Source organism: Sporosarcina aquimarina, assembly GCF_019748715.1.
Lineage (GTDB): Bacteria > Bacillota > Bacilli > Bacillales_A > Planococcaceae > Sporosarcina > Sporosarcina newyorkensis.
On sequence record NZ_JACLBZ010000039.1, the window covers coordinates 57672 to 115342 of the forward strand.

General features: G+C 40.3%; 50 protein-coding genes and 1 riboswitch (1 of these 51 only partly in view). Of the genes, 32 read left to right on the forward strand and 18 right to left on the reverse strand.

The window, feature by feature from the left end; all coding sequences use genetic code 11:
• Positions 1-25, forward strand: partial view of a histidinol-phosphate transaminase gene (hisC, locus tag H7J92_RS16810; RefSeq protein WP_221838138.1) — the 3' end only. 1064 nt of this gene lie to the left of the window's left edge; the window shows 25 of its 1089 coding nt (coding positions 1065-1089); its start codon lies off the left edge, out of view; it ends in the stop codon at positions 23-25.
• Positions 26-35: 10 nt separating this feature from the next.
• Positions 36-1019 (forward strand): C-terminal binding protein, encoded by a 984-nt coding sequence (locus H7J92_RS16815; protein WP_009498794.1) that lies wholly within the window; start codon positions 36-38, stop codon positions 1017-1019.
• Between the two features lie 2 nt (positions 1020-1021).
• Here the strand turns inward: H7J92_RS16815 and H7J92_RS16820 are convergent, their stop codons facing one another.
• Complete coding sequence (locus H7J92_RS16820) at positions 1022-1909, reverse strand: LysR family transcriptional regulator (RefSeq protein WP_009498793.1); 888 nt, start codon at positions 1907-1909, stop codon at positions 1022-1024.
• A gap of 146 nt (positions 1910-2055) precedes the next feature.
• On the opposite strand from H7J92_RS16820, the gene hutU (H7J92_RS16825) reads away from it, so the two are divergent.
• The 5 genes from hutU (H7J92_RS16825) to hutU (H7J92_RS16845) all read left to right on the forward strand — a co-directional run bounded on the left by hutU (H7J92_RS16825) (position 2056) and on the right by hutU (H7J92_RS16845) (position 9162).
• Positions 2056-3696, forward strand: a complete 1641-nt coding sequence (hutU, locus tag H7J92_RS16825; RefSeq protein WP_221838141.1) for a urocanate hydratase — start codon at positions 2056-2058, stop codon at positions 3694-3696.
• Positions 3697-3703: 7 nt separating this feature from the next.
• Positions 3704-4966, forward strand: a complete 1263-nt coding sequence (locus H7J92_RS16830) for an AraC family transcriptional regulator (RefSeq protein ID WP_078818785.1) — start codon at positions 3704-3706, stop codon at positions 4964-4966.
• 225 nt (positions 4967-5191) lie between these two features.
• Entirely contained in the window at positions 5192-6337 is a 1146-nt protein-coding gene (locus tag H7J92_RS16835) for a CaiB/BaiF CoA transferase family protein (RefSeq protein ID WP_078818784.1), read from the forward strand.
• A 6-nt stretch (positions 6338-6343) separates the two neighbouring features.
• Complete coding sequence (locus tag H7J92_RS16840) at positions 6344-7480, forward strand: acyl-CoA dehydrogenase family protein (RefSeq protein ID WP_009498789.1); 1137 nt, start codon at positions 6344-6346, stop codon at positions 7478-7480.
• Between the two features lie 17 nt (positions 7481-7497).
• Positions 7498-9162: a urocanate hydratase gene (gene hutU / locus H7J92_RS16845; RefSeq protein ID WP_221838143.1), complete on the forward strand. Its 1665-nt coding sequence runs from the start codon at positions 7498-7500 to the stop codon at positions 9160-9162.
• Positions 9163-9415: 253 nt separating this feature from the next.
• On the opposite strand, the gene H7J92_RS16850 is transcribed toward hutU (H7J92_RS16845), so the two are convergent.
• From H7J92_RS16850 to H7J92_RS16870, 5 genes are all read right to left on the reverse strand, one after another.
• Entirely contained in the window at positions 9416-10228 is an 813-nt protein-coding gene (locus H7J92_RS16850) for an MBL fold metallo-hydrolase (RefSeq protein WP_221838146.1), read from the reverse strand.
• A 102-nt stretch (positions 10229-10330) separates the two neighbouring features.
• Positions 10331-11101, reverse strand: a complete 771-nt coding sequence (locus tag H7J92_RS16855) for an energy-coupling factor transporter transmembrane component T family protein (RefSeq protein ID WP_221838149.1) — start codon at positions 11099-11101, stop codon at positions 10331-10333.
• Positions 11053-12495 (reverse strand): ABC transporter ATP-binding protein, encoded by a 1443-nt coding sequence (locus H7J92_RS17895; protein WP_281422313.1) that lies wholly within the window; start codon positions 12493-12495, stop codon positions 11053-11055. The genes H7J92_RS16855 and H7J92_RS17895 overlap by 49 nt, the downstream gene beginning before the upstream one ends.
• Before the next feature lie 75 nt (positions 12496-12570).
• Positions 12571-13140: an ECF transporter S component gene (locus H7J92_RS16865; protein ID WP_281422314.1), complete on the reverse strand. Its 570-nt coding sequence runs from the start codon at positions 13138-13140 to the stop codon at positions 12571-12573.
• Positions 13141-13224: 84 nt separating this feature from the next.
• A riboswitch (TPP riboswitch) is annotated at positions 13225-13336 on the reverse strand.
• A gap of 168 nt (positions 13337-13504) precedes the next feature.
• A complete protein-coding gene (locus tag H7J92_RS16870; protein ID WP_009498783.1) occupies positions 13505-15190 on the reverse strand; it encodes a methyl-accepting chemotaxis protein in 1686 nt (561 codons plus the stop codon).
• A gap of 350 nt (positions 15191-15540) precedes the next feature.
• On the opposite strand from H7J92_RS16870, the gene H7J92_RS16875 reads away from it, so the two are divergent.
• Both H7J92_RS16875 and H7J92_RS16880 read left to right on the forward strand, forming a co-directional pair.
• Complete coding sequence (locus tag H7J92_RS16875) at positions 15541-16950, forward strand: SulP family inorganic anion transporter (RefSeq protein WP_009498782.1); 1410 nt, start codon at positions 15541-15543, stop codon at positions 16948-16950.
• Positions 16951-16962: 12 nt separating this feature from the next.
• Positions 16963-17376, forward strand: a complete 414-nt coding sequence (locus H7J92_RS16880) for a universal stress protein (RefSeq protein WP_009498781.1) — start codon at positions 16963-16965, stop codon at positions 17374-17376.
• A gap of 79 nt (positions 17377-17455) precedes the next feature.
• Here H7J92_RS16880 and H7J92_RS16885 read toward each other — a convergent pair whose 3' ends face one another.
• Positions 17456-18073 carry a TetR/AcrR family transcriptional regulator gene (locus H7J92_RS16885; protein WP_221838158.1) on the reverse strand — a complete coding sequence of 206 codons (618 nt, stop codon included), beginning with the start codon at positions 18071-18073 and terminating at the stop codon, positions 17456-17458.
• Positions 18074-18318: 245 nt separating this feature from the next.
• Between H7J92_RS16885 and H7J92_RS16890 the strand changes: the two genes are divergently transcribed.
• From H7J92_RS16890 to H7J92_RS16900, 3 genes are all read left to right on the forward strand, one after another.
• Entirely contained in the window at positions 18319-20043 is a 1725-nt protein-coding gene (locus tag H7J92_RS16890; RefSeq protein WP_009498779.1) for an ABC transporter ATP-binding protein, read from the forward strand.
• Entirely contained in the window at positions 20040-21899 is a 1860-nt protein-coding gene (locus H7J92_RS16895) for an ABC transporter ATP-binding protein (RefSeq protein ID WP_221838159.1), read from the forward strand. Before H7J92_RS16890 ends, H7J92_RS16895 begins: the two co-directional genes overlap by 4 nt.
• A gap of 247 nt (positions 21900-22146) precedes the next feature.
• Positions 22147-22908, forward strand: a complete 762-nt coding sequence (locus tag H7J92_RS16900; protein ID WP_221838189.1) for a GTP pyrophosphokinase — start codon at positions 22147-22149, stop codon at positions 22906-22908.
• An 86-nt stretch (positions 22909-22994) separates the two neighbouring features.
• Here H7J92_RS16900 and H7J92_RS16905 read toward each other — a convergent pair whose 3' ends face one another.
• Together H7J92_RS16905 and H7J92_RS16910 are read right to left on the reverse strand one after the other, a co-directional pair.
• Positions 22995-23921, reverse strand: a complete 927-nt coding sequence (locus H7J92_RS16905; RefSeq protein ID WP_343228109.1) for a DUF3221 domain-containing protein — start codon at positions 23919-23921, stop codon at positions 22995-22997.
• A gap of 1 nt (position 23922) precedes the next feature.
• The gene (locus tag H7J92_RS16910) at positions 23923-24432 is read right to left on the reverse strand and encodes a sigma-70 family RNA polymerase sigma factor (protein ID WP_221838163.1); all 510 of its coding nucleotides are present in this window, start codon (positions 24430-24432) and stop codon (positions 23923-23925) included.
• 190 nt (positions 24433-24622) lie between these two features.
• Here H7J92_RS16910 and nadX point away from each other — a divergent pair, with 190 nt between their 5' ends.
• A complete protein-coding gene (gene nadX, locus H7J92_RS16915; protein WP_078818778.1) occupies positions 24623-25405 on the forward strand; it encodes an aspartate dehydrogenase in 783 nt (260 codons plus the stop codon).
• A gap of 154 nt (positions 25406-25559) precedes the next feature.
• On the opposite strand, the gene H7J92_RS16920 is transcribed toward nadX, so the two are convergent.
• Positions 25560-26288, reverse strand: a complete 729-nt coding sequence (locus H7J92_RS16920) for a Bax inhibitor-1/YccA family protein (protein WP_009498773.1) — start codon at positions 26286-26288, stop codon at positions 25560-25562.
• Between the two features lie 252 nt (positions 26289-26540).
• Here H7J92_RS16920 and H7J92_RS16925 point away from each other — a divergent pair, with 252 nt between their 5' ends.
• From H7J92_RS16925 to H7J92_RS16945, 5 genes are all read left to right on the forward strand, one after another.
• Entirely contained in the window at positions 26541-27728 is a 1188-nt protein-coding gene (locus H7J92_RS16925) for an AAA family ATPase (protein ID WP_009498771.1), read from the forward strand.
• A gap of 5 nt (positions 27729-27733) precedes the next feature.
• Positions 27734-29173 (forward strand): VWA domain-containing protein, encoded by a 1440-nt coding sequence (locus H7J92_RS16930; protein ID WP_009498770.1) that lies wholly within the window; start codon positions 27734-27736, stop codon positions 29171-29173.
• A gap of 126 nt (positions 29174-29299) precedes the next feature.
• Positions 29300-31525: a YcdB/YcdC domain-containing protein gene (locus H7J92_RS16935; protein ID WP_221838165.1), complete on the forward strand. Its 2226-nt coding sequence runs from the start codon at positions 29300-29302 to the stop codon at positions 31523-31525.
• Positions 31526-31665: 140 nt separating this feature from the next.
• Positions 31666-33252 (forward strand): DEAD/DEAH box helicase, encoded by a 1587-nt coding sequence (locus H7J92_RS16940; RefSeq protein WP_009498768.1) that lies wholly within the window; start codon positions 31666-31668, stop codon positions 33250-33252.
• Entirely contained in the window at positions 33206-33991 is a 786-nt protein-coding gene (locus tag H7J92_RS16945) for a YqhG family protein (protein ID WP_009498767.1), read from the forward strand. Before H7J92_RS16940 ends, H7J92_RS16945 begins: the two co-directional genes overlap by 47 nt.
• 94 nt (positions 33992-34085) lie before the next feature.
• Here the strand turns inward: H7J92_RS16945 and H7J92_RS16950 are convergent, their stop codons facing one another.
• A complete protein-coding gene (locus tag H7J92_RS16950; RefSeq protein ID WP_009498766.1) occupies positions 34086-34616 on the reverse strand; it encodes an STM3941 family protein in 531 nt (176 codons plus the stop codon).
• Between the two features lie 193 nt (positions 34617-34809).
• On the opposite strand from H7J92_RS16950, the gene H7J92_RS16955 reads away from it, so the two are divergent.
• From H7J92_RS16955 to H7J92_RS16975, 5 genes are all read left to right on the forward strand, one after another.
• Entirely contained in the window at positions 34810-36180 is a 1371-nt protein-coding gene (locus H7J92_RS16955; RefSeq protein ID WP_221838167.1) for an alkaline phosphatase, read from the forward strand.
• 207 nt (positions 36181-36387) lie between these two features.
• Positions 36388-37080, forward strand: coding sequence for a response regulator (locus H7J92_RS16960; RefSeq protein ID WP_221838169.1), 693 nt, complete (start codon positions 36388-36390; stop codon positions 37078-37080).
• Complete coding sequence (locus H7J92_RS16965; RefSeq protein WP_009498761.1) at positions 37077-38078, forward strand: sensor histidine kinase; 1002 nt, start codon at positions 37077-37079, stop codon at positions 38076-38078. The genes H7J92_RS16960 and H7J92_RS16965 overlap by 4 nt, the downstream gene beginning before the upstream one ends.
• Positions 38079-38173: 95 nt before the next feature.
• Positions 38174-38935, forward strand: coding sequence for an ABC transporter ATP-binding protein (locus H7J92_RS16970; RefSeq protein ID WP_009498759.1), 762 nt, complete (start codon positions 38174-38176; stop codon positions 38933-38935).
• Entirely contained in the window at positions 38925-40868 is a 1944-nt protein-coding gene (locus H7J92_RS16975; RefSeq protein WP_221838172.1) for an ABC transporter permease, read from the forward strand. Before H7J92_RS16970 ends, H7J92_RS16975 begins: the two co-directional genes overlap by 11 nt.
• A 78-nt stretch (positions 40869-40946) precedes the next feature.
• Here the strand turns inward: H7J92_RS16975 and H7J92_RS16980 are convergent, their stop codons facing one another.
• The 6 genes from H7J92_RS16980 to H7J92_RS17005 form a co-directional block, all read right to left on the reverse strand.
• On the reverse strand, positions 40947-42284 hold the full coding sequence (locus tag H7J92_RS16980; protein WP_221838175.1) for an MATE family efflux transporter: 1338 nt from the start codon (positions 42282-42284) through the stop codon (positions 40947-40949).
• Complete coding sequence (locus H7J92_RS16985; protein ID WP_009498755.1) at positions 42281-42748, reverse strand: GNAT family N-acetyltransferase; 468 nt, start codon at positions 42746-42748, stop codon at positions 42281-42283. The genes H7J92_RS16980 and H7J92_RS16985 overlap by 4 nt, the downstream gene beginning before the upstream one ends.
• A gap of 94 nt (positions 42749-42842) precedes the next feature.
• A complete protein-coding gene (locus tag H7J92_RS16990; RefSeq protein WP_221838177.1) occupies positions 42843-43403 on the reverse strand; it encodes a TetR/AcrR family transcriptional regulator in 561 nt (186 codons plus the stop codon).
• A 193-nt stretch (positions 43404-43596) separates the two neighbouring features.
• On the reverse strand, positions 43597-45339 hold the full coding sequence (locus H7J92_RS16995) for a GMC family oxidoreductase (protein ID WP_221838179.1): 1743 nt from the start codon (positions 45337-45339) through the stop codon (positions 43597-43599).
• Positions 45340-45356: 17 nt separating this feature from the next.
• Positions 45357-46202: a gluconate 2-dehydrogenase subunit 3 family protein gene (locus H7J92_RS17000; RefSeq protein ID WP_343228107.1), complete on the reverse strand. Its 846-nt coding sequence runs from the start codon at positions 46200-46202 to the stop codon at positions 45357-45359.
• A gap of 273 nt (positions 46203-46475) precedes the next feature.
• Positions 46476-46757, reverse strand: coding sequence for a hypothetical protein (locus H7J92_RS17005; protein ID WP_221838181.1), 282 nt, complete (start codon positions 46755-46757; stop codon positions 46476-46478).
• 345 nt (positions 46758-47102) lie between these two features.
• On the opposite strand from H7J92_RS17005, the gene H7J92_RS17010 reads away from it, so the two are divergent.
• Positions 47103-47339: a 2-hydroxymuconate tautomerase family protein gene (locus tag H7J92_RS17010; RefSeq protein ID WP_425441360.1), complete on the forward strand. Its 237-nt coding sequence runs from the start codon at positions 47103-47105 to the stop codon at positions 47337-47339.
• 73 nt (positions 47340-47412) lie between these two features.
• Here H7J92_RS17010 and H7J92_RS17015 read toward each other — a convergent pair whose 3' ends face one another.
• The gene (locus tag H7J92_RS17015) at positions 47413-48030 is read right to left on the reverse strand and encodes a TetR/AcrR family transcriptional regulator (RefSeq protein ID WP_009498749.1); all 618 of its coding nucleotides are present in this window, start codon (positions 48028-48030) and stop codon (positions 47413-47415) included.
• Between the two features lie 168 nt (positions 48031-48198).
• On the opposite strand from H7J92_RS17015, the gene kynU reads away from it, so the two are divergent.
• The 8 genes from kynU to H7J92_RS17055 all read left to right on the forward strand — a co-directional run bounded on the left by kynU (position 48199) and on the right by H7J92_RS17055 (position 57491).
• A complete protein-coding gene (kynU, locus tag H7J92_RS17020; RefSeq protein WP_221838183.1) occupies positions 48199-49482 on the forward strand; it encodes a kynureninase in 1284 nt (427 codons plus the stop codon).
• Between the two features lie 19 nt (positions 49483-49501).
• On the forward strand, positions 49502-50926 hold the full coding sequence (locus H7J92_RS17025; RefSeq protein ID WP_221838184.1) for an amino acid permease: 1425 nt from the start codon (positions 49502-49504) through the stop codon (positions 50924-50926).
• Positions 50927-51334: 408 nt separating this feature from the next.
• Positions 51335-52081, forward strand: a complete 747-nt coding sequence (locus H7J92_RS17030; protein ID WP_009498744.1) for an IclR family transcriptional regulator — start codon at positions 51335-51337, stop codon at positions 52079-52081.
• A gap of 143 nt (positions 52082-52224) precedes the next feature.
• The gene (locus H7J92_RS17035; protein ID WP_078818597.1) at positions 52225-53253 is read left to right on the forward strand and encodes a TRAP transporter substrate-binding protein; all 1029 of its coding nucleotides are present in this window, start codon (positions 52225-52227) and stop codon (positions 53251-53253) included.
• A 14-nt stretch (positions 53254-53267) separates the two neighbouring features.
• On the forward strand, positions 53268-53753 hold the full coding sequence (locus H7J92_RS17040) for a TRAP transporter small permease (RefSeq protein ID WP_078818596.1): 486 nt from the start codon (positions 53268-53270) through the stop codon (positions 53751-53753).
• Positions 53750-55027 carry a TRAP transporter large permease gene (locus tag H7J92_RS17045; RefSeq protein ID WP_078818595.1) on the forward strand — a complete coding sequence of 426 codons (1278 nt, stop codon included), beginning with the start codon at positions 53750-53752 and terminating at the stop codon, positions 55025-55027. The genes H7J92_RS17040 and H7J92_RS17045 overlap by 4 nt, the downstream gene beginning before the upstream one ends.
• A 283-nt stretch (positions 55028-55310) precedes the next feature.
• Positions 55311-56795 (forward strand): 4-hydroxyphenylacetate 3-hydroxylase family protein, encoded by a 1485-nt coding sequence (locus tag H7J92_RS17050; RefSeq protein ID WP_078818594.1) that lies wholly within the window; start codon positions 55311-55313, stop codon positions 56793-56795.
• 189 nt (positions 56796-56984) lie between these two features.
• Positions 56985-57491, forward strand: a complete 507-nt coding sequence (locus tag H7J92_RS17055) for a flavin reductase family protein (RefSeq protein ID WP_009498738.1) — start codon at positions 56985-56987, stop codon at positions 57489-57491.
• Positions 57492-57671 lie beyond the last annotated feature (180 nt).

The following is a 57671-nucleotide window of genomic DNA, read 5'->3' on the forward strand; positions in this document are numbered from 1 at the left end:
ATTAAATCAATACGATAGGGAGTGAAGTTAAGCATATGACAAAGAAAAAAGTATGGATACTGGATGACGAATGGTTTTCACACGATGTAGAGATGGGGATTTACAGTGACCATGATATTGAATATAAAGTGACAAGAAGTGAAACGGTTAAAGAAGATTTGGAGTCGTTTGGAAAATATGCGGATGGAATTGTAGCACAAATCGGTTTTCCTTGTGGTAGGGACATTATCTCGGAATTGAAAAACTGTAAAATAATTGCTGCTTCTGGGGTGGGATTCAATCATATTGACATGGATGCAGCTACAGAAAAAGGAATCTATGTAACGAATATGGCTGATTATTGTATCGATGAAGTGTCTGATCACACAATTGCATTGGCATTGGGCGTAGCGAGAAGACTTCGTGCTTATAACGAACAAGTAAGAAACTTGGGATGGAATCCGCTTGATACATTACCGATCAAGCGGTTAAGAGGAAGAACAGTCGGTTTGCTTGGTTTTGGAAGAATCGCAAAGGAGGTAGCGAGGAAGTTTCAAGTATTCGGTGTTCACGTGATTGCTCATGATAAATTTGTACCGGAGGAAGCATTTGCTGAGCTTGGAGTCGAATCCGTTACACTGGACGGGCTTCTGGAACGGTCAGACATTTTAAGTTTGCACGTCCCGCTTACGGAACAAACGAAAGGTTTACTTGATTACGATCGTATGAAACAAATGCAGGAAGGTTCAATTATAATTAATACATGCCGCGGTGCAATAATCCAAGAAGAAGCATTGTCCAAAGTTATTAAAGAAGGCCATATTGCTGGCGCAGGGTTAGACGTACTGGCAGAAGAGCCGCCGAGTAAAACTCTTGATCTTCTTTATATGGATGAAGTTTTTGTGACACCGCATTCATCTTATGTATCCGTTGAATCAGAGTATGAGTTGCGTTCTCGAACTAGTTTGAATGTCATCCGGGCACTTGAAGGGGAGAGGCCGGAATTTGTACTAAATACTATTAAAGAGAAAACTGTCTAAATCTATGATTCTTTGAAGAATGTTTTTGTTATATCGACGAATTCTTCAATAACCGGAGGAAGATACCGGTTTTTAATAAAAGCAATATAGACAGTTCTTGAAAGACTTGTATCCGTCAGTTTTTTTATGGTCAATGAGGGATGGTCTGGCGTTCTAAGATAGTTTTCAGGGACAATCGTGATGCCAAGACCTTCCTCTACTAAGGCGCAAGCAGTTTCAAATCGTTCTATTTCAAAATGGATATTCGGTCTTATCCCTGACTTGCGATACTCATTTAAGATATCATCGCGCGTCTGGAAACCTTCCTTACATATGATGAATTCTTCATCTTGTAAATCGTGTATGGAAAGATTGGTTGCATCCTGCAGAGCATGTCCTTTGGGCAATAAAGCAACCAGTTTTTCATTATAAATAGGGATCATTTCAATCTCATCACTTTCAAAAAGCTGGTTCGTAATTGCGAGATGTATCTTATAATTTTTTAACGCAGTTTCTACTTGTTTTAATCCAAGTACTTCCAACAATCTGATGTGTATGTCTGGATGTGTTTTGGTGTATGAGGCAAGTACTTTCGGCAGCCAAAATCGTACTGATTCAATCAGACCAATATGTAATTCAAGTGGTCCATCCTGTTTCAATCGTATTGTTTCTTTTTGAAAGTAATTAAAGTGGTTTAGCAATTTCTTCGCTTCTTCGTATACAATTTCTCCCTCTTTCGTCAGAGAGATATTCCTCGTGTTGCGTTCGATTAATTTAATTCCGACTTGCTCTTCAATCTTTTTAATTGCAGAACTTAAAGATGGTTGTGAGATATACAGTGCTTTGGCGGCTTGTGTAAAACTTCCCTCTTCTATTAAAGTCGTGAAATATAGTAATGAACGATGATCCATCTGACAACCTCCTCACAGAACAATCTTAATCTTCTTTCTAATTATACCACATTCCCTTAAGCTATTATTGTATAGCGTAAAGTTATATATCGGGTAGGGGACAACTTCTATATAAATCAGTATTTTAAGGAAAAGGAGTGTCATTGATGTCAAACATCTTAATTTCTCCGACAGGGCATGAAATGAGCTGTAAGAGCTGGGAAATTGAAGGCTTGTTACGTCTTTTTTTAAATAGTATAGATCCACGAGTCGCAGAAAGTGGAAAAGATTTAATCGTATATGGCGGCAGAGGAAAGGCCGCACGTAATCATGAGGCGGCAAACGCGATAATTCATGAACTGAGACAGCTGAATCCTGACGAAACATTGCTAATTCAATCTGGTAAACCAGTAGGTAAATTTAAATCTTTTCCCAACTCCCCGCGAATCGTTAATGCATCTTCAGTTTTGGTTCCTCATTGGTCTACAGATGAAGAATTCAGTAAGTTAAACGAAAAAGGATTAACGATGTATGGACAATCTACAGCTGCATCGTGGGCTTATATTGGTGTTCAAGGGGTGTTGCAAGGAACATTTGAGACAATGGGCGAAATTGCGAAAAGACATTTTGACAACACATTACAAGGGAAGATTTTGTTGACTTCAGGACTTGGCGGGATGGGTGCGGCACAGCCTTTGTCTGTCACCATGCATGGCGGAGTGTGTATCATTGTGGAAATTTCTGAAGAGAAGATTAATCAGCGATTAAAGAATAATTATTGTGATATCAAAGCAGATACACTGGAAGAAGCGATCCGTTTGGCGCAAGAGGCTGTTGAAGCGAAAAAGCCATTGGCCATCGCATTGATGGGGAATGTAGCAGATCGTTATCGAGAAGCATTGAATTTAAATTTCCTGCCGGATATCGTGACGGATCAGACATCTGTCCATGATCTTCAAATGGGCTATATTCCGAGTGGATTGGATATTGAACAGGCGAAAACTCTGCGCAAAAAGAATCCAGCACTCTATTACGATTTGATTAAAGAATCATTGATTCAGCACGTAGGTGCAATGGTTACTTTTAAGGAGCGTGGGGCCATTGCTTTTGAATATGGAAATAATCTTCGCAAGCAAGCCTATCAGGCGGGTTTTGATAGGGCATTCGAGTTGCCTGGCTTCGCATCGGAATATTTACGCGCACACTATTGCGAAGGAAGAGGGCCTTGTCGCTGGATCGCCTTATCGGGCAATCCAAATGATATCTATAAAATCGATGAAGTGATTCTGGAAGAGTTTGAGGATGACAAACGTGTCTCTCGTTGGATCGAGTTTGTACAGGAGAAGATTTATTTTTATGGATTGCCTGCTCGTACCTGTTGGCTTGACTATAAGGAAAGAGAGCGCATCGGTGTGATTATTAATGAAATGGTACGTTCGGGAGAATTGTCTGCTCCCATCGCGATAACAAGAGATCACTCGGAAGGCAGTACGATGGCTGCTCCATTCAGAGAGACGGAAAATATGGCTGATGGAAGTGACATGGTTGCGGATTGGCCGATCTTAAATGCGATGTTGAATGCGAGTGCAGGGGCTTCGATGGTCAGTATCCAAAACGGCGGCGGCGTCGGCATCGGCAATTCGGTCCATTCGGGGATGACAGTCATTGCTGACGGCAGCGAAGAAGCATCCGAACGCTTGAGAAAAGTTCTGGTTGTTGATCCGGGTATGAGTATTATTCGCCATGCAGATGCAGGATATGAAGACGCCATTACCTCATTGGATAGAATAAAAATGAGCAAGAGGTGAGGTTGTTTTGCAAAATACTACGACGGTATTGAAAAGAGAATTAAGAAAGCAAAAGAGGGAAGAAGCTTACATATTACGTTCGGTTCGAGAGAGCTTGGCATACGATCTATTGCATGGGAATATAAAGAATGCGAAAGAGATTTGGGAGCGGAGTCAATTAGCCGAACTCCCACTGATCCCGAATACCGTACTCTTTCTAAGTATCGATCATTTTTCAAGGCTTGTTGAGAATAAAGGGGAGATGTGGAAGAATGCCTTGAGGGAAGAAGTTCTTCGGGCAATCCGCGAATGTAATTTACAATACGAATCCTTAAAGGTACTGGTCACGCAAGAGAAGTATGCTATATTACTTGCTCTGCCTGTGCAAATAGAAGAAAAAAACTATAAAGCTCTTTCAGTCGAATATGCGGAAAAAATCCGTACAGCAATTAATCAGAAAACGGAATATACCGTGACGATTGGGATCGGAAATTATTATGAAGATGCGCGTAATTTACATCTCTCTTTTCGAGAAAGTGAGCAAGCACAAACATATCGACTTTTTTCAACAGAGAACTCTATTATCCATATTGATGACTTGGACATTTTCGAGACAACGGAATACTATGATTTTAAAGTGCGCATCCAATCGATAACGGAGAAGTTTTCATTAGGAGATATAAAAGCTGTTCTTCACAGGTGGGAAGAGATTTATGACTCAATCGTTAAACACGTCCATATCAAGCCCGAAGAATTCCGACTGCAAGTGCTAGATCTTTTATTTTCGTTGTCTAAATCTGCTATACAAAATGGGGCCAGTCCGAAAAATATGATGCCTTTACAGATCAAGCACGCAAAGGAACTGCATGATTTAGAAACATTGGCTGAAATCGATAAATGGGTCAGGACCATCATCAATGAATATAACCTGCAAGTGAACGAAGGACATAATGAACAGTCATTAAAGTCTGTTCAAGAAATACTACAATATATTGAAGAGCATTTCCAAGAAGAAATCGGACTTGAGACTGTGGCTGCACAGGTCAATTTGAGTCCGAACTATGTGAGTGCTATTTTCAAACAAACAACCGGAAGTTCGTTTAGCTATTATGTAACTGATCGCAGGATGAAAAAAGCAAAACATTTATTGGAAGATTTTAATATGACGGTATATGAAATTGCAGAGACGATCGGCTATAGTTCTTCCCAGTATTTCAGCAGGGTGTTCAAAAATCATGTTGGGATGACGCCGAGTGCGTATAGAAATAGTTTACATTCAACTAAATATTGAGGCATAGCCATTCGAGGTGTCAGGAGACCCTTTCGAATGGCTATGCCTTGTTACTCAACCTATTTCCGTTTAAAATATTAGACTTTTCATTCAGTATAGAATATTACAATAAGAAAGTGTACTATATCGTATAAATTTCTACTGTTAATAAATACACCTTTTGTTAAAGTAGAAATAAGGAAATGTAAGCGTTTTATATTTGCGCTGGAAGTGAGGGTGATTTAAATGAAACAACCATTAGAAGGCATTAAGGTATTAGATTTTTCAAGAGTCTTGGCAGGACCTTATTGTACAATGCTGCTAGCCGATATGGGAGCAGAAGTTATAAAAATCGAACGTCCGGAATCGGGCGATGATACACGTCATTTCGGTCCTTTCCAAAATGGGGAAAGTGGTTATTTTATGTTTTTGAACCGAGGAAAGAAAAGTATTGAGATGAATTTAAAAGATCCTTCCGATCGTGAAAGTTTAATGAGATTAATTAAGGAAGCAGACGTCATTGTAGAAAACTTCCGCCCAGGCGTTATGAAAAGCTTGGGACTTGATTATGAATCTCTTAAAGAAGTGAATAAGGGTTTGGTCTATTGCTCCATTTCAGGATTCGGTCAATATGGTCCGCTAACAAAACGTCCAGCGTATGACCTTGTTGCACAGGCAATGGGCGGGATTGCGAGCATTACAGGCCATCCTGACAATCCGCCTACTCGGTCGGGGGCTTCCATAGGTGATATGAGTGCAGCATTATATGCAGCATATGGTGTGATGGTCGCACTATTCCACCGGGAAAGAACAGGTATTGGTCAAGCAATTGATGTTGCTATGGTGGACACGATTTTCTCTTTGCTCGAGCATAACGTCATGCGCTATACATCTGAGGGAGTAGTTCCTGAGCGTATCGGAAGCCGTCACCCGATTAGTGCACCGTTTGATGTATATGAAAGTAAGGAAGGCAGCATTGTTATTGCGACAGCGAATGATCCGTTATTCGTCAAACTGTGTAAAGTGATGAATACAGAACATCTACTGGACGATGAGCGGTTCAAGACAGATATTTTACGCGGTGAAAATGAAGCCGAATTAAAAGTGTTCATTGAAGAATGGCTTTCCAACTATACAGCAGACGAAGCAGTGGAATTGATCAGTGAAGCAGGTGTCCCTTGCTCCACCATTTTAAACATTGCTGAAATTAGTGAGAGTGACCATATTAAAGAACGAGAGATGCTACTGGAGGTTGAACACCCTGTAGCAGGAAAAACGAGAATTCCTGGAAACCCTGTGAAGTTGTCGGCAACACCTGTAAAAGTGACATCACCGAGTCCAGCTTTAGGCGAGCATAACGATATGATCAAAAATCTGATGAAAAGTGAGTGATTGTAGATGGATTTCAATTTGACAGATGAACAGAAAAGTATTCGAGATATGGTACGAGATTTTACTAGAGAAGTTATTTCCCCGAAAGCAGAAGAAATTGATCAAGAAAACCGCTTTCCAGAAGAACATATTCCCAAAATGGCAGAACTGGGTCTTCTCGGGATTGCTTATCCGGAAGAAGACGGAGGAGTAGGTGCGGATGCCATTGCGGAAGCGATCGCTGTAGAAGAAATTACGTACGGCTGTGCCGCGACAGGTTCTATTTTAACGGCGCATTACTTAGGGATTGACGGACTCTACCTTGCTGCCAACAAAGAGCAGAGAGAAAAGTATCTAGTCCCCGGTTGTCAAGGTGAAAAGCTATTCGCTTTTTGTCTGACTGAACCAAACGGTGGGACGGATGTAGGTTCCATGAAAACAAATGCTCGTCTGGATGGGGACAATTACGTTATTAACGGCTCGAAAATCTTTATCACAAACGGAGCGTATGCAGATACGCTAGTAGTGTATGCGAAAACGGATACTTCAAAAGGTACAAAAGGAATCAGCGCATTCATCGTTGAGAAAGGAACGCCTGGTCTATCCTTTGGTGCTGGTGATGATAAAATGGGGATCCGCGGCGCGAAGACCGATGAAGTGATTTTCGAAAACTGTGTTATTCCGAAAGAAAATCGTGTGGGAGAAGAAGGAGAAGGCTTCAAAATTGCCATGACAGTCGTCGACCGCGGGCGAATTGGAATTGCGGCGATGGCAGTAGGACTTTCTCAAGCTGCGTTAGACGAGGCAGTCAACTATTCGAAAGAACGTGAGGCATTTGGAAAACCGATTTCGAATTTCCAAGGTTTACAGTGGATGTTGGCGGAAATGGAAGCAGATGTTGCGGTGAGCCGCTTGTACACATATTTCTCGGCAAGTTTAAAGGATAAGGAAAATTACCGTTTGTCCAAAGAGGCTTCAATTGCAAAGTTAATTACCTCAGAAGCATCCAACCGTGTTGTCAACAAAGCAGTGCAAATTCATGGGGGCTATGGTTACATGAAAGAATACAAGGTAGAGAGACTATATCGGGATCAGCGGATATTAGAAATATTCGAAGGGACATCACAAGTTCAAAAAATGGTCATTTCCAGTTACTTAGTATAATAAAGGGAGTGTTTTTCTTGAGTAGTTTGAAGGTCGAAAATATCCGTGCGCCGCGTGGCAATGAATTGATATGTAAAGGTTGGACACAGGAAGCTGCCATGCGGATGCTGATGAATAATCTGGATCCCGAAGTGGCGGAAAACCCTGCTGAACTTGTCGTTTATGGTGGTATCGGAAAGGCTGCACGAAACTGGGAAAGTTATCATGCAATCATTAATGAATTAAAAGAATTGGAGAATGATGAAACGTTATTAATTCAATCGGGTAAACCGGTTGGCAAATTTCGAACATATGAGAACTCTCCAAGAGTGCTGATTGCAAATTCCAATCTAGTTCCTGCTTATGCAAACTGGGAAAACTTCAATAAGTTAGACAAAGAAGGTCTCATGATGTATGGGCAAATGACAGCAGGCAGCTGGATTTATATTGGTGCTCAAGGGATTCTCCAAGGGACATACTTAAGTTTCGTCGAAGCCGGAAAGAAAGTATTCGGCAGCCCAGATTTGACAGGAAAGTTTATACTGACCGGTGGTATGGGTGGAATGAGCGGGGCGCAGCCACTTGCAGGTAAAATGGCAAAAGCGGTTATTTTAGTAGTAGAAGTCGACAAGAAGCGTATTGAAAGAAAAATTAACGAACGTTACTGTGATTATATCTATGAAGATTTGGATGAAGCATTGAAAAAAGTGAAGGAGCTTACTGAGAAAGGTGAAGCGGCTTCAATTGGGCTAGTAGGAAACTGTGCGGATGTCTACCAAGAGATTCATGATCGCGGAATTGTACCTGACATTGTGACGGATCAAACGAGTGCCCATGATCCTAGGAATGGCTATGTACCAAGTGGAATGACGTATGAAGAAGCACTGACATTAAGAGACGAAGATCCCGAAAAATATGAAAAGCTTTCTCTTGAAACAATTGCGAAGCATGTAAGAGCGATGCTGGCTTTACAAAAAGCGGGAGCCGAGACATTTGATTATGGAAATAATATTCGTCACTACGCAAAGGAACAAGGAGTAGAAAATGCGTTTGACTTCCCCGGTTTCGTTCCGGCATACTTACGTCCGTTGTTCTGTGAAGGAAATGGGCCGTTCCGCTGGGTGGCGCTTTCCGGTGATCCAGAAGATATTTATAAGACCGACAAATTGGCCAAAGAAATGTTCAGTAAAAATAAAGTCCTGACCAATTGGATTGATATGGCGCAGGAAATGGTCGAATGGCAAGGTCTTCCGGCAAGAATTTGTTGGCTAGGCTACGGCGAGCGTCATAAATTCGCATTAAAAGTCAATGAAATGGTCGCAAGTGGTGAGATAAGCGCTCCGATTGTATTTGGCCGAGATCACTTAGACAGCGGATCGGTAGCTTCTCCGAATCGTGAAACAGAATCGATGAAAGATGGCAGTGATGCAGTGGCGGACTGGCCGATTTTGAATGCGCTTGTGAATACAAGTGGTGGAGCAAGCTGGGTAAGCCTTCATCACGGCGGTGGCGTGGGAATGGGGTACTCCATCCATGCCGGTCAAGTATTAGTGGCGGATGGAACAAAAGAAGCAGCTGAGAAAATTGAACGTGTGCTCGTTTCCGATCCAGGCATGGGCGTGATACGACATGCGGATGCAGGATACTCAAGAGCGATTGAAGTTGCGGAAGAGCGCGAAGTTCATATTCCCATGAAAAAGTAAAAGGTTGTAATGTGTAGAAACATGTTATCTGTTTGCCTGATAAACAGGGCTGCTTAAGAAGTCATTTTCAGCTGACTTTTTGGGCGGTCCTTCTTTTTATCAAAGAAAAGCTCTTTGGTCATTTTGACGCTTGGTACGGAGTGGAATTTACAGTGTGTGGGAGTAGCGTCTGCTTTTTTAAAAAAAGAAAAAGACTGTCGTCAATCCGACAGCCTTAGTGGCCACCATTGCAACTATTTATACCTGCAAGCTGCTACTTTTGATCAGCTAAAATAGAATGAATTATGTGTATTGAATCCCATTCACCCGATGAAAATTTGGTAATCGGATAATTTTTAGGAAACAGTTGTGTGTGGATTTCTTTCTCCCCATAGCCTTGCTTATGTAAGGCTAGTGTGCGTTCACGAAGTTTTTCAAGATATTCAAGTTTTTCTGTCAATGCTTTTCGCCCATCTTTTACATAGCCTGCATGACAACAGAACATCTCTCCAAAATTATAAGACAGCGTTTTTTCAATGGATCGGATGATGATTGGGATGCTTTCATCGCGCAATACGACTTTCGTTTTCGGGTGGACGTATAAATCTCCTGAAAATAGTTGTCCTGTTTCTTCATTTAAGAATGCTAGATGATCGGAAGCGTGGCCGGGGGTGGGGATAACTTTCCAATTCGCGTTACGTGATGTGAAAGTTTCGCCGATCGGCTCTGCCTCAAAAGGACGTCTTTTACCCCAAAATAATTTTCGATACATTGGATATTTCGCCCTATCCGCACATTCTCCGATAGTCATTTTATTCATATAAATCGGCAGACCATGGTCAGTCTGCAGAAATCTTGCCCCGCCTGTATGATCTTCGTGTGAATGAGTAACGACGGCATAGTCGACGTCCGCTTTTGCAAAGAAAGGTTTGAATTTATTCAGCACCGACTGGGAACCTGTGTCAATCAGCACCCCATCCGTTTCAAAACAATGGACATTTAGTTTAACACCTTTTAACGAGACCATCCCATTGATAAACCGTACACCACTTACTTCCCCTTCACCTGCACTCTTTTTAATGAACACTTGCCCCACCTCTTTCTTGAAGCTTTAAAACAAGAGTACCATAAAATGAATGAGTATTCATCTGGGGGGTATTAAGTTCTGATTATTTCATCTTTATCTAAATCACCGCCAGAACGCTAACATTAAAGTAACGCCAAGACCTATTGCCATTACGGTAAGAAATACGCCATCCATCAAACTATAGCGTGTCGGATAATAATATGTTCTGGCAGCCCCCATTTGATACTGTTTAGCTTCCATCGCAACGGCAATACGCTGAGCGCGGCGAATACTCTCTGCAAATAAGGGAACTGTATACATCTGCAGACGTTCATACATACCTTTTAGTCCCCGGGAAAACTGGATATTCCGTACCTTAAGAGCATTTCTGCGTATTTGAAGTTCTTCCGTTACGGCAGGAATCAAGCGAAAGGAAGCGATGAAGCTATAGGCATACTTGGAAGGTAGGCGAAATTGCTGCATCATCGCATAGAAAAATAGAATAGGTTGTATAGTCAGCAAAAAAGTAAATCCGACAAAGCCGAATGACAGCGATTTACTGCCGAGTAATAGTGCATGTTGAATACTTTCCTCGGAAATCTTGATGAGCCCCCATTGCCAAAGCACGGACTCGCCTTTACCGAAGAGCACGATGGTGAGAGCAGAAGAAAAGAAAGAAATGGCTAAGGGAATGGACAGCAAAGCAAGTTTTTTCATTGAATAACCGCTGAATCCGTAAAACAGAATGCCGTACAGCACTGCTTGCCAAACTGCAAACGACAAGTTCTGATTAAATAAGGTGATGAGCAGAAAAGCAAAGAAGATGATGAATTTGAGTGCAGGGTTTACTTTGAATAGCCATGTTTCTCGTCTAGGTGTGAACCATGCAAGCATTCAAATACACCTCCAACCATTTCATTGTTTGTATACAATACGCCGTCTGCCACTGTCCATACTGAAGTCGCAAAGTTTTTCACGATCTCCATGTCATGGGTCACCATGAGAATCGTAATTCCTTGAACGCGTAGCTGTTCAAGCTTCTCTAAAATCGCGAATGTATTGCGTGCATCTTGACCAAAAGTAGGTTCATCCAAAAGCAAAATATCCGTTTGCGGAGTCAAGGCAGTGGCCACACTTAAACGACGCTTTTGGCCCGTGGAAAGCTGATAAGGATGCCGTGTGCCTGAATTCGGTAAATTAAAGAGTTGCATTAAATCTGCCGCATAGTTCACTGCTTGAGGTTTGCTCATTTTATGCAGAGAGACCGTTAATTCTTCAGCTATCGAATTCGTCACAAATTGCAGTTCTGGATTTTGAAAGACGAGCGAGAGTCCTTTAGGCAACTGCTTTTTCCTTTTCTTCTGAATAACGCGTTCACCATTCACTTTATAGATGCCTTCAGTGCGTAATAATTGCATAAGAGTAAGAAGCAGCGTACTTTTTCCTGAACCATTTTCACCCGTGATCGCAATCCAGTCACCTGTTTTAGCCACTGCTTTCTTTGCAAAGATTTTCGGGGCAGTGCCACGAAAACCATGAAAGTCGTTGAGAAGGATCTTTTCAAATGAGGAAACTTGTTCACGTTCATGCATCATCGATTTAAAAGACTCAGATTCCTTATACTCATCCCACACACTTGGATACCAAATACCGTAGCGTTTCAATTCTTCTTGATAGTGCTTGAAAATGGTGGAAGGAGAGTCGTCCGCTAGAATCATTCCATGGTCATTGAACAAGACAACACGGTCTACCCAGTCTGCAATCAAGTCAATTTTATGCTCGACAATAATTACGGTTTTATCCGCAGTTGCTTGTTTAATAGAAGACCAGATCTGTTTGGTGCCTTCTGGATCAAGTAATGCGGAAGGCTCATCGAGAAACAAGACAACGGGCTCTAGCAGAAGTACGGAAGCAAGTGCAAGCCGCTGTTTCATTCCTTGAGATAGTTCAAGGATGGGTGTGTGTAAGTTTTCCAAATGTAGATCGACGCGTTTTAGCGCCTCTTCTATCAAAGGTGCCATATCGCTGCGCGGTATGTTCAGGTTTTCCAGTACAAATGCGAGCTCTTCATCGACATATGACATACAGAACTGCGTATCGGGATCTTGAAAGACGAAGCCCCATGAGTCGGGCAAATTGATTTCATCGGCTTTCATTGGCAACTCAATGGAGTTCGGAACGATTCCACTGAGTACTTGCAGCAACGTCGATTTTCCACAGCCGCTTGGTCCGAGCATGAGTACTTTTTCACCTGGCTGAACCGAAAAGGAGAGATCCTTGAAGATCAAGGAATCCTCTCCAGGAAATTTCAAACGCAGATTGGTTAGATTGATGGCATATCTATTCGAATAATTCATCAAAATTTACCGATCCAGCATAGTGTATTCTTTTTTATCAACTGGACGAATTAGAGACGTAACACCGGTTGCTTCTAGTGCCCGGACGATCAGCACGGCGAAAATCCCAGTGAAGATGAATGCACTGATCGCACGTAGTCCGTATTTTACAATAAGTGCCCACGTTTCAAGTGCTGCATAACCATAGAACAAATCGAGCGTAAAGCTGCCGAGGCATGAAGCGACGCCTGCTAATCCAGCAACTGCCATTGAGAAGCGTTTATAACGGAACGCTGCAAACAGCAATTCTGCTGCAAGTCCCTGTACAAAACCATAGATTAATACTTCAATGCCATGCCCGGCAAATGCGGATAAACTAGCCCCTGCAATACTTGCGATCAGCGCTGTACCGGGGTTACGGATGAGCAGATAAGCAAATGGACCGACCATGAACCACATTCCATAAATTAGCTGACGTGCAACTGGCAGGATCGGCTTTACAACGGTATACAGATCATCCCAGAACTTCATAAGGATTCCGAAAACGACCCCGATCATAATCGTGATCAATAAATCTGTGAATTTCAATCTTTTCAATAGATCCCACTCCTTCTTTTTTTGCCTATACAAAAAAGCCGTCTGAAAGAGCAGACAGCCGAGGAGGGGACATGCAGGTCCCGGATATTCCCTTCGAACGCTCTCTACGCTGGCATTACCCAGATCAGATTAACGGTCAGCAGTGGTTTTATCTGCTATCTCAGCCTGATTCACTCAAGCACCCGTACGGACAATTATGTAAGCAGTCATAGTATACAACAGTCTAATTTATCTGGCAACCTGAGGCGCGATAGACTACATGTTAAAAAGTGCGAATTTGTAGCTGTGTTATTGTTATTCAAAAAGCGTCTACTCTGTAATTAGAGAAGACGCTTTTATTGGTGTGTTTGAAAGATATGTGATTTTAGAGTTTGAATCGCTGCATCAGTAGATTCAATTCCTCTGCTAGCTTTGCTAAATCATTGGAGTTATTAGCGACTTCCTCCATGGCGCTGCTTGCTTGTTCGGATGAGGCAGACGTTTCTTCTACCCCGGCTGCAGATTGCTCGGTGATTGCTGCAATTTCTTCTATAGAACTGCGCATTTCCTGGCCATTTGCTGAAATGTCGTTTAAGTCTTCAGCTATACTGTGAATTCGATTCGCCATTTCTGTAACAGCTGTACTGATTTTATCGAATGTTTCACCCGTTTGTTTAATTTGGCTTGTTCCTTCTTCGACTTCTTTATACCCGTGCTGCAGTGAATCTGTTACTGTTCTGGATTCATTTTGAATGCGGTTGACGATATCTGTAATGTTTGTGACAGATGAAGAAGATTGCTCTGCAAGTTTTCTCACTTCATCCGCTACGACTGCGAAGCCTTTCCCATGCTCGCCAGCTCGCGCAGCCTCAATTGCGGCATTCAATGCCAATAAATTCGTCTGGCCCGCAATGTCTTGAATGACAGAAACTAGTTCAGAGATTTCTTGCGTGTGCTGATCCAATCCTTCTACTTTAACAACGGCATCGTGAACGATTTGATCAATCACAGCCATTTGCTTGGAGGAAGAATTCATCAATTCACTTCCTTGGTTCGTCATCTCAAGAACCGAAGTGGAAGATTTTTGTACATGCATACCATTTTCATTGGCTTCCATCACTTTTGCTACGAAAGTTTCCATGGAGGATGACAAAATCGTGGCGTTATCGGCTTGAGACTCTGTGCCGTTTGCTAAGTCTTCCATCGTTATGGCAATTTGGGCCGTGCCTGCTTTTACTTCATTTGCTGATTGAGTCAATTCTTCACTTTGTGTAGACACAGTTTCGGCCACATGATTGATTTCATCTAATAAATGACGAGTGCTGGCACTCATTTCATTCGTCGATGCGATTAATTGGCCGATTTCATCTTTAAGATGTGTTTCCATAGGCTCGCTACTTAAATCTCCGCTCGTAATGAGTTTCATTCGATTCATGACGATTCGGAGTGGTCTTGAAATCGAGTTAGCTGTAATTATAGCCGTGGCTATGCTTAAAAGAATGACTAGAACAATTACTCCAGTGACAATAAGTAATGTCGTTTTCCCGTTTGCTAGCATATTTTTCTCTAAATCAATAATAAAATTTTCTCGGTTTTTAGCTGCTTCTTCGTAAGACGACATTAAACTACGAGCTTCATCAGTCATCGACATAACATTACGAAGAGCTTCCTCTTCATTTCCTCTTTCATATTCAGCGAATACTTGTTCAGTAACAAAATTACGCCATTCAACCGTTCTTTCGAATAGGTTAATACTTTCTTGGGTTCCCCCTAGTTTTTTTAAAGATGATTGACGATTTTCACTTTTTTCGGTGTAGCTATTAAACAACTCTTTAAAACTGTCGTCACCTGTCAGAATGAAACCACGAGACGCTGCGAGTTGATTCGCCATATCCAGAGATAGCTGTTCATCTATAATTAAAAGTGGCAGTTCTTTATCTAAAACCGCTTTCGTTAAGTTATTAGAATGATTTAATGTGTAAACGATATAAACACCTAATAAAACAATTAAAATGACTACAGTAGAAAATCCAAACAACATTTTTCCCCGTATGCTTTTGAATGTGCCCATTATTATCCTTATTCCCTTCTTATTTCATAGAGTTTCTTTTACCTATAAAACTGAAGAACTATTGATGTTTAAATAGAACTAAAAGTAATAAGTAAGTAATTCAATTATACCATTTATTTCTGTTGTTATCTATAGAGTGGTAGGAAAGACTAAAAATATAGTTAATAAAAGGCTGAGCAAAGTAATGGTAAAGGTGAGGGTGAGATCACCCAAGTAACGATATAATGAAGAAGTATGCATGCAATTAGATAGCTTGCAGTGTACTATTTATTTATGGAATTGTAGATGATAAGCTAATACCATTCAATTATGAAGTTAAATTAGTTGGAACATCATGAGAGGAGAACAATATGCATACTTTTAAACAGCAATGGCTTGGGAATGTCCGTGCTGATCTTTTGGCAGGCATTGTTGTAGGACTGGCACTTATTCCGGAAGCTCTGGCTTTTGCGTTTATCGTCGGTGTCGATCCGCGTGTCGCGCTCTATGCTTCCTTCACCATTGCGGTCATCACATCATTTGTTGGCGGCCGTCCCGGTCTAATTTCAGCTGCGACTGGTGCGATGGCTTTGGTTCTTGTCAGTTTGATGGCGAATCACGGCTTACAATATGTACTTGCAGCCACTATTTTAACAGGGATTATTCAATTAATCTTAGGGAGTCTGGGTGTTGCGAATTTAATGCGCTTCATTCCAAACTCCGTCATGCTCGGATTCGTCAATGCCTTGGGAATTATGATTTTTATTACGCAAATGCCCTATTTGCTTGGGTCGAGCATGATGACCTATATATTCGCAGTGGTTACTTTAATTTTAGTGTATGCAGTTCCGCGGTTTTTCACGGCAATTCCTGCACCGTTGATTGCGATTGTCGTTATGACGACAGTAGCCCTTTTAAGTGGAGTGAAATTGCAGACGATCGGGGATTTGGGAACAATGCCAAGTTCATTGCCTATGTTTTTTCTGCCGGATATCCCGCTGAACCTCGAAACGCTGAAAATCATTCTGCCGTATTCCTTGGCTTTATCGGTTGTCGGTTTACTGGAATCATTACTGACATCTCAGGTGTTGGACGATATGACGGCTACACCGAGTAATAAAAATAGAGAAGCGCGCGGACAAGGGATCGCCAACTTCATCACTGGTTTTTTTGGCGGCATGGCAGGCTGTGCGTTGATTGGTCAGTCGGTCATCAATATTAAATCAGGAGGCAGGGGACGTTTATCCACATTGACTGCAGGCGTGTTCCTGATTTTTTTAATTATTGTTTTGGGAGATGTGGTTGTCAAAATTCCAATGCCTGTTCTTGCCGGAGTCATGATTATGGTAAGTATGACAACGTTTAATTGGGGATCATTCAAGTTTTTGAGACAAGCACCGAAATCGGAATCAATTGTAATGCTGATTACCGTTGCGATTATTTTATATACACATAATTTAGCGATTGGCGTGGTGATTGGTGTGATTTTAAGCGCACTGTTCTTTGTCGCTAAAATATCTCGTGTGACAGTGACGAAAAATGCAGGGGTATATCGGATTAAAGGGCCATTGTTTTTTGCCTCCACTACAAAATTCATTCAATCATTTGATGATACGGCAGAAAAGGAAATCATCATCGATTTTGGAGATAGCCAGCTTTGGGATGAATCTGCAGTCGGGGCAATATTCAAGGTGAAGCAGAAGCTGGAGGCGAAAGGTACGGATGTTACTATTCGAGGATTGAATGCTTCCAGTGAAATTTTATATAAAAAATTACTCTGAGGGGGAATTTATATGAAGATAGCTGTAGCGGTCGATGGTTCTGAAAATGCTCTGCGTGCCGCAAAACATGCGGTTATGCTTGCTCAATACTTGCCTGGAGCAAATTTAGAGATTATCTATGTACAGGATTATAGTAAGGCAAAAGATGAGCGGCTGCTGTCGCAGAGTCCGGAAAGCCTATCGCTAAAACGTGAGCAAAAAGTGCAACCGATTTTAGAGTATGCACGAGAGGCAGGCGTAAATGCAAGAAGCACGATGCTGAAAGGGAATCCGAGCCTGGAAATCATCAAGTATGTGAACGCGGAGAAAATAGACAAACTCGTCATCGGCAGCCGTGGTTTGAATGCGTTCCAAGAGATGGTGCTTGGAAGTGTCAGTCACAAAGTATTGAAGCATGTGGACTGTCCTGTTACGGTAGTGAAATGAAAATTAGTATTATACGTTAGGTACTTGCAAATTTATTTTGCATGTACCTTTTTTTCATTGTGCAGTGTAAAGAAATAGATTAATCGTTTTGGTATAGACCTCTTTTCAACATATTAATTTCTAGTGTGTATCTTTTTAACGCTTCATCAGGAGTTAGTTGCATAGCAAAGCTTTGAACTATATTTTGGAATGTCACAGCTTTGATTATATTCATCAGGTGAAGTAATTCTCGTTCATTCTCGATAGCCATTTTTTTGGTGTCAACTAATTCCAAAAGCTCTGATCGCCGAGCCATAAAGTTTTCCAAGTCGGTATGGTTTGTAAATGCCTTTCCCACTTTATGATTCATATTTAAAAACGCGTTTTTAAAGAAGATACGGTGCTCTTCACTTTGGAAATCATGTAGCATCGATTGAAAGACACTAATAAAAGTATCTAGCAAGTCCCCATTGTTCAGTTTTAGTTGCAAGGTAAACCTCTCATTATTTCGCTTTACATATTCCTCTAAAATATAGAAAAATAAGTCCTCTAAATCCTCGAAATATTGATAAAAACTTCCCCTCGGTATTTTTGCGCTTTTAATAATATTGGAAATGACTGCTTCATGTAATGGAACTCTGGAAAATTCGTTCTTCGCTGCATTCAGTAAGTTATCTTGTTTTTCAGCAGGTAAATTAAAAAAAGTTTGCTTTGGCATGATTGGCCTCCCACTCAAATTGGTAAGCGATAATACGTCATAAATCTATGATAAATCGCGGCGTGGGACGTGTCAATATAAAAAGTGACAGCATGTCATCTATTCGTTGACATGCTGTCTTGCGTCATTTATTATAAATTAGTAGTAACGAGTGACACGTTGTCACATGTAAGTGATTACTCATAGTCAGCTTCTTCTAAAATCGCTGTGCTTCTAAATCTCTAAAGAATTGAGGAATCCATAGAATGATTAAAATCCTGAAAAATTTATCCGTCTATAAATGGATGGTCGCTGCAATCTTTGGACTTGTTTTCATTCAGGCAATGTCCGAATTGTATTTGCCGACGCTGATGGCGGATATTATCGATAAAGGTGTTGTGGTAGGAGACATCCCCTACATATGGAAGATCGGCGGACTGATGCTCGTAGTCTCTGCACTTAGTGCTATAGCATCCATTGCCGTCAGCTTTTACTCATCAAAAACTGCGATGGGACTGGGCAGGGACATTCGTCGCAAAGTATTTACTCATGTTGAGAATTTTTCACAGCAAGACTTTGATAAATTAGGCACGGCCTCCCTTATCACGAGGACGACCAATGACATTACACAAGTGCAGCAAGTGGTCATTATGATTCTTCGTATGGTGTTAACCGCACCGATTATGTTTGTTGGCGGTTTGATCATGGCGTTATCCAAGGACATGAAATTATCGCTTGTCATCGTAGCGACCATGCCGTTGTTAGTCGGGTTAATTTTATTTATATTGCACAAAGGGATTCCGCTCTTCAAAGCTGTTCAAAAAAGAATCGATCGTTTGAATCTAGTATTACGTGAGAATCTAACGGGTGTGCGGGTCGTTCGCGCGTTTAACCGTGAAAAAGATGAGCAAGTTCGATTGCGCGGAGCAAATGAGGATTTACGAGACGTTTCGATTAAAGTAAACAAAGTGATGGCGTTTATGATGCCGGTTATGATGCTCGTAATGAATTTGACTGTTGTAGGAATCATTTGGTTCGGTGGAATCCGAATTGATAATGGGGCCATGCAGATAGGAGATTTAATGGCATATATTCAATATGTAATGCTGATTATGTCGTCGCTTGTCATGGCTTCAATGATGTTTATCATGATTCCACGTGCTGCAGTTTCCGCGAACCGGATTAATGAAGTGCTTGAAATGGTACCGACATTTTTGGATGAAGGGACAGAAAAGGCGGACAGGGAACGCGCGACACTTCAGTTTGATCAAGTATCATTTAGCTATCCAGGCGCTGAAGAGCAAGCATTATCGAATATTAGTTTTAAATCAAAAGCTGGAGAAGTGACTGCAATTATCGGCGGTACGGGAGCCGGAAAAACAACATTGGTTAATTTAATTCCGCGATTCTATGAAGTGGCGAGCGGAACGATCCGAGTTAACGGTGTGGAAATTAAAGATTCCTCACAGGAAGAAATCCGTTCGAAAATTGGCTTTGTCCCTCAAAAAGCTTTGCTCTTTTCAGGGACGATTGCAGAAAATATCCGTTTTGGTAAAGAAGATGCAACACAAAGTGAAATTGAACATGCGGCTGAGATTGCACAAGCAACCAGTTTCATTGAGCAATTGAAAGATGGATATGAATCCGTTATTTCACAAGGCGGTTCGAATTTATCCGGTGGACAAAAGCAGCGTCTTGCGATTGCACGTGCGCTCGTTCGCAAACCAGATATATATGTATTTGATGATAGCTTTTCAGCACTCGACTACAAGACCGATGCCAATTTACGTGCGGCATTAAAAGAAGAAACGAAAGATGCAACTGTCGTAATCGTTGCACAGCGCGTAAGTTCAGTGATGGATGCGGATCGAATCATCGTCCTCGATCATGGAAAAGTTGCAGGGATTGGGACGCATGAAGAACTACTTCAAACAAATGAAGTGTACCAAGAAATCGTCGAATCTCAGCTGACAGAGGAGGATATCGCATGAGCGAACATAAACAGCGACCATCTCACGGCGGACCGGGCGGTGGTCCTGGCGGCGGAAATATGATGATGGCGGGTCAGAAGCCAAAAGATTTTAAAGGAACTTTTCGTAGACTATTAGGCTATTTGAAACCTCATCGCGGCAAGTTAATCACCGTGTTTTTTGCAGCAGTTTTGAGTACGGTTTTTATGGTTCTGGGTCCGAAGGTGATGGGGAATGCCATTACTGAGCTATTTGAAGGTGCGTATGGAAAGTTTAATGGAATTCCTGATGCGTCTATCGATTTCGGAGCAATTGGCAAATTGCTATTATTGCTAGCAGGCTTGTACGTTACGAGCAGCGTATTCAGCTACATTCAACAGTTCATTATGGCCAGTGTATCTCAAAAGACGGTCTTCGATTTACGTGAAGATGTCAATCATAAGCTGGAGAAACTTCCGCTTAAGTATTACGATGGGCATCCTTTTGGTGATACATTAAGCCGTATGACGAATGATATCGATACAATCGGCAGTACTTTGCAGCAAACAATTACGCAGTTTATCACATCGGTCGTGACGATTGTCGGTATTCTTGCGATGATGTTATGGATCAGTCCGATGCTGACGATTATTGCGCTCGTGACACTACCGTTATCCATCTTTGTAATTCGTCCGTTTTTGAAACGTTCTCAAAAGCACTTCGCGGATCAGCAAAGGACGCTAGGAAATTTGAACGGCCATATTGAAGAAATGTACACAGGTCATCAAGTTGTTAAAGTATTTGGTCACGAGAAAAAGGCTATTGCTGAATTTGAAGATGTTAATGAACAGCTATACGACGCAGGACGGCGTGCCCAATTTATTTCAGGTATTATCATGCCGGCGATGACGCTGATCGGGAACTTAAGCTATGTACTGATTTGTGTAATCGGTGGGATATTAGTTACGCAGCGTGCGATTTCAATTGGTGATATTCAAGCGTTCATTACGTATATGAAGCAATTTACACAGCCGATTACGCAAACGGCGAACATCGCGAATATTATTCAATCCACGATCGCAGCAGCAGAGCGGGTATTTGAGTTGTTGGATGAGGAAGAGGAAATTAGCGAAGTGACCACAGTGCGTTTGCAACATGCAAAAGGTGAAGTGGACTTTAAGCATGTAGACTTCGGTTACGCAGACGAATTATTGATTAAAGATATGAATGTTCATGTGGCTCCCGGTCAGACCGTCGCCATTGTCGGGCCAACAGGTGCAGGGAAGACGACGATCATTAACTTGCTCATGCGCTTCTACGAGCTAAATAACGGGACAATCAAAATTGATGGTATGGATACGCGAAAGATGTCACGCGAAGATTTGCGGACGACTTTTGGAATGGTATTGCAAGACACGTGGCTGTTTAATGGCACGATCAAAGACAATATCGCCTATGGGAATAAACATGCGACTGATGAACAAATCTACGAAGCGGCACAAGTCACACGTGCGGATCAATTCATTCGGACGCTTCCAGAAGGCTATGATACCGTCTTAAATGAAGATGCATCGAATGTTTCACAAGGACAGAAACAGCTGATTACAATTGCACGCGCTGTTCTCGCTAATCCAACAATTATGATTCTGGATGAAGCAACGTCGAGTGTCGATACCCGAACGGAGTTGCTAATTCAGCAAGCAATGAACCAGTTAATGGAAGGCAGAACCAGCTTCGTCATCGCACACCGCCTGTCTACAATACAAGGCGCAGATTTAATTTTAGTGATGGACCAAGGAAAAGTCATTGAGCAGGGAACGCATGAAGAATTATTGGATCAACAAGGATTTTATGCGGATCTCTACAACAGTCAGTTTTCTGATAAACCAGCTGTCTAACCAAAAGTGGAAAGCGCCGTCTAGCCTCGACAGGCGTTGGAGGCTCTACCACAAAGGCGTTCTTTGCCTTTTTGGCAGAGTCGAAACGACCCAAGAGGCTGGTGCTTGGAACTGGATGAACCAAAAGTGGAAAGCGCCGTCTAGCCTCGACAGACGTTGGAGGCTCTACCACAAAGGCGTTCTTTGCCTTTTTGGCAGAGTCGAAACGACCGGAGGAGCTGGCGCTTGGAACTGGAGCGATAAGAGGATGGATCAATATCAGGTAGAACAATTGAAAAGTATGAGAAATGAATTATCAAGATTTATGTTGATGTATAAATTTGCACTGAATGAATTAGAAACAAAAATAGATATATTGAAAGAAGAATTTCGTATTTTACACGATTACAATCCAATTGAAAATACGAAGTCGCGAGTAAAGTCACCTGAAAGTATACTGAATAAACTTCAAAGAAAAGGACACGACATTACTTTTTCAAACATAAAAAGAAATGTGAAGGATATAGCGGGCTTACAAATTACCTGCTCTTTCATTTCAGACATTTATCAGATAAGTGATATGTTACAGCGCCAAAGAGATCTTAAAGTCTTAGAGATCAAGGATTATATTAAAAACCCGAAATCAAATGGTTATCGCAGTCTGCATGTTTTAGTAGAAATACCAGTCTTTATGTCAGATCGAGAAGAACATGTTGCTGTGGAAATCCAAATCCGTACAATCGCCATGGATTTCTGGGCAAGTTTGGAACATAAAATATATTATAAACACAACAAATCAGTTCCACCTCATCTGTTAAGAGAATTAAAGGAAGCTGCCGAATCTGCAATTGCACTAGATCATAAGATGGAGCGTCTTCATCTTGAAATGGCAGCAATGAATGTGAAGGATGAAGAAGAAAGTGCAACACAGCTTACTATTAACGATCAACAGTTTTCGATTCCTAAAGTCTTATTGGATCTTTTAGGTAATGACCGTAGCAAATCGGATACTGTCAGTCTGTCTAACTAGGATACGGATTGAGAAAAAATAGGATATTTCATATAAAAAGCGTTAACTCCTCATTAGCGGAGTTAACGCTTTTGTAAGTTGTTCACTTATTCCCACCCACTCACATCTTCAAACACTTTTTCTTGTTCTGCTTGAGAGACTGGATACGACAATGGATCAAATGTTACGTTAATCTGCCTATATAGAGCAAGTTGCTCAATCGTTTCATCAAACTCAAACCAAGCGGAATCATACGCTGCATCTTGAATTTCTTCAGCCGACATTCCTTCGATTTGATCTTTCTCCACTCCTTGGACAACCAATACTCGACGGTTTTCGATAGCTGCGACTAATCCCTCAAACTCTACGTACACAGAAGAAGGATCGGCAGGAGGGATTTGTTTCTTCTCCATAAATTCAGTGATCACATCCGCATGTGTTTCTAGAAAGGCATCTAGCACTTCACGCTGTGTTGTGTGTTCTGCGGGAGGATTATGATCTAGCCATTCCACGGCCGCAGTGAATTGAATAGTATGCTTATGAATCGTTTGAAAATATTGTTCATAAGTATAGCCGAAATTTTCGAGCTGTGTTTGTTCGACTGAATTCAGTTCCTCTTCATTGAAACCCTCGAAAAAGGTTTGCTGCTCTTTCGCTAATTCTTCTTTCATTGCTTGCTCATCTGCTAAGTAGCCAAGTGACTTTGCATATTCGATTAAGGAATCTGATTCTACTAATCTTTGCATAACAACAGTGCGCAATTCATCTGGGTCTTCAATTTCGTGTTGTTCGCTTTTCAGAAGAAGATCATAGAGCTCCTCATTCACTTCATATTCACTGCCATCCTTTTTCAAATACTCTCCTTGGAACACATTGAATGTAAAGAAAAGAACAGCGGTCATAACAATAACAGTAGCAACTAAAGGAAAAGGATTTTTTCTTTTAGACTTTCTTTTTCCAGAAAGAACTCTTTGTTTCAATTCTTCTTTATCAGTAGTAACATCTCCAACAATCCTATCCAAGCTTCTTTTCACTTCATTCAATGGAAAGCACCTCCCAGTAATCAGATGACAACGCGTTCTTAAGTAATTTGCGTGCTTTAATCATTCTCGTTTTCACCGTGTTTTCCGATAGATTGAGGAATTGAGCAACCTCTCTCATGTTGTATTCTTCATAATAATAAAAGAGTATAATTTCCCGATACTTAATGGGGAGCTTCAATACTGCGATTGCAATCTCTGCTTTCTCTTCTTGCAAAATTAATGGATCACGTTCGTTATGTATAGTTTCGATCCAGTCCTTACCAAATTGCAGATGACGAAATGACCAGCTTCGCAAATAATCTTTACAGCGATTGACCGTCAGTTTCGTTAAATATGCGCGAATCTTTCCTAGTTCCTCGTAGTTTGCTGTGCCATAAAAAGAAATGAATACTTCCTGTACGATATCTTTCGCCGTTTCCCGATCTCGTAAATAAAAACAAGCCATTTTCAGTAGATGTTCCCCGTATTCATCCATGACTTTTTCCAAATCTACTGAATCCATTTGCCATCACCGCCTTTCTACTACTATAACGAAGCTCGAGTTGGAATAGTTTTAAAACAGGGGGAACTAGACGCTAAACGATAGTGTGAACGCCTGACGTACAAGTCGTTTCAGAAGTATGCACTTTTTTGCTGTCTTTCATTAGAGGAACAGAGAAGGTTCTGTATAATAGAGAAAGAGGTGTTGTGAAATGAAAATCGGAGTAATTGGAACCGGCAACATAGCGCAGTATTTATTGGAAAGTATAAATGCCGGTGGAAAACTGGAAGGCGAGATTACTTCACTATTTGGCCGGAATCAAGAAGTGGGTTCCCGGTTGGAAACAAAATATGGTATAAAGTTTTATACGGATTTTCAGGAATTTATTAATTCCCCAGTCGATATTGTAATAGAAGCTGCTACGATTGAAGTGGCCATTCAGCATATGGAAGATGTCTTAAGAAGTAACAAAGATCTCATTTTGAGTAGTATTGGGGTCTTTAAAGACGTGAAGTTTTTTCGGGAAATGAGTGACCTGGCACGTGTTTGTGGTCAGCATATTTATCTTCCTTCAGGCGCAATTGGCGGTTTGGATCTTTTGCAATCGGCCAATTCGATTGGCGGATTGAAGGAAGTCGGCATTACGACAAGGAAATCATACGAATCATTGGGCTTGGAATTAAAAAATGAAGAAGAATGTTTATTTGACGGCATGGCGCTTAATGCTATCGAAAAATTCCCTAAAAACGTCAATGTTGCCTTGTTGCTGTCGATTGCAGGGCTAGGAGCCGATCAAACGAAAGTACGTGTCATCGCAGATCCTTTGGTCAAAAGAAATACGCATACAATCGAAGCAATAGGTGATTTCGGCAAGATGAGTTTGACGATCGAGAATGAACCCATGCCCAACAATCCGAAAACAAGCTATCTCGCTGCGTTGAGCATTTTATCGACCTTAAGAAATAAAGGGAATTCGGTTATCGTGGGGAGTTGATAGGTTTTTCTGAATGTATACTACAAGAAAAATCTGATTAAAATTGATTTGGAAACTCGAATCTATATACAATTAATAAAGATGAGCTCTTTAACTAGTTTTAGGCATTCGCCTACATAGTAAAGAGCTCATCTTTTTAAAGTTTAAAATATACTTATTTACTTCGAATTTTGGAAAGCAACCGCAATATTTCAAGATACAGCCATACCAACGTTACCATCAATCCAAATGCGCCATACCATTCCATATACTTCGGTGCCTGTTGTTTGACACCTTCTTCAATGAAATCAAAATCCAGAACTAAGTTCAATGCAGCAACGATGACAATGACGACAGAAATTATAATACCGATAGGGCCCGTTTCATGTATGAAAGGGACGCCCATCCCGAAAAAGCGAAGAATGAGGTCGGCAATGTAAACGAAGAAGATGGCGCCCGTTGCAGCAAATACCCCTAGCTTGAAGTTTTCAGTCACTTTGATCCATCCTGAGCGATAAGCAAACAGGAGGGAAAGCAAAGTACCGAGTGTTAGCAAGATAGCCTGGGTTGTTATTCCTTCAAATTGTGTTTCGAACATAGCAGAAATCCCGCCAATAACAAGCCCTTCCAACAATGCATACAAGGGAGCGGTATAAGGAGCTGCTTTTTTAACGAAAATTGTAATGAGAGCAACTACAAAACCGCCCAATAGACCGATCCAAAGCAGGCTTTGGATATCCTTGCCTGCAAAGTATTGCGTCCATGTGAAGAATGCAGTTGCGCTCAATAGCAAGAACAGAATGAATGTCTTATTCACAGTTCCTTGAATGGTCATGGTAGAACCGCTATCAACCTCTAGTCCACGAAACGTGTCTTTCCCCAAACTCGGGTTGGATGATCTCATACAACACATTCCTTTCTAAGTAATAGTTTAATTATTTAGTATACGACTAACATCTCTTATAGTTTCATTTGAATTTGATAAGTGTAATAGAAGTGGGAGATATCGTACATTGCATCAAGTTTAACCAGATAAATGATAGACGCTAAATATATTGCAGCTATGAGGTTAAATCGGTGAAGTTTCCACCAAACTGTTATATAGAACGATTCAACAGGACGAATTGCATACCAAACAAATCGAGGAGTTATAAAAATGATGAACACAAATATACTAAAGTTGGAAGAAATCAGACAGTCATTGAATGCAAAGTTTTATGAACGCGAAAGTGAAGTGGAAGGAATTCTTGTGGCACTTCTCGCGAGGCAACATGTGCTTCTGATCGGACCTGCGGGAACAGCTAAATCTGCTTTGTCTGCTGAACTTGCGAAAATCGTGGAAGGATCAAAATACTTTCAATGGTTACTGACTAGATTCAGCACGCCGGAAGAAGTCTTCGGCCCATTATCATTAAAAGACCTCGAAAAAGGCATATATAAACGGAATACAGCGACTAAAATGCCTGAAGCTCATTTGGTGTTTTTGGATGAAATCTTTAAGGCTAATTCTGCAATCTTAAATAGTTTGCTGACCTTGATTAATGAGCGGCTTTTCTATAATGACAGCGCACCTACCGAAGTTCCTTTGATGTCCGTCATCGGTGCTTCCAATGAATACCCAGAAGACGGCGAAGGTCTTGAAGCATTATTCGACCGTTTCCTTCTGCGTTTCGAGATCAATTTCATTACTGATGAATTGAATTTTCTCTCGATGATGAAAGATGCAGGACAGAATAAAGAAATGCCGGCAATGACGTTGGAAGATTTAGTGCAGCTTCAAGAATTGACGGATCGTGTTGTAATTCCTGATGAAATATACGGGATCTTAGCGAAACTCAGGAGAGAGCTGCAAGACGAGGGAATTCAGCCTTCCGACCGAAGATTCAAGCAATCATTATGCATTTTGCAAGCAAAAGCGTTGATCAATCAAAGAAGAACGGTGCAGGTTGACGATGTGTTAATACTTGAACACGCTCTCTGGGAAACGCTCGATCAAAAAGAAACCGTCTCGATTATTGTTCGCAGACATGCACAGGACGCTGTGGTCCGAATGCTCGATTCCATACAAAATGAGGCTGAAGAAGTGCTAGATGCTACATTTCGGGATCATTCAACAGAAGTAGGAATGGAAGCGACTCAAAAAATGAATAATTTACTGTCTACTCTAAATCAACTTAAAGAAGCTAACCAAAGCAGGAAGTCGGAAATTGACGAAGTACTCGATAAAGTAAAATCAATGTACCAGGAGATCCAAAATTACACACTGGATCCGGCATATTTTTATCATACTGGTCGGAAAAAGGATAAGAATGTTAAGTCGAGTGGTATCTTTTTCAGGATGTAAGGAGGATGAAGTTCTTGCAAAGAAGCAAAGTAATTAAAGATCAACGTTCCGTACTGAATACAGATGCTTTTGACAAACGACGGTTCAAGGAACTATTTGAGATGTCTGATGAACTTCAAAAGGTGAGAGCGGAAGGGATTCTGCCGACGATGGAGCCTTTATTGAGCGATGTTTGGGCTTCTTTGTATAAGATGAAGCCCCGAATCCTTATTGGAGAGATTGACGCGGTATTGAAGTCCAATCAAACACTAATAAAGAGGGTCATGTCCGATGAACAGTTCGAAAACTTTCGTCGCTTTACACGATTAGATGACTTATCAGCTGCAATTTGTACCGTGAAGTTCGGTGAAAAAATAAATGAGTGGTTGGACGATTCACAACAGCAGGACGAGGAGCTTGGGATGCTGTTGAATGCAATACGGGAACAATTACCGGGTAAACAATCAGAAGAAATAGAGGAGGTAGAGAATGGGCCCTTACAGGAACTTGAAAGAGCTGCACTTGAGTTAGATGAGAAATTACAGCTGACATTTGAAACGAATGGCGACCGGTTCTTACAGGCATTAGACGAAGCAAAGGAAGAAACAATACGGATAAAAGAGAGTTTGATATCTTTAATGGGAGGCTTAAGTGCGGGCAAAGGTGCTGCAGACTTAAAGAATATTCCATTACGTAATCAGTTGTCTTTGGCAGAGAAAATTGCGACGGATCCCAAAATGCAGCAGATTGCAGAATGGGCAGGCCGATTCAAACAGATTGCCCAGAATAAACAAAAGCTGAATTATACGGCTGCGATGGAAAGAAGGGACGTAACGCTGGGGAATGAATTGGAAAGGTTGCTTCCGATGGAACTTGCCTTGTATACGCATCCTGCGGTAAGGAATGAGTTTCTACGTCGCTATGCAGAAGGAGAGATCATGCAATACGAACAGAAAAAGCGTGAGCAGTTGGGAAAAGGTCCGATTGTAATTTGTTTGGACCAGTCCGGTAGCATGAAGCTACTGGACAACCAATCAAAAGGCTTCTTATTAGCGCTACTAGCCATCGCAAAAAAGCAACGCAGAGATCTTTGTGTAGTGTTATTTTCCACGAGCATACAAAGCTTTACATATGAAAAAGGAAAAATAACAGCGCCTGAATTGATTCGTCTGGTGCGTACCTATCTGGGCGGTGGTACAGACTTCAAGTTGCCGTTGAATGAGACGTTGAAAGTAATCAACAAAAGCCGTTTCAAACAAGCGGATGTAATTTTCATCACCGATGGAGAAGATGAACTCAGTGAAGCTTTTCTTAATGAATTTAATCAAAAGAAAAGAGAAAAGAAATTTAATGTTCTTTCACTCGTGATTGGAAATCATACAGATGTAACAGAATACTTTTCAGACAAAGTGTTACATGTGACAAACTTTGATGAAGAAGGAAGCTTTGCTGCTTTTGAAATTTAAGGAATGTTCTCCCCCTGATAAACATAAACATCTTTAAGTATTGTCCAATTACATAAAAATGTAGATTTCATCTTGTGTAACTAATTGTTTAATTGGAAAAAAACATTTTTTCCTAGGGGGATTATATTGATTAATAGTAAAAAAGTTAGCGCGCTAGTGGCTTCCTCAGTTTTATCTATTGGCATGTTTACACCGATTGCCGATGCATCATCCACTGTGTATGGACAACCAGAAAAGGTGCGAATCCAATTAGCTTCCGTAGAAACTGCTTATAAGAAAGAGGATTTGATCCAGAAATTTCGGCAGCTATTCCCAAATCAATTTGAATTTCTGACAGCTAGTGATTTTCAAATGAGCAGCGCACATATTTTTCCGGATGATGAAACCATACGCTATGATCTCCAATTCACGAAAGTTTTGAACGGCAAGCGGTTGTATGGATACGTAGGATTTATTGGAGAAGAGTTGGAAGTAGAGTACTTCTCGTATCAGCCTGCCAATATCGCAGATGCACTGTTCCCGGCAAAGGTTACAAAGGAAGAGGCCGGCAAAGTTGCAGAAGGATTTATGAAGAAATTTCTTGATGGAAAAGACTATCAATTAGAATCGGACACATCTAATTATTTTTCGAATCAGTTATTGACGGAACCAATCCGTTATTCTTTTACTTTCACGCGAACAAAAAACCAAGTACCTATTGCGGATCAGATGATTGAAGTATACGTTCTAGGAAATGGAGAAATCGGCGGTTTCTACAAAACTCAACAGAATCAGGGGTCTTCCACTTTTGCGGATGTCAGTAAAGTTAAAGCTAATGAAGAGATGTTAAAGAAAGTAAAAGATCATTTGTCTGTGGATTTGAACTACCAAATTAATTATAACTACGAAACGGGTGACCGCAATGTGCAGCTCGTTTATCAACCGACGAACAGGCTGCAAGGAGTACATGCACTTTCAGGGGATTGGCTGACTCAAAACGGATATACAGCAAATTTCCCAGCGAAGAAGAAAATTGAAAAGCTGACGGCGAAGCCGCTTTCTCCACGACAAGAAGGGGTGACGGTAGCAGAAGCTAAGAAGATTGCCGAACAACTTCTTGCTGTCACTTCAGACAAAGTAAAATTAACGATCGAATCTATTCAAGAGACACAGAATTATAATGGTCAAGACGTCATCAGTGTTGAGTATATGTACCATTATGCGAATGGAGGACACGGATCAAATTTAGAAATTAATAAACAGACAGGGGAAGTCGTTCAATACTATAATTTTGAAGAAGAGTTGCTTAGAGAAATGGAGAAGAATGCAACAACGGAGAACTCACTTACCGAACAAGAGGCGTTGAAAAAAGCGATTGCATACGCAAAAAAATGGGCTCCTTCTTATTTGCATAACTATGGGATGCCGGTTGAGGACCCTTCCTTTGATGAACGAACGGGAACCTATCAATTTTCATTCCCGAGACTTGTCAATGGAATAGTCGTAATCGGTGATCAAATTAGCATTGGTGTCGGAGCAGATGGTTCTCTCAATAGTCTCAATATCGATTATCAGGAGATAGAGAATTGGCCGTCAAGCGATAAAGTGATTAGCGACGAACAGGCGAAAACGCTGTTGAAGGATGCACTTAGCCTAAAGCTTATGTACATGAATCCAACACAAAATGAAAAAAGGAACCAGTATGATCTAATCTATGTGCCTGTGTTTAAAGGAGATATGTATAGTTATCTGGATGCCAATACAGGAAAATGGAATAACCTATTTGATGCGGATCAATCAATTGCAATTTCGCATCCTTGGGCAGAAGCAGAGCTGAATTATCTACTGAATTCGAAAGTGCTGGATGTAAAAGATGTGGAAAAGTTTAATGCAGATGCGCCTGTTTCAAAAGGAGAAGCATTGAAGGTGCTTGTGAATTCGCTTACCTACTTCCATCATGGTGACTATTTCTTTGGTCAAGAGGAGCCGACTCAAACATTCGATAATATAGGTGTTAAGCACCCTTTGTATTCTGTAGTTGAACATGCAGTCGAAGCGGGGATTATTAATCCGGATAAGAAATTTGATGCGGACTCGTCGATAACAAGAGAAGAATTGGCAGTTTGGTATGTACGAGTTCTTGGACTTGAGCAAGCGGCTAAGGATAGTAGTATGTATAAACTAAGCTTTGACGATACTGAAAAAATTGAAACTGACAAAAAAGGGTATGTGGCGGTCGCCAACTCAATGGGATTATTGAAAACGGAGAAAAATTTATTCAATCCAAAACAGGAAGTATCATACGCAGAATTAGCAGTCTCCACAATTCGTCTTGCTCATGCAATGGTCGATTTAGGAAGAGATTTACACTAAGCTGTTTGAGTGATGCTGTCCAATCAATCCTTAAAATAAAACAAGTGACAAAAGCAATTTGGCTTTTGTCACTTGTTTTCATAAGAATTTCTTTTTTGGACACCCTAACAAAAATGAAAATTTAGTTTGGGGTGAACAAAATGCTGATTGAAAGATCATCTGCTTGGCAAGAAGCCTTCATTGAACGACTGGAAAACCGTGAGCAATGGGATAGTTGGACATTGTATAAGATGAGTTATGATATTTCCAAAAACAATTTAATTACCGATTTTAAAGGGCTGCAGTCACTTAAATACTTACCGAATGTAACACCGCTTGCTCATCAATTGGAAGTGGCAGAACGAGTCATTGAGGAAATGAATGGGAAAGCAATTTTAGCTGATGAGGTAGGGCTAGGAAAAACAATCGAAGCGGGATTAATCTTAAAAGAGTACCTCATTCGCGGTCTTGTTAAAAAAGCACTTATCTTGGTTCCGGCATCGCTTGCCAATCAATGGGTAGAGGAGCTGCAGCTGAAATTTCATATCCCAGCGATGCTTTATAGAAAGAATTTTGATTTGGATTATCTGGATGTTGTAGTTATGAGCATGGATACTGCTAAACGAAGTCCTCATAAAGAGAAAATTTATGCGCAGGATTATGATTTAATCATTGTGGATGAGGCACATAAATTAAAGAATCATAAAACAATCAGTTATACGTTTGTGCAGAATCTAAAGAAGAAGTTTTGTTTGCTATTGACGGCAACGCCTATTCAAAATGATGTTTTTGAATTGTTCTACCTCATCACTTTATTGAAGCAAGGGCATCTGGGATCCTACGAGACCTTTAAATCTACGTTTTCCGCAAATAAACGAGATGTGGAGCAGGATAGTTTCTTGAATGAATTGGTTAACCAAGTAATGGTTAGAAATAGACGGCAGGATACAGGGATTGAATGGACAAATCGTCAAGTTCAAGTAATCCCGGTTGAGTTTACAGACAAAGAACGAGAAGCCTACGAACTTATTTCGGGGTTAAAAGATGTGTCTTCCGTATTTTCTGGTGCTTTTTCAACCATTACTCTGCAGAGGGAAATGTGTAGCAGTCAGGAAGCTACTCTTGGTACTTTGAAGAAACTCAGCGCGGATTGCAGAAGTACGGACGAAATAGCATATGTGAATGAAGTAATTCAGCAACTGGGGAATCTATCGGTTCATTCGAAAGCGGAAAAAGCAGTGGATCTTATTATAAAGGCGAATGACAAGGTCATCCTTTTCACTGAATATCGGGCTACCCAAATGTACTTGTGTGAGTATTTTCATTCGAAAGGCATTTCGAGTGTCTTATTTAATGGTAAATTAAGCAAAAACAGCCGAGAGTGGATTAAGCACCTATTCAAGCAAAATGCCCAAGTGTTAATTGCGACTGAGTCGGGAGCAGAAGGAATTAACCTTCAGTTTTGCCATCATGTCATTAATTATGACTTACCTTGGAATCCGATGAAGTTAGAGCAAAGGATCGGACGTGTTCATCGTCTGGGACAAGAGCATGATGTGCACATATATAATTTAGCGATTCAAGATACGATCGAGGATCATATATTGGGAGTGCTTCAAGGGAAAATAGAGGTTTTTGAAAAGGTCGTTGGGCAGCTCGACGATATTTTAAAGACCACTAAGAAATCAGAGGAGGATGTACATGTATCCGCAACAAATCCACGGATATCTAAGACAATTCTTCAATGAAAATAATTGCCCGATTGTCAATGGAAATGAACACTATATGACTGTCCAGTTAACGGTGGAGATGGATAAAAAGATTATGAACCGTCCATTTTATTGGAGATATATAGAAAGTGTTAATGAGACGCCTAATCCGGCACAAATTACGCTTATCACGAATATTCAACAGCTAAATGAAGGAGTTAAAGGTGAAGTGGTGCATTTAGGTTCACCTCGCCTTCATCAATTATTTCAAGTAACGAAGGATATGGGTTCATATGTGAAGATGTATGAGCAGCTCCAAACAAGACAAGGCGAACAAGCAGTTTTGACGCCATGGTTGAGTGTAAATTATAAAATTTCATTTAGAAGTCAACAAACGAAAGAGGCTCTTCATTCGTTAGGCATCAACTTGATGACAGGAGCTGTTTTCCAGGAATTCCAGGGGAAACTGAACAATTTGAACTTGGCAATGGAGCCGCCTGAAAATGTTTTTAACTTACCGTATATCATTACTCCTGTCCGAGCTTTGGATCGGTTAGATGCTGTAATCGATAGGATTGTTGGAGAAGAAGATCGAAACTGGGCAGTGGAATCGAAGAAGAGATGGCAAAAGGATCAAGCGGTATTGGATTATTTTTATGAAGGACAAGATGTTAAACCAGAATGTTATGAGATTGAAAAACAGGCGATGGAAGAACGATTTAAACCTCGTATTACAATTGAGATAGTCAATGGAGGATTGTTTTATCTACGTAATTAATTCGTTTGGAATTAGAGTTTCAGGAGTATGAAAATAGCGGGGACATGAAAGGCGGTACGCGCTTTTTATGTCCCCGCTGTTATGTAGTCTACAATCATTCACTCGGCAGCGTCACTGAAGAATCCATAACCCATCGGTGCTCAATTTCTTCAAAGATTGTTTCTATTGAACAGGCAAGGTTTTTTACAGGAATATTCACTTGGGCATCGACTAAGCCTCTGTTAGCCCCATTCAACAATCTTTTTGCCCCGCTCGTTCGATTAATGATCAACTTAGGATCGTATGTAACAATGCCGAGAAATGTTTGTCCGGAAAAAGTGTATAGGTTGAATTCTTTTATGTCCTCCCACTTCACCAATCCGGCAGCTAAGTAACTAGAGCGATCAATAATACCTTCAACCGAAATAATTAACGCTGGTCTTCTGTTTAGGAGTTCTTTTAAATAAAATATGCCACACCAGCCAAAGAACAGCAATGTTATGACACCGACGATTCCTATCCAAATTGGAGCTTCGCCATATATGAAAAGAAGTGTGAAAATAGTGCCGAGTAATACAAATACAATAGATAAGAAACTTAACATTAGCATTCTAGAACGCTTCGGATAGATAATAAATTCCTCCATATGCAACCCTCCTCAGTTAAAGATTATCACTTTGTATTCTAAGTTGCACGGATGATAGTAGGGTACAGCATCCCAGAATATTGGGGAGCCAGGTTCTCAAACCTTTACATATCTTAACATGTTGTTTAAACGACCTTAACAATCTCTCATTATACTTGTCCTTGGAAGTACAAAAATAGGAGGTCGTGTAATCGTGAGAAAAAAGTTTTTGAAGAGAGCTCTACCGATTGCTGTTGTTTCTAGTATCTTGATTGGAGGAATGGTTGGAGAAATTTCTAATCCTAGCGTTCAAGCCGTAGAAATAGCCGAAAAAGATCCGGAAATCAAAAATGTGATCTTCTTGATTGGTGACGGAATGGGTACCTCTTATACGTCTGCATATCGCTACTTTAAGGATGATCCTAGTACGCCGTATGTGGAGCGAACGGAATTTGACAAATACCTAGTAGGTCAGCAAATGACTTATCCAGACGATCCGAAGCAAACTATTACCGATTCTGCCGCTGCTGCGACTGCTATGTCGGCAGGGATTAAAACATATAATAACGCAATTGCTGTCGATAAAGATAAGAAAAGAGTGAAAACAGTTCTTGAAGCAGCAAAAGAAGCTGGAAAGTCTACTGGACTAGTAGCCACTTCTGAACTTGCCCATGCGACACCTGCTGCATTCGGTGCGCATAATGAGAGTCGTAAAAACATGGATGCGATTGCAGATGACTATTATAATGAAATGATCAACGGTGAGCACACAGTAGATGTACTTCTAGGTGGCGGTAAAACAAACTTTGTTCGTTCGGATATTGATTTGACAAAGTCTTTTCAAAAGGACGGCTATAGTTATGTTACGAATACATCAGAATTACGAGCGGATGATAACGAGCAAGTTCTTGGTTTATTTGCGGATGGCGGGCTTGATAAAATGATTGACCGCAGAGAAACTACACCGTCTTTGGAAGAAATGACACAAGCGGCGATTGATCGATTAAGTAAAAACGAGAATGGATTTTTCATGATGGTCGAAGGAAGTCAGATTGACTGGGCGGGTCATGCAAATGATGTCGTAGGAGCAATGAGTGAAATGGAAGACTTCGAAAAGGCATTTAAAGCAGCAATTGATTTTGCTAAAGAGGATAAGCATACTCTGGTCGTTGCCACTGCAGACCATTCAACAGGTGGTTTTTCTATTGGAGCAGACGGAGCATCTAACTGGCTGGTTGACACTGTAGCTTCAGTCAAACGAACGCCTGCCTTCATTGCGGATCAAATCTTGAAAAGTGGAAAAGTAGAGGAAAGTCTCAAGCTGTATATTGATCAAGAATTGTTTCCATTAACAGATGACGAAGTCAAGTCCGTTGAAAACGCAGAAAAGAACAGCGAGGACATCGAGATCGCGATTAAAAAGGTTATCGACAAGCGCTCCTATACTGGCTGGACGACTGGCGGTCATACTGGGGAAGACGTTCTAGTCTATGCATACGGTCCATCAAGCGAAAACTTTGCAGGCCTCTTAGATAATACAGATCATGCCAAACTGATTTTTGATATAATTGAAGGGGAAAACTAGTAGATTGATCACGCTATAAACTAACCAAAAGAAGTGAAAAAAACCCATCCAATTTGAGGAGATATCTCAAGGATGGGTTATTTTGTTTGAAAATCTCCTTTAGGGGACACCGACTTGCCAGGAAATTTTGATTATATCTCCATATAGGATAAAATAGGATCTTAATTGAAATTGAATATCTGTATGATGAAAAATGAGGTGGGTTCCGTGTTCACGATTATGCTGATCGAAGATGATCAAACATTATTTCAAGAAGTAAAAGAACGCCTAACACAATGGTCTTATAAGGTGGCAGGCGTGACCAACTTTTCAAATGTTCTCCAGGAATTTACGGAAATTAAACCGGATTTAGTTATCATCGATATCCAGCTGCCAAAGTTTGATGGTTTTCATTGGTGCCGAATGATCCGCTCGCATTCAAATGTGCCTATTATATTTTTATCGTCAAGAGACCACCCGACGGATATGGTGATGTCCATGCAGCTTGGTGCGGATGATTTTGTGCAAAAGCCTTTTCATTTTGATGTCCTGATTGCGAAAATCCAAGCTACTTTGCGCCGTGTTTATAATTATAATACCGAGCAACCGCTTGAATTAAAGACTTGGTGCGGCGCGACGATTGATTTTATTAAAGGGACTGTCTCAAATGAAACCGGATTAATCGAACTCACGAAAAATGAACTCTTTATTTTGAAATTACTTGTTGAACGAAAGAATGAAATTGTAACGCGCGACGAATTAATCACGAGTTTATGGGATGATGAACGATTTGTAAGTGATAATACGTTAACGGTCAATATTAACCGATTGCGAAAAAGGCTTGCTGAAATCGGTTTGGGTGAAGTAATTGAAACAAAAGTTGGTCAAGGTTATATGGCAAAGGAAGAATCATCGATATGATACGATATTTCATAAAAGAAAGGGTCAGCTGGATTCTGTTCTTTTTGTTTTTTCAGCTCCTGGTTTTATTGATGGGCTTCTTAGATGTGAGTATCCCTTTTCAATCTGTGGGATACATTGTATTTTTATCTTGTTTGTTCTTCTTCATATTTCTCATCGTGCGCTACTATAAAGAAACTCGGTTTTATCATGAATTAAAACGTCATAACCAATCATTCGATTTGACGACAGTGCCTCACGCCAACAGTCCTTTTGAAGAGATCGTTTCTGAAATGATTTCCGAGCAAAATACCACATATAAAAGTCAGCTGAATGAATTGCGAGTTAGCGTGGAGCAAGAGAAGGATGAGATACTCAACTGGATCCACGAAGTGAAGACACCATTAACGACGATGCAGTTAATGATTGATCGTATAACGGATCAACCACTCCGTTCTCAAATAATGTATGAGTGGCTTAGAGTCCATTTGTTGCTTGATCAGCAATTACATCAAAAACGCATTCCCTTCATTCAAAATGATTTATATATAGAGAAGACGGATTTACAAATATTGATCTTTCAGGAGATAAAGTCATTAAAATTATGGTGTGTGCAGAAGGGGATCGGTTTTGATGTGAACTTAGAAATAAAAGAAGTTCTTACGGATGCTAAATGGCTTGGTTTTATCGTCCGACAGCTTTTAACAAACGCTGTGAAGTACAGCGAGGCTTCTGATATCCGAATCCACAGCTTCGTTGAAAACGGCAACAAGAAACTCTCTATACAAGATTTTGGACGCGGCATTGATGCAAGAGATCTTCCACGGATATTCGATAAAGGTTTTACTAGCACGCTGAACCATCACGATCACGCCGCGACGGGGATGGGATTGTATTTAACAAAGTTAGTGGCAGAGTCACTACATCTTGATCTTCAAGTCCAATCCAAAATAGGAGAAGGCACTGTGATTACGTTAACGTTTCCACAAGAAAATGAATTCGTGCGTTTAAGCATGTGACGAGAATGTCACATGCTTTTTATGATTGTCATGTCAAACACAGGAGAAAGATGGATGGAATGATTAGAATATAAAGTATAGAAGGAGTGAGGAATATGGTAATTCTCGAAGCAACAAAAATCCATAAAACATATGGCAATAAATTTAATAAGCAAGAAGTATTGCGGGCGTTAGACTTACAAGTGCATAAAGGTGAATTCGTCAGTATTATGGGGGCATCCGGCTCAGGCAAAACCACGTTACTCAACGTACTATCATCTATTGACCGGGTCAGCCAAGGGACAATTACAATTGAAGGCCAAAACTTCAATCAAATGAAAGAGAAGCAACTTGCAGAATTTCGAAAACATCATTTAGGTTTCATTTTTCAAGACTATAACTTACTGGATACACTAACCGTTAAAGAAAATATTCTTCTTCCGTTATCCATTAAAAAGGTCTCGAAAAAATTGGCGAACGATAAATTTCGTGCAGTCGCTCAGGATCTAGGTATTTTAGAAATCGAAAATAAATATCCAAATGAAATTTCGGGAGGTCAGAAACAACGAACTTCTGCAGCCCGTGCATTTATTCATGATCCAAGTATTATCTTTGCGGATGAACCAACGGGCGCGCTGGATTCAAAAGCGGCTTCCGATCTGCTGAACAAGTTGAGTGACTTAAATGCAAAACGAAACACATCCATCGTTATGGTGACACATGATCCTGTTGCTGCGAGCTTTAGTGAACGAGTGATTTTTATAAAGGATGGGCAGGTCTATACCCAACTAAATAAGGGCGAGCAAAATAGAAGTGACTTTTTTAATGATATTATTAAAACCCAAGGCGTTTTAGGTGGGGTTAAACATGAAGCTTAACCAACTCATTTACCGTAATACAAAGAAAAATTTAAAGCATTATTACTTGTACATCTTTGCGCTCGTTTTTAGTGTTGGTTTATACTTTGCATTTGTAACGTTACAATACGATCCTGCGTTAAATGAAACAAAAGGAACGATTAAAGGGGCGGCAGCCATTAAAGCGGGCTCTGTTTTATTGGTTGGTATCGTTTCGGTTTTTCTGTTATACGCGAACAATTTGTTTATCAAAAGACGCAGTAAAGAGATCGGATTATTCCAATTGGTTGGGATGACGAAGGGTATGATCTTCCGTATTCTTAGTGTGGAAAACTTATTCCTATATGTAGGATCGCTTATACTCGGTGTATTGCTCGGATTCTCAATGTCTCGTTTGTTAATGATCATTCTTTTTAAAGTAACGGGTGTGGAGGATGTCGCGACATTACACTTTTCGCAACAAGCATTATTCCAAACATTGGTTGTATTTTCAGTGATCTATGTGTTAATTTTAATCATGAATTATATTTTTATAAGAAGACAGAGTATACTATCGTTGTTTCGGGTTGCATCTGTTACACAGCAACGCGTACAAAAAATGACGCCATTCCAAGCAATTATCGGAATTTTTGGGATCGCACTCATTTTATTTGGTTATTATTTATCATCTAAAATGTTCAGCAGTACGTTTTTAGGTAGTCAATTGTATATGGTTATGATTACCATACTAGCTTCAGTTATTTTAGGAACCTATCTATTTTATAAGGGATCCGTCAGTTTTATTTTTAATTTAATTCGCAAACAAAAAGGCGGCTATTTGAATGTGAAGGATGTCTTGTCACTTTCCTCCATTATGTTCAGAATGAAATCCAATTCCTTTTTGCTGACTGTCATTACGGCATTATCTGCACTTGCGATTTCATTGCTGTCTTTAAGTTATATTTCGTATTATTCAGCCGAGAAATCGGCAAAAGAAAACATTCCGCATGATTTTTCCATTCCGAATGCAAAGCATGCAGAGCAATTTACAAATGCACTTGCAGAAGAGGGAATTGACTATACCGAGACCTATATCGATTTAGTAAGGGTTAACACGGATTTATCCGACATTTTATCCATGCCGGAAGATTCAGAGTTTGGCTTTCAAGCCAGCAACACGGATATGATTGTCATAAGCGATCAGGCGGTACCTGAATTACATGTTGAAGAAGCAGAGGTATTTTTCGTCAATCAACAGGATTTTACGAAGAAATTGCTGAACTTTCAAGAAAGTGGGCAAGTCGGGTTTTCAAATGCGGAGACCGTGTATGATCTAACATTCAAAGGGTTTAAAGATGTATCGATATTATCTTCTAGACTTTCCTACGCTTTTCCGGTCGCTGTAGTAAACCAAAAAATATTTGAAAAAATGAAGGCTGAACAGGATCCGGCATTGAAATCTGAGTTTCCTGAGTATGTCGGAATAAACATTGTGGACAAAAAAGAAATCGAGAAGGCAGATTCGATTTTCAATGAGTTGGAATTGAATATATGGGCTGGTTATGAATCGAGATATGAGGCTAGCATTAGCCAGAAACAAAACATGGGGTTAATTATGTTCATTGTTGGCTTTCTAGGGCTGGCGTTTCTCGTTACATCTGGTTGCATTCTTTACTTTAAACAAATGGACGAAAGTGAAGATGAAAAGGCTAACTATACGATTCTTCGGAAGTTGGGCTTTACGCAAGCAGATTTAATCAAAGGGATACAAAGAAAACAACTTTTCAATTTCGGCATTCCGCTTATTGTAGGCTTGTGTCATAGCTATTTTGCTGTGAAATCTGGTTGGTTCTTCTTTGGGACAGAGCTGGCAACACCGACAGTTATTGTCATGCTGATCTACACAGGATTGTATTCGATCTTTGGTATCCTCTCCGTGTTGAATTATAAACGTATTATTAAAGATGCTTTATAAAAACGTGCAATTTCAGCAAAACAACAAGCTATCGTAGCGAATCCAAAAAAGGATTTTCCTCGATAGCTTGTTTTCAATTTAGAGCAATTTCGTCGACTTCTTCTGGTATAGGAATACCCCGATAAATACAAGGAATTCAGATGCTGGAATAGCTAACCAAATGCCATTTAAACCAAAAATTCTTGGTAAAATCAACAAGAAAATCAGCATTACGATAATTTCCCTAGAAGCTGTTATCCATGTTGCCATCCGAACATTGCCAACTGATTGGTAATACGTCATCATGACGAAGTTCGTTCCCGTAAATAAGTACGCGATAAAGAATAGATTAATTCCTGTACTTGCTAACTCTCTTACGCTTTGCGGAAAATCACCAAAGATGGAAACGATAGGGCCCGCAGCGAATTGTCCGATAAGGAAAAAGACAGCTCCTGCTAATACCACAGTCATCGTCGCTTTTTTTATCGTTTCCTTTTGTCGTTCAAGATTGCCGGCTCCGTGATAATAACTGATAAGCGGCTGGATGGCGCCACCCATTCCGAGGAACAGCATCAACATGACACTGTGAACATAATTTAGAATGGAAAAAGCGGCGACGCCATCTGTGCCAGCTGTTCGTTCAAATGCGATATTATGCGAAATCGTAAAAACAGAGATCCCTAATTCGGATAAGAAGCTTGGAAAACCAATGACTATAATGGCTGCGAATAATTTTCTATTAAATGAAAAACGAATGAGCTTTAAATTATTCGTTTTCTTAAAAAAATGGCTGGACAGTACGAGCATTCCTAAGAATGAAGCAATAATCGTAGCGAAAGCAGCGCCGGATACACCAAAGTCAAAAATAAAGAGAAAAATGTAATTTAGCACAATGTTGACGACAGACGTTACAATTAAACCCGCCATAGAAAGATTTGGTGCACCGTCATTTCGAACGAATATGCTAAACGTATTTTCTACTGTAAAAATAAAGCCGAATAACAAAATGACAAATAAATAATCCGATACATAAGGAAATGTAGTAGAATTGGCACCCAGTACATAGGCAAGTGGATTACGGAAAATAAAGGCCGCCAGTCCAATCAGCAATGTAAATACGAAAATAGATAAAATGGCGTGCGTGAAGATTGTGCGGGCCTCATCAATCTTTTTTGCTCCCATTGCCATGGAATATTTCGTTGCTGCACCGATACCTATCCAAAGTGAAATCGCGAAGAAGATCGTATAAACGGGAGCCGCAATGCCGACTCCCGCTAACGCTTCCGCTCCTAATCGATTACCGACCATGATTCCATCCGCGACGATATTAATCGCCATCAACAACATTCCGATTGTAGATGGAATTAAATAACGTAGAAAGATACGTCCAACTGACTCGGTATCTAATTGATTCAGTTTAGGTGAAGGTGAACTCATTTTAAAGGACTCCTTTTTAAGTCAAGTTCCATTATGAGGCAGGGAAATTCACCAAGGTTGTCTATCTTTCCGTTTAATACAAAACCGAATTTTTCATATAACCGCTGTGCTTTCGTATTGTCCGGATAGATACTCAAATAGATCATTTCACAATCATATTTTTTCTGCATTTCTATCAGCAAATGTTTGAGAAATCGACTGGCATACCCCTTACCTTGATGGTTGTGATCGATCATGAAACGATCCAGCCATACATCATTTGTCGTTTTGTCCCGGCCGTGCATCGCATAACCGATTAATTCTTCTTCATCATATAGTCCAACTGATTTCCATTCAGGTTCAAATTTGGATTGAGCTAAGGAAAAAGCATTGCTCTCAATAAAGTTCTTTTGGTCGTCATTTACTGATAAATAGGCGATATCCTCCCAATTTTCAGTAGTTACCTCACGTATGTGGAGGCTCATAATTCCATCTCGCTTTCAAAGTTGTTGTAAAACATTAAAACTATTTTTGTTTTATTAGTTTATTTTGGCATAAAAAATCCGTGTGTGTACAATCTCACTTAGGATTTTTTGTAATGAAGCCGAATAGCAGAATATCTACTATTGAGTCCAATGCTTCTGTGACTGTTATGCTGTTTTCATAGAAAAATTGTCGATCCATTGTAGAGTTTGTAGCGTCAATAATCAATTTCATCAGTAATGAAACATTTTGTTCCACAATGAGTCCTTCCCGAATGCCTTGTTCAATCAATTTGCGCAAATCATCCCACTCATTCAGTGCAGCGTTGACGCGTTCCCATTGCGTAGGGTGTGACTTCCTCATCTGATCAAGAATTTGCCAGTTGTAAAAGTCATTATATTTCGGAATCACAGTGATCACTTTCTTAATCTTTTCTAAAAGTGATAATTCTGGATCTTGTATAATCATCTCAGTCTTTTCATCAAATTCGTTTAAAGTAGAATCAATGATAGCATCCAAAATATCGGTTTTAGAAGAAAAGTGTTCATACAATGTGCGCTTGCTAATCCCGAGTCGTTTCGCCAGGTCATCCATCGTAAACTTCATGCTTTTCTCATGAACTTCCTCGAGAAATCCTTTCATAATCCGAGCTCTCATTTATCCTCCTCCTGTCTTTATCTGTAAGTTTGAAAACTTTAAAAACAAATATAGTTTTATTGGTACTCTCAGTATAAAGCGTATTTAGGAGGAAATCAAGGGATATAGTTTGTAAACTTTATCCTGTGAATTATAAAATCTGAAACTAAACATCAAAAAACAGCTAGAGTAAAAAACTCCAGCCGTTTAATTATCAAGCATTCATGCTAGCTTGTTTCGCTTCAACAAGCTGACCACCATTCTTCAAATATTTCTCTACACCTTCAGCCGCACGATATCCAAGCGCTCCAATCGTAGCAGTCGGGTGATGTCCTGCGAATTGAGGAAATGCTGAGCCACCAACGACAAACAGGTTTTCCATTTCCCACATTTGTAAGTAGTTATTTACCGCGGAAGTTGCTGGATCAGCTCCCATAATAACACCGCCCGCGTAGTGGCCTCCGTCGTAGATATGGTCGAATTCATCGGGTATAGAATCTGGGTTGACGATGTCTGCGCCCATTTCTTTTACGATTTCCGTACATTTTTCAACACCAAACTTCGCAATATTGCGATCTTGATCTGTGTATCGGTTCGTGACACGCAATAATGGATCGCCAAATTCGTCTTTATACGTCGGATCTAAGTCAAGATAATTATGCCACCAAGACATAATTGCTGGTGTGTACCAGACTCTCATGTAGCGATTTGTATAGAAAACGGAATTTTTCTTGAACTCTGGGCCCCAGCTTGGCGTATCATCTGGGACATTATTGGTTGCGATCGCTCCGTGTCCGTATTGACGGAATTCGATTCCACCGCCATTAATGAAATCTAAATTGGTATGATCAAAATTGTCCCCTGCGAAGTCACTCATCGTGCCGCCTAAAGCACCTGCTCCCATGTAGAGGTTGAATTTCTTTTCCTTAAAAAATCCTCTTGCACCTTGGAATGTTATATTCATTTGACCGTTAAAATTCCGTCCAATAGTTCCTTTGCGCGTCTTCGGGTCATATTGTTGACCGATTTTCGATAGCATCAGCAGTCGATTGTTTGTAAAGGAGAATGCTCCAAGCACCACGACATCAGCTGGTTGCTCAAATTCTTCACCAGTGAGTGTATCCGTATACATAACTCCTGTAGCTTTCCCACCACTATGTAGGACGCGGCGTACAAGCGAATTTGTTCTGAATTCACAATTGTTTTTGATGGCGGTTGGAATAACAGTGGCTAAAGGATCTGACTTGGCTGAGAAGTCACAACCATATTGTGTACAGAAGGAACAGAACATACAAGCATTCAATGTTTCTCCGTCAGGATTCGTATACGCCTGAGACAAGTTTGCGGATGCGACTTGGTAAGGGTGATAACCCATTTTTTTTGTAGTTTCCTTAAACAATCGTACAGCAGGTGATTCTTTCATTGGAGGATTGGGATAGTCGCTTGAGCGTTTGTCGCCGAGCGGATCTGGTTCTCCGGAAATACCGGCTGTCTTTTCCCAGCGGTCATAATAAGGTTCCATTTCATCATAGGTAATGCCCCAATCCTGAATGGTCATGCCCTCAGGAATTTTATTCTTACCATACCGCTCGATTGTCTTAGAACGAATTTCAAAGTCGTATGCTCTCCAGCGATAGGTGGCACCTGCCCAGTGGACACTTCCGCCCCCAAGGTCTGTACCCGCCATCATTTCTTTTCGTGTGCGGACGGGAAGTGCGGTATCTTCCATTGTAACGCGCGATGTAATGGTTTCAGGGGCTAGATTTTGCATCATTTCATAACGGTTTGTATAGCGAAGCTCATCTTTCACTCCGATATAGTCTGCGCGGTCCACTTTTTTACCGCGTTCTAATGTAACCACTTTATATCCGGCTTTCGCCAGTTCAGCGGACACGATACCGCCAGCCCAACCACTGCCGACGACTACAACATCCACTTTTTCTAATTTCTTCGCCATATGCTTCCCTCCAATTATCAGTGTCCGTGTTCGTCTTCGTTTCCTTGGTAACTACGTAAGCTTTCAGGCTTCATCACAATGAATTCGTCTTTATCAATGTCGGCAGTATAGCTCATGCGGGGGCCAGGGTACTCCTTCATCCGCCAACCGTCCATATTGCGATTACCGCCATAGACCGGGTCTGCATATGCGCCTTCTATTGTTGTTTGAAGTAAGAGGTTAAAGAATGTATTGGAATTAACGCCATTCATATTCGCTTTACCTTCGTCGAAAAGTTGAAGTATTTCATCTTGTTGATCAGGTTCTAAATCTTTGAATTTCGTTTTGAATTTTTCTTGAGAAGTCTGCTCGATGGCACGGATACCTTCTGTAAAAATTTCTGCCCTAGTCATCTTCGTTTGATATCTTGGTGTAGGAGCCGGAACTTGTGTATCCGCATTCGGACCTTGTTTGTTTTGGTCCCGATCTTTATTTTCATAGTTCTCTACAGCTGCTGTTTGAGGGAAAGGACCATGCATGTATTCTTTTGCATTTGTTCCCCACTCGCTCGTCAGTTGTCGATCAATAAAATAAGGAATGCCAAGTTCAATTGCGCCGGGGCCTAAATCATCTTTAGGAAAGATTCGTTCCGTTGCTGCGGATAAGATATCAAAGTCTTCCCCGCGACTAAAAAATGTCCGAGCTTCCGTTACAATGTGGGTCGCGTTCTTGGTTCCAGTTTCGGGTTTTTGTAACTGGTTGGTCAATAACCCTCCGAATAATGAACCGCCGACTAGACCACCTGCTAAGAATCCGGTATTCTTCATGAAATTTCGGCGACTAATTCCTTTTTGAGTAGTCTCAGGTTGTTGTGGTTCTGTCACATTTCTCTCCTCCTCTTATATGTGGACTTCACAATTTTTCCAACCCACTATTTGTCATCTTGTGGTGATGTGCTAGAAATTATACACATTTGCCTAAAGAAAGCTTATTAATTTCGAGATAAAACTATTTATTATACTTCGAATTATTTAAAGCTCTTGATGTACTGGTAGTAATGTATGTACAAATTAAAAATTACTGAAATCACTAGGCGGGACCTAGTGATTTCAGGATAGTAATTTTTATTGTTGTGAAAAATACGTAGAACGTTTCAATTAATTCGTTGCTTTGTCGTCCCCATCTTCTTCGTCTTTCACATCCATATCCGTATCGATGTCAGCGTCTGGTTCCATATCTACATCAGTGTCAGGGTTATCTTCCGGCACTACGACAGGTTCATCTACGTTTCCGTCGCCGTCTTCTGGCACGACGACAGGCTCATCTACGTTTACATCATTGTCGTTAACGTCAGGTTCGTCATCACCGCAGGCACTTAAGATTCCGACAGATAATAAAGCGGCTGCTCCAACTTTAATAAAGTTTTTATTTAAATTCATAATTAATTTCCTCCTCTAGTTTGGTTGATTCGCTTACCTATCTAATGGATAACCGATTTTTATTTTTGTAAACATGCAACGTTGAAAATTAGTTCAATCCGATTATGGAATTGGCTTCTTGAAACAAGTCGAGGGAATAATAAAGGAGATGAAGAGTAAGTGATCTTTAGGTATAAAAAAGTTACGTGTGACGCGGCTAAGAGCGAGTTGAAAAGTTCATGGATATCAAAATGTTCCTATATTTGAAGACTGACAAATTAGTACTCAAAAGGGATTTAGTATAGGCTGAAGAATGTATTGAAAACTTATTTTTAATAATTGATATAGACGAATAGGTGGTATAGCATGGTATGTAAAAATACAAAAACGAGGTGTAATATGCCAATTATTCAAGTGCAAGTTTTGGAAGGAAGAAGCGATGAACAAATTAAAGGGTTAATTGAAGATATTACGGGAGCAGCTGTAGACAATCTTGAAGTGAGACCAGAACAAGTACGGGTTATTGTGACAGAGGTGGCGGATACGAAATGGGGGGCAGGTGGTTTGACAATGAAAGAAATTAAACAGAAGCGAGAATTATAAGGAGAAGGTTGACGATCAATCTGAAGCCGTATGATAGAAAAGCGAACTTGCCTAATTGTGGCGGTTCGCTTTTTTACATGATATATAATCCATCCACATACATATCAGTTAAGGTTTTCGCGATTTCTTCAATAGAAGCCGTGTTCTTTTTATGTACTACTTCCCACTGATAGTTTTCATTGGCGAAAAACCAAAAGCGAGCAACCAAGTTAGCTTGCAAATCTGTACGAGCTAAACCTTGTGATTGGGAGTATGTAATATCCCTCGTAATATAATGAATATTCGTTTCGCGTATTTCATTCCACTTCGAGTCCACAGTCGAAGACAGACCGATTGCTTCCGAGAAAACTTTCATAATTTGGTGATTTTCATTTGCCATATTTAAAAATAGAAGGACTTGCTTATGAATCAAAGTTTTCGCTTCCTGTTTGGTGGCAGGAGCGAACGGAGTATTTGCCATGTCAAGGAACTCTTGCATCACGTCTTCAATCAGACTAGTTAAAATTTCATCTTTTCCTTTAAAGTAAACGTAAGCGGTGCCGTATCCTGTGCCGGCCCTCTTGATAATTTGTGTGATAGTCGTTTTTTCAAAGCCATTCTCATAGAAAAGTTCTTTAGATGCTTCGAGCAAACGCTTTTTTGTTGCAATGGACCTCAAATTTCGCCCATCTGTGATTTCTTCTCGTGTCATCAGCCTTTCTCCTTTCGTGTTTAATTGTACTCATTGTAACGTACAGTACGCTTTCCTACAATGAAGTGTGTTTTAATTTCACCTACTGAAATTCACACAAAAAGATATTGACACTGTGTCAACTAAACAATAGTATTAAGTAAATTCAGATAATTGGAGGCGTATAAGATGAGTAAAACAGAAGTGATTTCGAAAGAAAAAGCTAGAGAATTCGACAAACAAGATGAATTTCAGCAATACCGAGATGAATTCTTTTTACAGCAAGAACAAATTTATATGGATGGTAACTCGCTTGGACTAATGTCAAAACGAGCGGAGACCAAAGTAAATGAACTAATGGAATCATGGAAGGTATTAGCTATCCAAGGCTGGACAAAAGGAAATTACCCTTGGTTCTACTTACCAGAAAAATTGAGTGAAATGTGTGCCCCTCTCATTGGAGCGGAAAGCAAGGAAGTTATGATATGTGGTTCGACAACGAGTAATATACATCAGTTAGTTTCTACTTTCTATAAACCAAACGGCAAAAAAACAAAAATTTTGGCAGATGAACTTACATTCCCATCAGATATTTATGCGCTCCAAAGTCAGATTAAACTACAGGGCTACAATCCCGATGAACACTTGATTCGTATAAAGAGTCGGGATGGAAGGATGATAGAAGAGGATGACATAATTTCAAAAATGACTGATGAGGTAGCTTTGATTTTCTTGCCGACAGTACTATATCGAAGCGGACAATTATTGGATATTGAACGATTGACGAAGGAAGCCCATAAACGAGGTATTAAGATTGGATTCGATGCATGTCATTCAATTGGCGCAGTACCTCACAAATTTAGTGATTGGGGAGTGGATTTTGCTGTCTGGTGTAATTATAAATATTTGAACGGCGGACCAGGCTCTGTAGCAGGTTTGTATGTAAATAAGAAACATTTTGGTATTGAGCCAGGGTTAACAGGTTGGTATAGCTCAAAAAAAGATAAGCAATTTGACATGAGCCACACATTGGAAGTAGAAGAATCAGCTGGAGCTTTCCAGGTTGGAACATCTCACATCCTCAGTTTAGCTCCAATTATTGCTTCCTTGGAACTCTTTGCCGAAGCAAATATTGAAAAAGTACGTGAGAAGTCTCTTCAGATAACTCGCTTTATGATGGAATTAGTCGAACAAGAGTTGGAAGGACTGGGCTATTATATTGGAAATCCAATGGAGGATGGACGACGTGGCGGGCATGTTTGTCTAGAGCACGATGAGGCTATTCGGATTTGTAAGGCTCTCGTTGAAGAGGGAGTCATCCCTGATAATCGCCCCCCGAATATTATCCGACTAGCACCAATTGCTTTTTACACCTCCTATGAAGAAGTTTTCGACACGGTGCAAACACTCAAAAGGATTGTTCTTGAAAAACGATATGAACAGTATGGTAAAGAACGTAATGTAGTGTCTTAAAAAATAAGGGGGAAAAGCGATGGGGAAGAAGGAAACAGATTTCCAAGATATTATTGAAAGAGAAAAAGGGTTAAATCGCAGTCTGACAACTGGACAGCTTACAATGATCGCAATAGGCGGAGCGATTGGGACAGGTTTGTTTCTCGGTAGCGGGTTGGCTATTGGCTTAGCCGGACCAAGTGTTATTGTGAGTTATGCAATTGGTGCGTTAATTGCTTTACTGCTGATGGGATGTCTTTCGGAAATGACAGTGGCCCATCCTGTGACAGGTTCATTTGGAGCCTATGCGGAAAAGTATATTAATCCTTGGGCGGGGTTCACGGTCCGTTATTCTTATTGGTTTAGCCTGGTGTGTGCGATTGGGACAGAAGTTACCGCTGTAGCTGTGTATATGAAATATTGGTTTCCCACAGTTCCTGCCATCGTCTGGATCGTATTGTTTGCTGCAATATTGATGTATGTAAATGCAACAACCGTAAAGCTGTTTGGAATTGTGGAATATTGGTTTTCTTTAATTAAGGTTGTTGCGATAACTGGATTTATTATATTAGCTGTCTACGTCATAGTTGGAGCGGATCAAACTTCATCTATTGGAATCCATAACTACGTGGCAGAGGGTGGCTTTTTTCCAAATGGTTTTTATGGTATGTGGATTGCTGTTTTCATATCACTATTTAGCTATCTAAGTATTGAAATGATCGCAGTAAGTGCTGGAGAAGCAAAAGACCCTGAAAAAGCAGTTCCAATCGCTTTACGATCGGCTGTTGTTCGTTTGATCGTTTTTTATTTAATTACATTGTCTTTAATGCTAATGATCGTGCCGTGGAATATGGCCGGTGCAGATAAAAGTCCTTTTGTAAAGGTAATGGAGATTGTTAACATACCGGGTGCTGCCGCCATTATGAATTTTGTTGTGTTGATTGCTGCACTTTCTGCTATGAATAGCCAATTATATATATCAACACGAATGATGTTCTCCTTATCACGCGGTGGGTACGCTCCAAAAATACTAGGAAAGCTAAATAAAAAGTCGGTACCATCTATAGCTTTATTTGTTTCTGTTATTGGAATTGTATTTGCTACATTTTTTACCATAGTAAAACCTGACACGGCATTCGTTACAATGATTTCATTATCAAGCTTTGGAGCTATGTTTGCATGGTTTATGATTTTTATTACACACTTATTTTTCCGGAAAAATTGGAATGAAACCAAAGGAAGGAAATTACCAGTTAGAATGATAGGTTATCCATACCTGACTATATTTGGGGCTGGATTATTAGCTAGTGTTGTATTGTCAACGTGGTTCTCGCCTGACTTTAAAGCGACCCTTTTATTAGGTTTTCCATGGTTACTTTTCATTACAATTTGTTATTTTATCTGGAAACGAACAATCGGGAAGCGAGTTATTGTTCAGACTGAATTGGATGAAAAAGCAGATTAATAGAAGGGCTGTTAGACTGGTTGTTTTCTATGTATAGATATATCAATAAGTAAAATAACACTCGATGTTACGAATGAACATCGAGTGTTATTTTGCGGGAGATTAATTATTAAAATTCTTATGTTTAAAAAAGCTTTTTTGTGAACTGATATTCTGGCAATTTGTAAATTTGTTAAATAAGTTTCATATTATGAAATTTATAACTTGTTAACTTGCTTTAAGATTCGTATAATTTAGATTACTACATAAACGAAGTTCACTCCTAAGGATAAGCAAAAAAGTGTATGTTACTTAGCAGACACTCAACGGATATGGGGATAATTACAATTTCTTTTCACTTTGTATGAAAGCGTTTACAACCGTAGATTGTCAAACAGCTATAAATCTAGTAAGAGAGGAGAACATAACGTGATAGAATCTGTCAAAAAGGCTTGTTATATTATCAGTTGTTTTTCTAGTGAGGAACCGGTTTTAGGAAATGCCGAGATAGCCGGTAAACTTGGCATGAGCCCTAGTACGACACATCATTTAATCAGTACACTGTGCAATGAAGGTGTATTGATGAGGGACAAGGATAGACGATATCGTTTGGGGTGGAAATTGCTGGAGTGGAATAACAACGTCATGTTTCAACAAGATATTTATGATAAGGCTATTCCGCTTGTAAAAGACTTGATAAGCAGATTCATAGGCACTGCTCATATCGGAATGTTTGACAAAGGGGAAGTTGTATTTGTCTTGAAAATATCATCTCAAGAAGCTTCGCCTATCCACACATACATTGGGTCTCGAAAGCCTGCTTATGCTACGAGTACAGGAAAAGTGTTGTTGGCCTATAACAATGACTACTTGAAAGAAACCATTGAACGAGGGCTTTCTCAACAAGCTCCAAATACGATTACAAATATCGAAAAGCTGAAAGAGGATTTGAAGAAAGTAAGAGACGTAGGCTATTCAATTAGTAATAATGAAAATTCAACAGGTACGTACGCTATTGCGGCGCCTATTTTATCATATTCAGGTAAAACGATTGCTGCAGTTAATCTAGCTGGGCCGGTATCTTACATGCAAGGAAGCAACCAACACATGATTAGACAGAGTGTAATTAAGACGGCCGATTCTATATCTAAAGAACTAGGTTATATTGAAGTTTAATTATTACCATAGAATCCTTTAAAGGGGTGATGAACACCAGAACAATTTATCTATTCTAGCCACACAGAAAAGGGTATAGTTTTCGATTAAATTTACCGAATAGTCTGATTAATAATCAGGAAAGAGAAAAGGGGAGTTAATACATGACAAGAAAAAGAGGTATGTATTTTTTTATTATGACAATTGTTGCAGCGTTGTTTCTAAGTGCATGTGGTAAAGACAGTGATGAGGCGAAAGCAGATAACCCAGGTAAGGAAGGAGAAGCTGGGCAGACATACAACTTTAAACTCGCTCATATTGCACCACCCGATCATATTTGGAATGAGACGGCTCAAAAGTTTGCCGAGGAACTAGAAGAACGTTCAGATGGTCGAATGAAAATGGAGTTATATCCAGGTGGACAACTCGGTGGAGAGCCGGATATGGTACAACAGCTTGAAACGGGTTCATTGGATTTCGGATTTATTACGACTGCTTTTTTAACATCTAGATCAGATGCTTTCAGTGGTTGGTTTGCACCTTATTTATTTGATTCCTACGAAGCAGCTTACGAGGCAAAGGATTCTGATATTGCAAAGAAGATTTTAGCAACACTTGATGATCAAGGCTTACGCGCAAAAGATTATTTCTTCTCCGGAAACCGTACGATGATGTTCAGAGAGAAAGTTGAAACACCTGCAGATATTAAAGGCCTTACTTTACGTGTCACACCAAGTCCCGCGTTACAAGATTGGTATCGTCTATTAGACGCTAATCCAGAGTCTATCTCATTGCCAGATGTATACCAAGCTGCACAAACAGGTGTCATTGATGGAATGGAAATGGATTTGGATGCAGCAGTTACATCTAATTTTAATGAAGTAACCGGGTTTGGCGCATTGACGAACCATATGGTATGGCCTTCTGTAATGATTGCGAGCGGAAAGGTATTTGATGCGATGCCGGAAGAAGATCAAAAAATTATTGAAGAAGCAATGGCTGCGGCTTCTGAATTTGGAACGATGAAGCGTTCTTCTTTAGAAGAAGAGTATATGAATACTTTAAAAGACAGAGGAATGGAATTATATGAAATGGACGAGTCTTTGTTCGACCCATTCAAAGAAGAGTATGATGAACAATACAAAGCAAAGGATCCATTGATTAAAGAATTTATCGAAACGTTCCGTAAATAGGAGGAATGCGCAGTATGAACAAGCTGAGCAGCTGGGTAGAAACGCTTGAAAAGTTTATGGCGATGATCTTAATTGCTGCAATGACGATTATTATTGCAGTCGCTGTATTATTTCGCTACTTTCTAAACGCCCCTATATTTTGGGCAAGTGAGGCAAGTATCTTCATCATGGCATGGGTCACATTTCTTGGAGGGAGTTTGGGACTTAAATATAGGTCCCAAGCTTCTGTTACCTTTTTGGTCGATCGGTTTTCGGAGAAGGGAAAAAGATATTTAGAGATGGTTTCTTATATAATTATTCTCGTTTTTATTGGGATTTTACTATATTTAAGTTATCAATGGCTATTCTCCGTTACTCATCAAACCTCATCTTCCATGCGAATTCCTATGTGGATTCCATATGCATCGGTTCCAGTAGGCCTAAGTTTTGCATTCATTCATTTATTAACCCATCTTGTGAATTTGTTTAAGACAAAGGAACAAGGGGGGCAAACGACATGATGATCATTGTTATTGCGCTATTTTTATTATTTCTAGTGATCGGCATTCCGATATCTCTAGTGCTAGCAATTACTTCTATTAGTTATTTACTTCTTTCAAATTTAACTACGCTGATGAGTTCAGCCCCACAGAAAATGTTTTCGGGCATCGATAATTTTGGTCTGTTAGCCATCCCGCTATTTATGTTGGCGGGAGAATTAATGAATGGCGGAGGAATCACGACACGCCTCGTGTCTTTTGCCAGAGTGTTGATCGGTCATTATCGTGGTGGATTGGCGTATGTCACGGTTATTGCGAATATGTTTTTAGCTTCTATACTAGGGTCTGCCAATGCACAGGCTGCGATGATGAGTAAAGTTATGGTGCCTGAAATGGAAAAAGAAGGATATCGACGTGATTTCTCTGCAGCAATCACATTAGCCTCTTCTATAGTGGCGCCGGTTATTCCACCTAGTATGTTGTTTATCATTTATGGAACATTAACAGGTGCGTCTATTGCCGATTTGTTTATGGCTGGAGTGATTCCAGGTATATTGCTCGGGGTTGGTTTCATTATCGTAATTGGGATCATGAATCAAAAACAGCAATTTCCTAAAAGTGAAAAAGCAACTTTTCAAATGATTGTGAAGTCGCTTTTGCGAGTGCTACCCGCAATGTTAATTCCTTTTACAATAATTTTTGGGATACTCGGCGGTGTATTTACGCCTACTGAATCAGCTGCCATCGCATGCGTAATCGCATTTGTTATTGGGCTGGCTTATCGGGAGCTAAAGTTGAAAGATATGCCGGAAATTTTGGTGAATACGGTTGTAAATACAGCAACGATCTCATTCTTAATCGTGACAGCTAATTTATTTGGTTTTATAATTGCATATGAACAAATTCCTCAATTGGTAGCTAATTCAATGCTTGGTTTGTCAGAAAACCCATTAATCTTTTTGCTTTTAGTTAATATCTTTTTGTTATTGATTGGTACTGTATTAGATGGAATTGCGGCGTTGATTATTTTAATACCTGTCATGCTTCCGCTACTTGCTACATACCAGATTGATCCCGTGCATTTCGGAGTCATCGTATGTATTAACTTAACAATCGGTCTTCTTACTCCGCCAGTAGGCACAGGACTTTTCATCGTGTCGTCCATCGCCAAGGTGAAATTTGAAGATCTTATTAAATCGATTATGCCGTTCTTGGCTATGGCGATCCTTGTGTTGCTCATTTTGACTTATTGGGAAGATGCTGCGTTATGGATACCTAGTTTGTATAAAGAATAAAACGTTTAGAGAACTCTCTAAACGTTTTTTTAATTTTTTTTATTAAATATTCTCGCTATTTCATACCGTGAAATATGAATATTGTGACAAGGAGTTGTATTCGGTATATTACAAGTACGTTAAGTGAAGTGAAAGCTTCTGGAGTGAGGAAAGATCCCTTGGGATTCGTAGTAGGCTTCTTTAATAAGTCGGAATGAAAGGGCTTACAATCATTACTCTTACGGTCTTCATGCATCAATGAATTAGTCATTATCATACTATCACCATATAGGAGGAATACAAAATGGGTATTAGAACAGGCGCAGATTATATGAAAGCGGTAAAGTCACGGCAACCAGAAGTATACTTGGGAGGTCGACGTATTACAAACCTGGCTGATGAACCAGTCTTCAAGCAACCTATCAAAGAAATGGCCAGACTTTATGATATGCAACACGACCCAAAGTACCAAAATGATATTACGCATGTTTGTGAAGAAACGGGTGAGAGAGTAAACAATGCATTTATCATTCCTAGAAATGGAGAAGATTTACAAGCCCGTAGACGAGTTTTTGAAGTATGGGCAGAAGCCACATTTGGTTTGATGGGGCGAACTCCAGACTTCTTGGCAACTGTAGTAACAGGGATGGCAACGAATGATTGGTTCTTTAGACAGTATGGAGATCGTTGGGGTGATAACATTGTGAACTATTATAAATATATCCGTGATAACGATTTGTTCTTGACACATGCAATTATCAATCCGCAGAATGACCGCAGCAAGGCTTCAAATGAACAAGAAGATGAATTTACCCATTTAGGAGTCGTACGTGAAACGGAGGAAGGTTTAATCGTTCGCGGGTCCAAGATGCTGGCTACTCTTGCACCTGTCACTGACGAGGTAATCATTTATTCGTACCCAAGTTTCAAACCTGGGGATGAAAAGTATGCGATTTCGTTTGCACTCCCTATTGATACCCCAGGGCTTCGTATGTATTGCCGGGAAGAAACTCAAAACGGTGAGCGTTCTACATGGGATCATCCACTAGCCAGCCGGTTCGAAGAGATGGATGCAGTGCTAGTGTTCCATGATGTGCTTGTACCATGGGAACGTGTATTCATCAACCAAAACGTAGAAGCTGGTAACTTATTGTATCCTAAAACAGGCATCAACTTGCAGCCTTCTCATCAGTCAGCTGTGCGCGGCTTAACAAAGATTTCATTTGCAACAGAGGTTGCTTGTTCAGTTGCTGATGCAGTAGGAGTCGACGGATTCTTGAATGTACAAAACCAATTATCCGAGCTGATTCAAGGGGCAGAAACAATCCGTGCATTAGTGCGGGTGGCGGAGTATGAGTATGTTATGACCCCGCACGGCGAGGCCGTTCCTGCTATTGTGCCATTAGAAACGATTCGAGGTATTCTACCGACACTCTACCCACGTGCTATGGAAATACTGCAGACTATCGGTGCGGGCGGATTGCTAATGTCTCCAACAGGAGCTGATTTTGCTAATCCGGAAACAGCAGAAGATATGGAGAAATACTACGGTGGACGTTCAGGAGTATCAGCTGAGCAACGTGTACGACTCTTTAAGTTAGCTTGGGATCTATGTGGCGAAGCATTCGGTCAACGTCTCGTTCAATATGAGCGCTACTATTCTGGCGATCCGGTTCGCAAATTGGGTATGTTCTATAATACGCATAAGCGTAATAACCCATCCTATGAAATGGTAGACAAAGCATTGAGAGATTCTTTGGAAATGGCAAAGGATACAGTTGCCAATTAATGAGGATATAAGTGAGAAAAGCATTATCAGGTAAGAGGTTTTACTTTGATAATGCTTTTTCGTTTATTATTATGGTAATATGAATACTTAGAAAAGTGAATCTAGTAGTTAGATACAATGAAGTAGAAGTGTGCTTATGCTATAATTTTTATGGATTAATATAAAAAGAAAAATTTTTAGGGAGAGATCATGATGAATAAAGAAGAAAAACAGCAAGTCTTTAAAGATATTATGGGGAATTACCCAACAGGGGTAACAGTTGTTACCACTACTACAGGAGATGGAGTACCTGTCGGTTTGACAGTTAACTCATTTGCATCTGTTTCCCTTGATCCACTTATGTTACTTTGGTCCATTGATCATAGAGTTTCTTCGTTGAAAGAGTTCACGGAAGGTGGAAAGTTTGCAGTACATGTATTGGCTGGCGAACAATCTGAACTTTGTAAAACATTTGCAAGCAGACACGAAGATCGTTTCAGTACATGTAATTGGCATCAATCAGAAAATGGGCTACCTATTATCGAAGGTGCTTTCGGCGTGTTTGAGTGTAAAACGTTCAAAGCGATTGAGGCTGGCGATCATACCGTCTTGATTGGCGAAGTAGTAGACCTGAAAGTCGATAGCTCAAAAGATCCGATGCTGTATCACCGAAGAGTATTTGGTTCTATACCGGCAGAGTTTTATACAGCGAAATAAAGGATTTATAGACCTTAGTTTTTGATTGAATACCACCGTAAGCAGTATAGACAACGACGTCTGTACTGCTTATTCATATTTTACGACTCGATAGGTATTGTTGAATATTAGTTAATAAAACTTTTGGATTACTTAAAATAACTATTTACAATAACTTTAATATTCGACACACTAAATTCG

Excerpts from the sequence above, each read along its gene's own strand:
- H7J92_RS16815 (WP_009498794.1), top strand. The coding sequence starts at position 36 with ATGACAAAGAAAAAAGTATGGATACTGGATGACGAATGGTTTTCACAC.
- H7J92_RS16820 (WP_009498793.1), bottom strand. The coding sequence starts at position 1,909 with ATGGATCATCGTTCATTACTATATTTCACGACTTTAATAGAAGAGGGA.
- hutU (WP_221838141.1), top strand. The coding sequence starts at position 2,056 with ATGTCAAACATCTTAATTTCTCCGACAGGGCATGAAATGAGCTGTAAG.
- H7J92_RS16835 (WP_078818784.1), top strand. The coding sequence starts at position 5,192 with ATGAAACAACCATTAGAAGGCATTAAGGTATTAGATTTTTCAAGAGTC.
- H7J92_RS16840 (WP_009498789.1), top strand. The coding sequence starts at position 6,344 with ATGGATTTCAATTTGACAGATGAACAGAAAAGTATTCGAGATATGGTA.
- H7J92_RS16855 (WP_221838149.1), bottom strand. The coding sequence starts at position 11,101 with ATGCTTGCATGGTTCACACCTAGACGAGAAACATGGCTATTCAAAGTA.
- H7J92_RS16870 (WP_009498783.1), bottom strand. The coding sequence starts at position 15,190 with ATGGGCACATTCAAAAGCATACGGGGAAAAATGTTGTTTGGATTTTCT.
- H7J92_RS16875 (WP_009498782.1), top strand. The coding sequence starts at position 15,541 with ATGCATACTTTTAAACAGCAATGGCTTGGGAATGTCCGTGCTGATCTT.
- H7J92_RS16880 (WP_009498781.1), top strand. The coding sequence starts at position 16,963 with ATGAAGATAGCTGTAGCGGTCGATGGTTCTGAAAATGCTCTGCGTGCC.
- H7J92_RS16885 (WP_221838158.1), bottom strand. The coding sequence starts at position 18,073 with ATGCCAAAGCAAACTTTTTTTAATTTACCTGCTGAAAAACAAGATAAC.
- H7J92_RS16890 (WP_009498779.1), top strand. The coding sequence starts at position 18,319 with ATGATTAAAATCCTGAAAAATTTATCCGTCTATAAATGGATGGTCGCT.
- H7J92_RS16895 (WP_221838159.1), top strand. The coding sequence starts at position 20,040 with ATGAGCGAACATAAACAGCGACCATCTCACGGCGGACCGGGCGGTGGT.
- H7J92_RS16900 (WP_221838189.1), top strand. The coding sequence starts at position 22,147 with ATGGATCAATATCAGGTAGAACAATTGAAAAGTATGAGAAATGAATTA.
- H7J92_RS16910 (WP_221838163.1), bottom strand. The coding sequence starts at position 24,432 with ATGGATTCAGTAGATTTGGAAAAAGTCATGGATGAATACGGGGAACAT.
- nadX (WP_078818778.1), top strand. The coding sequence starts at position 24,623 with ATGAAAATCGGAGTAATTGGAACCGGCAACATAGCGCAGTATTTATTG.
- H7J92_RS16920 (WP_009498773.1), bottom strand. The coding sequence starts at position 26,288 with ATGAGATCATCCAACCCGAGTTTGGGGAAAGACACGTTTCGTGGACTA.
- H7J92_RS16925 (WP_009498771.1), top strand. The coding sequence starts at position 26,541 with ATGATGAACACAAATATACTAAAGTTGGAAGAAATCAGACAGTCATTG.
- H7J92_RS16930 (WP_009498770.1), top strand. The coding sequence starts at position 27,734 with ATGAAGTTCTTGCAAAGAAGCAAAGTAATTAAAGATCAACGTTCCGTA.
- H7J92_RS16940 (WP_009498768.1), top strand. The coding sequence starts at position 31,666 with ATGCTGATTGAAAGATCATCTGCTTGGCAAGAAGCCTTCATTGAACGA.
- H7J92_RS16945 (WP_009498767.1), top strand. The coding sequence starts at position 33,206 with ATGTATCCGCAACAAATCCACGGATATCTAAGACAATTCTTCAATGAA.
- H7J92_RS16950 (WP_009498766.1), bottom strand. The coding sequence starts at position 34,616 with ATGGAGGAATTTATTATCTATCCGAAGCGTTCTAGAATGCTAATGTTA.
- H7J92_RS16965 (WP_009498761.1), top strand. The coding sequence starts at position 37,077 with ATGATACGATATTTCATAAAAGAAAGGGTCAGCTGGATTCTGTTCTTT.
- H7J92_RS16970 (WP_009498759.1), top strand. The coding sequence starts at position 38,174 with ATGGTAATTCTCGAAGCAACAAAAATCCATAAAACATATGGCAATAAA.
- H7J92_RS16975 (WP_221838172.1), top strand. The coding sequence starts at position 38,925 with ATGAAGCTTAACCAACTCATTTACCGTAATACAAAGAAAAATTTAAAG.
- H7J92_RS16980 (WP_221838175.1), bottom strand. The coding sequence starts at position 42,284 with ATGAGTTCACCTTCACCTAAACTGAATCAATTAGATACCGAGTCAGTT.
- H7J92_RS16985 (WP_009498755.1), bottom strand. The coding sequence starts at position 42,748 with ATGAGCCTCCACATACGTGAGGTAACTACTGAAAATTGGGAGGATATC.
- H7J92_RS16990 (WP_221838177.1), bottom strand. The coding sequence starts at position 43,403 with ATGAGAGCTCGGATTATGAAAGGATTTCTCGAGGAAGTTCATGAGAAA.
- H7J92_RS16995 (WP_221838179.1), bottom strand. The coding sequence starts at position 45,339 with ATGGCGAAGAAATTAGAAAAAGTGGATGTTGTAGTCGTCGGCAGTGGT.
- H7J92_RS17005 (WP_221838181.1), bottom strand. The coding sequence starts at position 46,757 with ATGAATTTAAATAAAAACTTTATTAAAGTTGGAGCAGCCGCTTTATTA.
- H7J92_RS17010 (WP_425441360.1), top strand. The coding sequence starts at position 47,103 with ATGGTATGTAAAAATACAAAAACGAGGTGTAATATGCCAATTATTCAA.
- H7J92_RS17015 (WP_009498749.1), bottom strand. The coding sequence starts at position 48,030 with ATGACACGAGAAGAAATCACAGATGGGCGAAATTTGAGGTCCATTGCA.
- kynU (WP_221838183.1), top strand. The coding sequence starts at position 48,199 with ATGAGTAAAACAGAAGTGATTTCGAAAGAAAAAGCTAGAGAATTCGAC.
- H7J92_RS17025 (WP_221838184.1), top strand. The coding sequence starts at position 49,502 with ATGGGGAAGAAGGAAACAGATTTCCAAGATATTATTGAAAGAGAAAAA.
- H7J92_RS17035 (WP_078818597.1), top strand. The coding sequence starts at position 52,225 with ATGACAAGAAAAAGAGGTATGTATTTTTTTATTATGACAATTGTTGCA.
- H7J92_RS17040 (WP_078818596.1), top strand. The coding sequence starts at position 53,268 with ATGAACAAGCTGAGCAGCTGGGTAGAAACGCTTGAAAAGTTTATGGCG.
- H7J92_RS17045 (WP_078818595.1), top strand. The coding sequence starts at position 53,750 with ATGATGATCATTGTTATTGCGCTATTTTTATTATTTCTAGTGATCGGC.
- H7J92_RS17050 (WP_078818594.1), top strand. The coding sequence starts at position 55,311 with ATGGGTATTAGAACAGGCGCAGATTATATGAAAGCGGTAAAGTCACGG.
- H7J92_RS17055 (WP_009498738.1), top strand. The coding sequence starts at position 56,985 with ATGATGAATAAAGAAGAAAAACAGCAAGTCTTTAAAGATATTATGGGG.